Annotated in this window: 48 protein-coding genes and 7 pseudogenes; 16 read left to right on the top strand and 39 right to left on the bottom strand. The window is 69.2% G+C overall.

The window, feature by feature from the left end; genetic code table 11:
• Nucleotides 1-275: 275 nt before the first annotated feature.
• The 4 genes from ACFVVO_RS36290 to ACFVVO_RS36275 all read right to left on the bottom strand — a co-directional run bounded on the left by ACFVVO_RS36290 (nt 276) and on the right by ACFVVO_RS36275 (nt 3,762).
• Complete coding sequence (locus ACFVVO_RS36290; protein WP_390060879.1) at nt 276-677, bottom strand: hypothetical protein; 402 nt, start codon at nt 675-677, stop codon at nt 276-278.
• 12 nt (nt 678-689) lie between these two features.
• A complete protein-coding gene (locus ACFVVO_RS36285; protein ID WP_390060877.1) occupies nt 690-1,184 on the bottom strand; it encodes a hypothetical protein in 495 nt (164 codons plus the stop codon).
• A 139-nt stretch (nt 1,185-1,323) separates the two neighbouring features.
• Nucleotides 1,324-2,454: a cellulose binding domain-containing protein gene (locus tag ACFVVO_RS36280; RefSeq protein WP_390060876.1), complete on the bottom strand. Its 1,131-nt coding sequence runs from the start codon at nt 2,452-2,454 to the stop codon at nt 1,324-1,326.
• 285 nt (nt 2,455-2,739) lie between these two features.
• Nucleotides 2,740-3,762 (bottom strand): LacI family DNA-binding transcriptional regulator, encoded by a 1,023-nt coding sequence (locus ACFVVO_RS36275; protein ID WP_390060883.1) that lies wholly within the window; start codon nt 3,760-3,762, stop codon nt 2,740-2,742.
• Nucleotides 3,763-4,185: 423 nt separating this feature from the next.
• On the opposite strand from ACFVVO_RS36275, the pseudogene ACFVVO_RS36270 reads away from it, so the two are divergent.
• Nucleotides 4,186-4,395 (top strand): annotated as a pseudogene (locus ACFVVO_RS36270) (dienelactone hydrolase family protein); the annotation flags it as partial.
• A 686-nt stretch (nt 4,396-5,081) separates the two neighbouring features.
• On the opposite strand, the gene ACFVVO_RS36265 reads toward ACFVVO_RS36270, so the two are convergent.
• The 3 genes from ACFVVO_RS36265 to ACFVVO_RS36255 all read right to left on the bottom strand — a co-directional run bounded on the left by ACFVVO_RS36265 (nt 5,082) and on the right by ACFVVO_RS36255 (nt 8,758).
• Nucleotides 5,082-6,287 carry a cytochrome P450 gene (locus ACFVVO_RS36265; RefSeq protein WP_390060874.1) on the bottom strand — a complete coding sequence of 402 codons (1,206 nt, stop codon included), beginning with the start codon at nt 6,285-6,287 and terminating at the stop codon, nt 5,082-5,084.
• Complete coding sequence (locus tag ACFVVO_RS36260) at nt 6,287-7,285, bottom strand: DUF1259 domain-containing protein (RefSeq protein WP_390060872.1); 999 nt, start codon at nt 7,283-7,285, stop codon at nt 6,287-6,289. Before ACFVVO_RS36260 ends, ACFVVO_RS36265 begins: the two co-directional genes overlap by 1 nt.
• A 798-nt stretch (nt 7,286-8,083) precedes the next feature.
• On the bottom strand, nt 8,084-8,758 hold the full coding sequence (locus ACFVVO_RS36255; protein WP_390060881.1) for a Type 1 glutamine amidotransferase-like domain-containing protein: 675 nt from the start codon (nt 8,756-8,758) through the stop codon (nt 8,084-8,086).
• A 220-nt stretch (nt 8,759-8,978) separates the two neighbouring features.
• Between ACFVVO_RS36255 and ACFVVO_RS36250 the strand changes: the two genes are divergently transcribed.
• Nucleotides 8,979-9,464 carry a VOC family protein gene (locus ACFVVO_RS36250; RefSeq protein WP_390060871.1) on the top strand — a complete coding sequence of 162 codons (486 nt, stop codon included), beginning with the start codon at nt 8,979-8,981 and terminating at the stop codon, nt 9,462-9,464.
• Nucleotides 9,465-9,716: 252 nt separating this feature from the next.
• Here the strand turns inward: ACFVVO_RS36250 and ACFVVO_RS36245 are convergent, their stop codons facing one another.
• On the bottom strand, nt 9,717-10,076 hold the full coding sequence (locus tag ACFVVO_RS36245; RefSeq protein ID WP_390060869.1) for an STAS domain-containing protein: 360 nt from the start codon (nt 10,074-10,076) through the stop codon (nt 9,717-9,719).
• A gap of 185 nt (nt 10,077-10,261) precedes the next feature.
• Between ACFVVO_RS36245 and ACFVVO_RS36240 the strand changes: the two genes are divergently transcribed.
• Nucleotides 10,262-10,741, top strand: a complete 480-nt coding sequence (locus tag ACFVVO_RS36240) for an ATP-binding protein (RefSeq protein ID WP_390060867.1) — start codon at nt 10,262-10,264, stop codon at nt 10,739-10,741.
• Between the two features lie 384 nt (nt 10,742-11,125).
• Here the strand turns inward: ACFVVO_RS36240 and ACFVVO_RS36235 are convergent, their stop codons facing one another.
• The 3 genes from ACFVVO_RS36235 to ACFVVO_RS36225 all read right to left on the bottom strand — a co-directional run bounded on the left by ACFVVO_RS36235 (nt 11,126) and on the right by ACFVVO_RS36225 (nt 13,381).
• Nucleotides 11,126-11,809, bottom strand: coding sequence for a hypothetical protein (locus ACFVVO_RS36235; RefSeq protein WP_390060865.1), 684 nt, complete (start codon nt 11,807-11,809; stop codon nt 11,126-11,128).
• A gap of 3 nt (nt 11,810-11,812) precedes the next feature.
• Complete coding sequence (locus tag ACFVVO_RS36230; RefSeq protein WP_390060863.1) at nt 11,813-12,937, bottom strand: asparagine synthase-related protein; 1,125 nt, start codon at nt 12,935-12,937, stop codon at nt 11,813-11,815.
• Nucleotides 12,938-13,249: 312 nt separating this feature from the next.
• A complete protein-coding gene (locus ACFVVO_RS36225; RefSeq protein ID WP_390060861.1) occupies nt 13,250-13,381 on the bottom strand; it encodes a hypothetical protein in 132 nt (43 codons plus the stop codon).
• A 188-nt stretch (nt 13,382-13,569) separates the two neighbouring features.
• Here ACFVVO_RS36225 and ACFVVO_RS36220 point away from each other — a divergent pair, with 188 nt between their 5' ends.
• Nucleotides 13,570-14,121 carry a hypothetical protein gene (locus ACFVVO_RS36220; protein ID WP_390060860.1) on the top strand — a complete coding sequence of 184 codons (552 nt, stop codon included), beginning with the start codon at nt 13,570-13,572 and terminating at the stop codon, nt 14,119-14,121.
• A 168-nt stretch (nt 14,122-14,289) separates the two neighbouring features.
• Here ACFVVO_RS36220 and ACFVVO_RS36215 read toward each other — a convergent pair whose 3' ends face one another.
• Nucleotides 14,290-14,625 carry a hypothetical protein gene (locus ACFVVO_RS36215; protein ID WP_390060858.1) on the bottom strand — a complete coding sequence of 112 codons (336 nt, stop codon included), beginning with the start codon at nt 14,623-14,625 and terminating at the stop codon, nt 14,290-14,292.
• A 1,112-nt stretch (nt 14,626-15,737) separates the two neighbouring features.
• Between ACFVVO_RS36215 and ACFVVO_RS36210 the strand changes: the two genes are divergently transcribed.
• Complete coding sequence (locus ACFVVO_RS36210; protein WP_390060856.1) at nt 15,738-16,082, top strand: helix-turn-helix domain-containing protein; 345 nt, start codon at nt 15,738-15,740, stop codon at nt 16,080-16,082.
• 486 nt (nt 16,083-16,568) lie between these two features.
• On the opposite strand, the gene ACFVVO_RS36205 is transcribed toward ACFVVO_RS36210, so the two are convergent.
• On the bottom strand, nt 16,569-16,742 hold the full coding sequence (locus ACFVVO_RS36205) for a CsbD family protein (protein ID WP_390060855.1): 174 nt from the start codon (nt 16,740-16,742) through the stop codon (nt 16,569-16,571).
• Nucleotides 16,743-16,879: 137 nt separating this feature from the next.
• Between ACFVVO_RS36205 and ACFVVO_RS36200 the strand changes: the two genes are divergently transcribed.
• Nucleotides 16,880-17,050, top strand: a complete 171-nt coding sequence (locus ACFVVO_RS36200; RefSeq protein WP_030338097.1) for a hypothetical protein — start codon at nt 16,880-16,882, stop codon at nt 17,048-17,050.
• Nucleotides 17,051-17,791: 741 nt separating this feature from the next.
• Here ACFVVO_RS36200 and ACFVVO_RS36195 read toward each other — a convergent pair.
• Nucleotides 17,792-18,118 carry a metal-sensitive transcriptional regulator gene (locus ACFVVO_RS36195; protein WP_390060853.1) on the bottom strand — a complete coding sequence of 109 codons (327 nt, stop codon included), beginning with the start codon at nt 18,116-18,118 and terminating at the stop codon, nt 17,792-17,794.
• Nucleotides 18,115-20,925: a heavy metal translocating P-type ATPase gene (locus tag ACFVVO_RS36190; protein WP_390060851.1), complete on the bottom strand. Its 2,811-nt coding sequence runs from the start codon at nt 20,923-20,925 to the stop codon at nt 18,115-18,117. The genes ACFVVO_RS36195 and ACFVVO_RS36190 overlap by 4 nt, the downstream gene beginning before the upstream one ends.
• Nucleotides 20,926-21,130: 205 nt before the next feature.
• Between ACFVVO_RS36190 and ACFVVO_RS36185 the strand changes: the two genes are divergently transcribed.
• Nucleotides 21,131-21,400, top strand: coding sequence for an SHOCT domain-containing protein (locus ACFVVO_RS36185; protein ID WP_390060849.1), 270 nt, complete (start codon nt 21,131-21,133; stop codon nt 21,398-21,400).
• Nucleotides 21,401-21,563: 163 nt separating this feature from the next.
• Here ACFVVO_RS36185 and tpg read toward each other — a convergent pair whose 3' ends face one another.
• The 8 genes from tpg to ACFVVO_RS36145 form a co-directional block, all read right to left on the bottom strand.
• Nucleotides 21,564-22,121, bottom strand: a complete 558-nt coding sequence (tpg, locus tag ACFVVO_RS36180; protein WP_390060848.1) for a telomere-protecting terminal protein Tpg — start codon at nt 22,119-22,121, stop codon at nt 21,564-21,566.
• Nucleotides 22,122-22,134: 13 nt separating this feature from the next.
• Nucleotides 22,135-24,402, bottom strand: coding sequence for a telomere-associated protein Tap (tap, locus tag ACFVVO_RS36175; protein WP_390060847.1), 2,268 nt, complete (start codon nt 24,400-24,402; stop codon nt 22,135-22,137).
• A gap of 125 nt (nt 24,403-24,527) precedes the next feature.
• Nucleotides 24,528-25,931, bottom strand: coding sequence for a sensor histidine kinase (locus ACFVVO_RS36170; protein WP_390060845.1), 1,404 nt, complete (start codon nt 25,929-25,931; stop codon nt 24,528-24,530).
• Complete coding sequence (locus ACFVVO_RS36165; RefSeq protein ID WP_390060843.1) at nt 25,928-26,647, bottom strand: response regulator transcription factor; 720 nt, start codon at nt 26,645-26,647, stop codon at nt 25,928-25,930. The genes ACFVVO_RS36170 and ACFVVO_RS36165 overlap by 4 nt, the downstream gene beginning before the upstream one ends.
• Nucleotides 26,648-27,442: 795 nt before the next feature.
• Nucleotides 27,443-27,856, bottom strand: a complete 414-nt coding sequence (locus tag ACFVVO_RS36160; RefSeq protein ID WP_390060841.1) for a peptidase — start codon at nt 27,854-27,856, stop codon at nt 27,443-27,445.
• On the bottom strand, nt 27,768-28,199 hold the full coding sequence (locus ACFVVO_RS36155; RefSeq protein ID WP_390060839.1) for an ATP-binding protein: 432 nt from the start codon (nt 28,197-28,199) through the stop codon (nt 27,768-27,770). The genes ACFVVO_RS36160 and ACFVVO_RS36155 overlap by 89 nt, the downstream gene beginning before the upstream one ends.
• Nucleotides 28,200-28,206: 7 nt before the next feature.
• On the bottom strand, nt 28,207-28,341 hold the full coding sequence (locus tag ACFVVO_RS36150) for a hypothetical protein (protein WP_390060838.1): 135 nt from the start codon (nt 28,339-28,341) through the stop codon (nt 28,207-28,209).
• A 379-nt stretch (nt 28,342-28,720) separates the two neighbouring features.
• Nucleotides 28,721-29,980 (bottom strand): SpoIIE family protein phosphatase, encoded by a 1,260-nt coding sequence (locus tag ACFVVO_RS36145; protein WP_390060836.1) that lies wholly within the window; start codon nt 29,978-29,980, stop codon nt 28,721-28,723.
• 450 nt (nt 29,981-30,430) lie between these two features.
• Here ACFVVO_RS36145 and ACFVVO_RS36140 point away from each other — a divergent pair.
• The 3 genes and pseudogenes from ACFVVO_RS36140 to ACFVVO_RS36130 form a co-directional block, all read left to right on the top strand.
• Nucleotides 30,431-30,599 (top strand): annotated as a pseudogene (locus ACFVVO_RS36140) (carbonic anhydrase); the annotation flags it as partial.
• Between the two features lie 961 nt (nt 30,600-31,560).
• Nucleotides 31,561-32,094 carry a hypothetical protein gene (locus tag ACFVVO_RS36135; protein WP_390060834.1) on the top strand — a complete coding sequence of 178 codons (534 nt, stop codon included), beginning with the start codon at nt 31,561-31,563 and terminating at the stop codon, nt 32,092-32,094.
• A 263-nt stretch (nt 32,095-32,357) separates the two neighbouring features.
• Entirely contained in the window at nt 32,358-32,831 is a 474-nt protein-coding gene (locus ACFVVO_RS36130; protein WP_390060832.1) for a hypothetical protein, read from the top strand.
• A 532-nt stretch (nt 32,832-33,363) separates the two neighbouring features.
• Here the strand turns inward: ACFVVO_RS36130 and ACFVVO_RS36125 are convergent.
• Together ACFVVO_RS36125 and ACFVVO_RS36120 are read right to left on the bottom strand one after the other, a co-directional pair.
• Nucleotides 33,364-33,963 (bottom strand): hypothetical protein, encoded by a 600-nt coding sequence (locus ACFVVO_RS36125; protein ID WP_390060831.1) that lies wholly within the window; start codon nt 33,961-33,963, stop codon nt 33,364-33,366.
• 254 nt (nt 33,964-34,217) lie between these two features.
• Nucleotides 34,218-34,664: pseudogene (locus ACFVVO_RS36120) on the bottom strand (transposase); the annotation flags it as partial.
• A 368-nt stretch (nt 34,665-35,032) separates the two neighbouring features.
• Between ACFVVO_RS36120 and ACFVVO_RS36115 the strand changes: the two are divergent.
• Entirely contained in the window at nt 35,033-35,557 is a 525-nt protein-coding gene (locus tag ACFVVO_RS36115) for a DUF3566 domain-containing protein (RefSeq protein ID WP_390060829.1), read from the top strand.
• Between the two features lie 559 nt (nt 35,558-36,116).
• On the opposite strand, the gene ACFVVO_RS36110 is transcribed toward ACFVVO_RS36115, so the two are convergent.
• A complete protein-coding gene (locus tag ACFVVO_RS36110; protein ID WP_390060828.1) occupies nt 36,117-37,115 on the bottom strand; it encodes an ArsR/SmtB family transcription factor in 999 nt (332 codons plus the stop codon).
• 139 nt (nt 37,116-37,254) lie between these two features.
• Here ACFVVO_RS36110 and ACFVVO_RS36105 point away from each other — a divergent pair, with 139 nt between their 5' ends.
• Nucleotides 37,255-38,193 (top strand): hypothetical protein, encoded by a 939-nt coding sequence (locus ACFVVO_RS36105; RefSeq protein ID WP_390060826.1) that lies wholly within the window; start codon nt 37,255-37,257, stop codon nt 38,191-38,193.
• Between the two features lie 343 nt (nt 38,194-38,536).
• Here ACFVVO_RS36105 and ACFVVO_RS36100 read toward each other — a convergent pair whose 3' ends face one another.
• Nucleotides 38,537-39,520: an aldo/keto reductase gene (locus tag ACFVVO_RS36100; protein ID WP_390060824.1), complete on the bottom strand. Its 984-nt coding sequence runs from the start codon at nt 39,518-39,520 to the stop codon at nt 38,537-38,539.
• A gap of 174 nt (nt 39,521-39,694) precedes the next feature.
• The gene (locus tag ACFVVO_RS36095) at nt 39,695-40,612 is read right to left on the bottom strand and encodes an SDR family oxidoreductase (protein WP_390060822.1); all 918 of its coding nucleotides are present in this window, start codon (nt 40,610-40,612) and stop codon (nt 39,695-39,697) included.
• A gap of 61 nt (nt 40,613-40,673) precedes the next feature.
• Here ACFVVO_RS36095 and ACFVVO_RS36090 point away from each other — a divergent pair, with 61 nt between their 5' ends.
• A complete protein-coding gene (locus ACFVVO_RS36090; RefSeq protein ID WP_390060820.1) occupies nt 40,674-41,264 on the top strand; it encodes a TetR/AcrR family transcriptional regulator in 591 nt (196 codons plus the stop codon).
• Between the two features lie 242 nt (nt 41,265-41,506).
• Here ACFVVO_RS36090 and ACFVVO_RS36085 read toward each other — a convergent pair.
• A pseudogene (locus tag ACFVVO_RS36085) lies at nt 41,507-41,804 on the bottom strand (IS5/IS1182 family transposase); the annotation flags it as partial.
• A gap of 26 nt (nt 41,805-41,830) precedes the next feature.
• On the opposite strand from ACFVVO_RS36085, the pseudogene ACFVVO_RS36080 reads away from it, so the two are divergent.
• Nucleotides 41,831-42,125 (top strand): annotated as a pseudogene (locus ACFVVO_RS36080) (Rrf2 family transcriptional regulator); the annotation flags it as partial.
• 46 nt (nt 42,126-42,171) lie between these two features.
• On the opposite strand, the gene ACFVVO_RS36075 reads toward ACFVVO_RS36080, so the two are convergent.
• From ACFVVO_RS36075 to ACFVVO_RS36045, 7 genes are read right to left on the bottom strand one after another with little or no spacing between them, the layout of a single operon-like run.
• Complete coding sequence (locus ACFVVO_RS36075; RefSeq protein WP_390060818.1) at nt 42,172-42,411, bottom strand: hypothetical protein; 240 nt, start codon at nt 42,409-42,411, stop codon at nt 42,172-42,174.
• A gap of 20 nt (nt 42,412-42,431) precedes the next feature.
• A complete protein-coding gene (locus ACFVVO_RS36070; RefSeq protein ID WP_390060816.1) occupies nt 42,432-45,206 on the bottom strand; it encodes a fumarate reductase/succinate dehydrogenase flavoprotein subunit in 2,775 nt (924 codons plus the stop codon).
• An 11-nt stretch (nt 45,207-45,217) separates the two neighbouring features.
• A complete protein-coding gene (locus ACFVVO_RS36065) occupies nt 45,218-46,012 on the bottom strand; it encodes an ABC transporter ATP-binding protein (RefSeq protein WP_390060814.1) in 795 nt (264 codons plus the stop codon).
• Nucleotides 45,996-46,922, bottom strand: coding sequence for an ABC transporter permease (locus ACFVVO_RS36060; RefSeq protein ID WP_390060812.1), 927 nt, complete (start codon nt 46,920-46,922; stop codon nt 45,996-45,998). The genes ACFVVO_RS36065 and ACFVVO_RS36060 overlap by 17 nt, the downstream gene beginning before the upstream one ends.
• On the bottom strand, nt 46,919-48,265 hold the full coding sequence (locus ACFVVO_RS36055) for an ABC transporter substrate-binding protein (RefSeq protein WP_390060810.1): 1,347 nt from the start codon (nt 48,263-48,265) through the stop codon (nt 46,919-46,921). Before ACFVVO_RS36055 ends, ACFVVO_RS36060 begins: the two co-directional genes overlap by 4 nt.
• 14 nt (nt 48,266-48,279) lie before the next feature.
• Nucleotides 48,280-48,507, bottom strand: a complete 228-nt coding sequence (locus ACFVVO_RS36050; protein ID WP_016437651.1) for a ferredoxin family protein — start codon at nt 48,505-48,507, stop codon at nt 48,280-48,282.
• A gap of 32 nt (nt 48,508-48,539) precedes the next feature.
• The gene (locus tag ACFVVO_RS36045) at nt 48,540-49,328 is read right to left on the bottom strand and encodes a GntR family transcriptional regulator (RefSeq protein WP_390060808.1); all 789 of its coding nucleotides are present in this window, start codon (nt 49,326-49,328) and stop codon (nt 48,540-48,542) included.
• 1,047 nt (nt 49,329-50,375) lie between these two features.
• Between ACFVVO_RS36045 and ACFVVO_RS36040 the strand changes: the two genes are divergently transcribed.
• The gene (locus ACFVVO_RS36040) at nt 50,376-51,092 is read left to right on the top strand and encodes a hypothetical protein (protein ID WP_390060806.1); all 717 of its coding nucleotides are present in this window, start codon (nt 50,376-50,378) and stop codon (nt 51,090-51,092) included.
• A 38-nt stretch (nt 51,093-51,130) separates the two neighbouring features.
• On the opposite strand, the pseudogene ACFVVO_RS36035 reads toward ACFVVO_RS36040, so the two are convergent.
• Nucleotides 51,131-52,367, bottom strand: a pseudogene (locus ACFVVO_RS36035) (IS701 family transposase).
• Between the two features lie 166 nt (nt 52,368-52,533).
• Here ACFVVO_RS36035 and ACFVVO_RS36030 point away from each other — a divergent pair.
• Nucleotides 52,534-52,935 (top strand): annotated as a pseudogene (locus ACFVVO_RS36030) (type II toxin-antitoxin system PemK/MazF family toxin); the annotation flags it as partial.
• Nucleotides 52,936-53,062: 127 nt separating this feature from the next.
• Here ACFVVO_RS36030 and ACFVVO_RS36025 read toward each other — a convergent pair.
• Both ACFVVO_RS36025 and ACFVVO_RS36020 read right to left on the bottom strand, forming a co-directional pair.
• Complete coding sequence (locus ACFVVO_RS36025; protein ID WP_390060805.1) at nt 53,063-53,527, bottom strand: hypothetical protein; 465 nt, start codon at nt 53,525-53,527, stop codon at nt 53,063-53,065.
• Between the two features lie 117 nt (nt 53,528-53,644).
• Nucleotides 53,645-54,589, bottom strand: coding sequence for an MBL fold metallo-hydrolase (locus ACFVVO_RS36020; protein WP_390060803.1), 945 nt, complete (start codon nt 54,587-54,589; stop codon nt 53,645-53,647).
• Nucleotides 54,590-54,963 lie beyond the last annotated feature (374 nt).

Here is a 54,963-nt window from a genome sequence, read left to right as displayed (position 1 = left end):
CGTCAATGCGGCCATCAACATCAAACACGCGGGCGGGCAGCCCGTGTCAGCCTGTGGAGACCTCGCCGCCAGGCGGTCTGTGAAGCAGGAACCTGTAAGCCGGGCGACCGGCCCAACCCCCTACATAGGGGAACCCCCCTCGTTCACGAGGGGGAGGACGTCAATGAGCGTCGTAGTCGGACTGCCCGGCCAACCACGACGCTGACAGCACGGGGGTTCGGTGCAGAGCGCGGCTGCCTGTGTCTGATCTCGAGGTGGCCGATGTCGCTGACGGGTCAGGGAGTTGCTGCGTCCTTGAAGGTGGTGAGGAGCGCCCCAGCGTGCTCTCGAAAGGCGTTGTCCCGGTGGATGATGTGGTCTTCGACTCCGGAGCGCACGATCCGCGCGTCGCCCTCGGCGAGGACGGCGAGCCGGCGTAGGTGGTCAGCGGTCAATGCGTCGGCGCCCAGGGCTTCGAGTGTATCGCAGGCGCCCGCCGGATCGGCGTCCACTTCGGCGGATCGCAAGGCGGCCGCCGCGAGCGCGGTGCGGTCCAGCGCGTCGGGTCCCGTCACGGCTGTGAGGGCCACCACCGCGGCCGGTGCCTGCGCCGGATCGTCGAGCGCGGCTTTCAGACGGGCGGCGAGCGGCCGTGCCGCAGGGCCGAGGAGGGCCGTCGTGCGGGCAGCCCGCGCCACTGACCACCGGGATCAAGGGCTTTGTTCGGCGCGGGCGAAGACCGAGTTCAAAACGGCGACCGCCTCGTCCGCTTTCCCCGTGACGCGCCACAGAGCCTCGGCGAGCTCCGTGTCCTTGCCCAGCGGGCGTGGTGTCGTTGTCGGGGCCGCTGAGCGCCTCACGCAGGACCGGCGCCAGCGCCGCTCCACGGGCACCGAGCGCACCGGCCATTCTGGCGGCCTCCCTGAGCTGCCCGGCACCACGCCGGATTTCCTGTTCGAGACAGTGCAGCAGGGGCGCGATCTCACCGAGGAGGTCGTACGGCCCTGCACTTCAAGTACCGGCTCGTACCCGTGGAGGTCCAAGGACTCGACGTCCTTGCCCTTGATCCTTGTGACGGTCCTGGCCCAGCGACCGGCACGGTCGGTGAGCGCCAAGGATTCCATCCATCCGTCTGTGCCGGCGTACAGGGGCGTCCAGCGGTAGGCATCGATCCCGAACTCGCCGTCGGGGCCGATCACCGCCATCTCGGTGAGGTGGTTGTCGGGGCCCGCCCGGCCGTGGTGACCGAGAGGGGCGGGCCCCGGGTTCGCTGCCCGATCCACGGTGCGCTCCACGGGAGGTGGGAGGCCGCCGCGCGGCGTACGCGCAGCCGCACCAGGTGGGTCATGCGGTGCCGCAGGCGCTCCCGTTGAGGCTGAAGGCCGCAGGCTTGGTGAAGATGCCGCCGTACGTCCCCTGGAAGCCGAAGGAGACCTTGCCGCCGGCCGGGATCTGCGCGTTGTAGGCGACGCCGCTCGCCGTAACGGTTCCGGACAACCCGGTCAGATCGGCCTTCCAGGTGCCGGTGATCTGCTGCCCGGCCGGCAGTGTGAACCCCAGCTTCCAGTCGTTGACGGGGGAGGAGCCGGTGTTGGTGACGGTGACGTCGGTGGTGAAGCCGCCCTGCCATACGTTCGTCGCGTACGACACGGTGCAGGCCGTGGGGGTCCCGGGGTTTCCGGAGTCCCCGCCGCCGGTGTTGATCGTGGAGGAGAACGAGGTGACCGCGAGGCCGGTGCCGTTCTGCCAGGGTTCGAAGCCCGCCTGAACGCTGGTCAGATACCAGTTGTTCTGCGCCAGCCCCCGGGAGACGGCCTGCCGGACGAAGTCCATGACGTCGAAGTTCCAACTGGCGATCGCCGACGGGGCGACGAAGGACAGGACGTCGTTGGAGCCGTTGTTGCCGGACCACACCTGCCACTGGCGCCCTGCCACGGTGGCCGTGCCCACCTGCGAGCCGACGGGCTGGATGGAACCCACCTTGCTGAACCAGACCATGATCTCGGTCCGGTTGACCCCGTCGGTGCGGGGCGTGGGGTCGAGCCAGATGTCGTACGCGGCGTCGTACGCCGCGTCGCTCACGTAGCTGTAGGAGATGCCGGTCGGTGCGCTGGATATGGCGCTGAGCTGCGCCGGGAGGCGGGTGCCCGGCGAGCAGTTGGTGTAGTGACAGCCGTTGTAGAGGGACGGGTAGGACTTCGGGGCGCCGTTCGTCGGGACCGAGCCGTCGGCCTGGGTGATCCTGAATCCCGAGTCGGTGGCGGTGATGCACTGGGTCTGGCTGGTGCCCCAGCGGTTGTTCTGAACGACGTAGCGGCCCTGGATCGTGGTCGTGCCGAACGGTTCGCAGATCGAGGTGTCGGCGTGGGCCGCCGGGGCGGAGCCGAGCAGCGCCGCCAGGGTGGCGAGCGAGGCGAGTAGTGCGCCTAACAGGGCGTGCGTCCTGGTGGGGAGGGGGTGCCGTGAGGTTCGCATACGGGTCCTCTCGGAGGGGTGGGGAGAGATCGCGGGGAGCGCCAGGACTGACGGTTTGGGAGCGCTCCCATCACCTCCGTTTCGGGGGACTGTAGGAGAGCGTCGTGACCCTGACAAGTCAGTGAACGGGATCCCGTCGAAACTCTTTCGAAGGTGCAGGTCGGCACCGTGAGGCGGGCGCGGCGACTCGACGGCCGCTGACCTGGGAGCGCTCCCGAAATCCGTCGGGCACGCCGCTCCACCGCACACGCGGGTTCCCGCCGTCCCGCCGGTCGGCGGCGCCGCTCAAGCCGAGTCGCGCAAGACCAGTTCCGTCCGGAGGATGACGTGACGCCATGCCACGGACGGCTCCTCGATCTCCTGGAGGAGGAGTTGGACCATGGTGCGGCCGATCTCCTCGAGCGGCTGACGCACCGTCGTCAGTCGTGGCGCGGTCCGCTCGGCCAGCGGGAAGTCGTCGAAACCGATGACGGCGACGTCCTCCGGCACACGGCGTCCCGCCGCTCGCAGCGCCGCCAGGGCGCCTTCGGCCGTGGTGTCCGAAGCGGCGAGGACGCCGTCGATCTCCGGATGCCGTTCGAGGAGCCGGGCCATGGTCCGGTGGCCGCCCTCCTCGGTGAAGTCGCCCTCGCCGACCCACGACGGCCGGGCGTCCAGGCCGCCCAGTGCGAGGGCCTCCTGGTAACCGCGCAGCCGGCACTGGGCGACGTACATGTCGAGCGGCCCGGTGATCGTGGCGATCGACCGCCGTCCCGTGGCCAGCAGGTGGGTGACCGCGCTGCGGGCGCCGCCTGTGTTGTCCGCGTCGACGTAGCTGACGCGTTCGTCGCTGGAGCGGCGTCCCATCAGCACGGTCGGCATCCGGGCCTCGGCGAGCATGTCGGGCAGCGGATCGTCGGCGTGAACGGACATCAGCAGGACGCCGTCGACCCGCCCGCCGCGGGCGTACTCGAGGAAGCGCTGCCGCTCGGCGTCCGAGCGGACCAGGGTCAGCAGCAGTTGCGGCCCGGTGCCGGCCAACGCGTCGCCGATCGCGTGGACGATCTCGGAGAAGAACGGCTCGGCGAACTGCCGCCATCTGGGCTCCGTCATCACGAGCGCGACGGCGTCGGCCCGCTGCCCGGCGAGGGAACGCGCCGCCAGGTTGGGCACGTAGCCCAGTTCCGCGATGGCTCGCTGCACGGCTCGCCGCGTCGACTCCTTGACGCCCGCCGCGTTGTTGACGACACGGGAGACTGTGCCCCGGCCCACCCCGGCGCGGGCGGCCACCTCCTCGAGTGTCGGAGCGCCCGGCTGCCGCCTGCCCATGACCACCTCCCCGGAGATCACCGATACTACGGCGCGGACGACGCCGGGCACAGGTCTTGCCGCGGCTCCGGACTTCGGGATCTCCGTGCCGGTCCGGGGATGCCGGTACGTCCGCTGGGGGCTGGTCCGTATGGTGCCGCGGCTCGCTGACTCGCTCACGGCAGGGCCTACTGCTGCGGCAGGTGGACCTGACATCCGATGTGCACGGCCGGTCGGTCAGGGGGTGCCAGGGCGGCTGCGAACAGGGGGTCCGGCGGATCGCCGTCATACCCGGGGCCACCCTCCGAGGCGGCAGTCCTGACCCGGCTCGCGGAATGGCGGAACTCGTGAGCCACCGCCGAATTTCAGAGGCACACCGGCGGTGTTCTGCCGGTGACAGAACACCGGCCTGTCCGGGCTCGACGATCACTGCAGTCCCGTCGCATGACTACGGTCACACGACGCAAGGTCGAGTACCCGGCCGACGGCCTGACGATGATCGGGCACCTCGCGCTTCCGGCCGGCATCGGCCGCCGGCCCGCGGTGCTGCTCGGACCAGAAGGCCCGGGCCTCAGCGACGTTGAACGCGGCCGCGCCGATGCGCCGGCCGAGCTGGGACACGGGGTGCTGGCCTTCGACCTCCACGGTGGGCGGCCGCCCCGCCGGAGCTGATCGTCCTCCTGCGGCCGCTGCCGGCGCGCAACGAGTCTTCGCGTACGGCGTGGCCGTCGCGTGCCTCCGCGTGTCCGGGAGCTGCGCGGCCCCTGCCACGATCTCCGGAAATAACGCCATCTCGGTGACGCGCCTTAAGCGCAGCACCACCCGGCACGCATCAACGGAGAGCAGCGCTCGGAGCCCGCCCCACGTCGGCTCGCCGGCCCAGCCCGGCCGCAGATCCGGCGTGGATACGGCAGTGCTCAGCATGGGCTCCGGCAGCGTCCACGTCACACCGGTTCCCTTCCACCAGGCTCTGTCCTGCCTCCTGCGACTGGCTCCAGGTCAGTTGGCCGGCGGTGCTCGCAATCCAGAACAGTGCCACTCCACTCCGGCCCGCATCCGGGCTGTGGACCGTCGTACCGGCCTTCCGCGTCACCCCGGATGCTGGCCGCGAGGGTGCGCAAGTCCTTCTACCGGCCCTGCCGCCGGGCCGTGTCCATGGCCCGGCGCATCTCGTCGGCGAGGTTGATGGGACGCCTGCGCTCACCGGCCGACCTTGCACGATGACCCCCGACGACGGCCATACCGCGAGGCCACCGACCCGGACGCCGTGCAACGCTGCTCAGGGTCAGCCGGTGATCGCCCCGTCGTCCTCCACGCCGGCACGCCGCGCTGCGAGGCGTCTACCAGGCCACGGGCAACTCAAGTGGGAACCTTCTGATCGTTTTCGTGTCCCATCGCACTTCCTCCGGCGCCACTGCGAGCCTCAGACGGGGGAATCTCTCCACCAGCCGGCCGATGGCCACTTCGAGCTCTGCCATGGCCAAAGGCATTGCGATGCATCGGTGTCCGCCCCAGCCGAAGGTCATGTGCGGAGCGCTGTGACGGTCGAGGTCGATGACGTGCGGGTCCGGGTAGCGCTCCGGGTCACGGTTGGCTGTCAGGTACGACACGTGGACGAAGTCGCCTGCCCGGATGTGCGCACCGTCAAGTTCCACGTCCTCGAGAGCCACCCGGGGGATTCCGACCCCTTTGCGGAACGGGATGCAGCGGAGCATCTCGTGCAGGACGTCGGTCATGGTCTCGGGGCGGCTCCTGAGGTGCTGCAACAGCACGGGACGGGTCAGGAGCAGATAGATGATATTGCTGATCTGGCAGGTTGCCGTGTCCTGGCCGCTGAGTGCCAACGTCAAGGTCATGACCGACAGTTCTCTGTCGTCGAGCTGTTCGTCGCCTTCCTGCGCAGCGGCCATTGCGCTGATGAGGTCCGGGCCCGGTGACTTCCGGCGTTGTGCCACCAGTTCGGCGAAGTAATCCGCCAGATCCGCCTTGGCCTTCGTGGCGGCTTCCTTGTTCTCCGCACCTACGACGAGCAGTTGGTGCACGGCATCCTGGATCCAGGGCCAGTTCTCTCGTTTGATACCGAGGAGGTCCAGGACGGCATGTTGGGGGAGCTTGTCCGACAGGTGCTCGACCACGTCCGCCGGCGGTCCTTGTCTCTCCATGTCGTCCAGCAGGCGATCCGCAAGCTCGACGATCCGGTGCCGCATAGCGTCGACCTGCTGCTGCGTGAAGGCCTGCGAGGCCAGGTGACGAACGCGACTGCTGTGCGGTGGGTCCATCACGTTGATCGACTCTGGAGAGACGATGGGCTCCGGCGTCATCCTGGGGTAGTCCTGACCCATGATGCCCGCCCTGCTGAACCGCTGGTCGGTGGTCACCTGCTTGACGGCGTCGAAGCCCGTGATCAGCCAGGCATCCGCGTCGCCGTAAGGCAGCCGGATGCGTACGGGGGTTCGGCGCTCCATCAAGGACCCGAGCGAGGGATCGAAATCCAGGGCTCTGCTGAAGTCGAATGAGCAGGTGAGCGTCTCGTTGTCCGCGGTCATCAGCCGGCTCCTCCGGGCATGGGTACGACGTTGGTGGTGTCCACGGCCTTGCGAACGGCTTGGGCAAGTCTGACCGCGTTGCCGACGGCCCAGTAGTGGACGAAGAACAGGCGTGGCTGGTCTTCGAGGTTGTGGTGGTGCAGCTCGACGAGTTCGACGCCACCGCGTCGAAGGGCCGTGAGGACGGGCTGGACCTCGCTGGCGATCATGACCAGGTCGCCGCTGAGGGCGGCTCTTCCGCCGCCGAGTGGCTGGAAGTTCACGGAAGTGGTGGACCCCAGCCCCGGAGGCAGCACCAGATGGCCGTCGGCAACGGCCTCACGACGGACATAGGTGCTCTTGTAGATCACACCGTCAGTGATGCCCTTGACGCCCATTGCGGCGTCGATTGCGGTGGTGTCCAGGTCGACGGGTGGCGAGGAAGCGGCGGGTTCGGCAGGCGGGGTACCGGTGCAGTCGAATGCGGCGCGCAGGCCCCGGGCAACAGCCACCGGATCGTGACCGTGCGCGTGCACGTGGACCCACCAGACGGCCGGCTGGTGGGCGAGCAGGTGTTTGTGGATGGCGGTCTGCATGATGCCGTGCTGCTGCAGGACATCGCAGAAACGCTGCAGTTCGCCTTCGGTGACCACGGTGTCGCCCATCAGGAGCGTGCTGAGGTCCGCGTACCGGACGAAGGACACGTGCGTGCCCAGGGCGAGCGCGGGGTCGACCAGAACGCCTCGAGAGAAGACTTTGAGGTCCAGGCGCGGGAAGGCTGTGTGGTACATGAATCGCTTCATGTCACCAGGCCGGCCCAGTGCCGCGCCCACCTTGGTCCAGTCCGCCAGCTTGGTCATCACCGGTTCGACCAGGGCGTGGTCCTCCCGGCGGGCGGACAGTGCGTCGGCCCGGGCCGGCGCGGCGCCCAGCGCGGGCGCGAGGGCGGCCGCGGCCAGCACCCGGCGCCGCGACGTCGTGAGTGGGGGTCGTGAGTCCTGCTGTCGGTCGTCAGTCATGGCATATGCCTCCTGGCTCGATCGAAGCATCGGAATCCGTGTTGTCCGGTGATCGACGCAGCCACATCCCGCAGGTGGACTAACCCACGAATGAGAGGCGTGGCCCAAACCGGTGGCGCTCGCCCCTGCCGCCCTGCGGAACGCGGCTGCGCGAAGGACTCGTCGTGCGGGCATGGCGTCCATCCCAAGCGGATCCGTACTTCGCGGATCGAACTGAGTCATCCGTGAGGGCCGGCCTACTGCGCGCGGTGATCAGGATGGAGCGGCGACCCCAGCACGGACCGAGCTCGCTCCGGAGCCGGCAAAGGATGTGACCGCTGCAGGCTGCATGCGCATCACCGACATCACCGGGGCGGGGGACCGCATCGTCGGCTACGAGGCCAGACACGCCGATAAGTTTGAACATCACTTTGAAGCGACGTCACAGTTCTGGAGCGTCATCCTGGTTGGCAGGAGAACCAATCGAGAAATCTCGTTCTGGAAGGCATCTACCTGGCCACTACCGCAGCAGTCGCCACAAGCGTGGCGGCCCGAACAGCGCAACACCGTCGAACACTGCGTCAACAAGCTCAAGCACTGGCGCGGCCTGGCCACGCGGTACGGCAAGACCGCCCCTATCCATCTCGCCGCGCTACGCCTTGCAGGCATCATCGTCACCCCTCAAGCGGCAGATGTTCGGCCACGCCGGCTCCGAACTCCTCCGCAAGCGAGTTCTCCTCACTCCGTAATCCGATCGCTCGACCTCGATCGAGAGCGCCGCCCCCCAACACTGCGCCACGCACGCTGCGGAAGAACGCTTCATGAGGTCGGGTCGAACAGCTTCCAGTGTCCCTCGGAGACCACTTCGACGACGCCGTCGGCCACCTTGATGGCGGTCTGCTCGTCAATCGCATACGCCGGCCCCGCGATCCCGGCCGCCCATCGTTCCGCCTCGGCCATGGTGTTCTCCGGACAAGCCGGATGATCCAGGTGTGGGAAGATCGAAAAATCAACCACGCCCAGCGCGCTGTCGCCGCCGGTGGGCGGCTTCCAGCCCACGAATTCCTCTCCGATGCGGGGGGTCATCACCATGCTCCCGGCACTGAGTCCCACGTAGACCGTGTCGGGCATCGACGGCAGGAGTTCAGCCAGCCCGGACTCCCGCATCCAGTGGCCCAGGTACAGCGCGTCACCGCCATTGACCAACAACGCGTCGGCCTCCCGAACCCAGGAGACCCAGCGCGCCTTCTCGATGCCGGGCAGCGCGGTGAGCTCCAACACGCCCACCGACTTCCACCCCAGCCCGGTCATGGGGCAGGGGGATCGCCCGCTGATGAATCGCCATGGCCCGCCCGGATCGGCGTCAGGGGCCCCGTACCCCGCAGTGGGGATACAGAGGGCGCTGGACTCGGCGATCGGCCTACCCAGGAGGCCGACCAGCGCATCCTGGATGCTCGCGTTCTTGATACCGGAGTCGGTGAGGAGAAGCTTCATCATGTCCTTCCCGAGGATTCATGAATTGATTCCAGGTCAGGAGTCATCCTCCACGAGTCCAAAACCTACAGGGAAGCCCTCCAAGGGCAGGGATTCCAGGTGGCCTGCAGGCCGGCACGTGCGGGGCCACATCGACGCTTGACCTCAACCAAGCTTGAGCTTTTAGGTTCCTTTCAGAGCCGCAGGAACCGACCAGCGGTGCTTTTCAGAGAGGTACGCCGTGACCGAGCACACAGCCCACATCGAGATCCCCGACCGCTACCGCTATGCCGTGATCCCGCACATCATGGTCGCCGACGCCGCAACGGCGATCGACTTCTACCAACGGGCGTTCGGCGCCCGTCAGGACTTCAGGATCGAAGCTCCGGGTGGCGGGATCCTGCATGCCGAGATCACCATCGGAAGGTCGACCCTGATGCTGGGCGACGCCGGCGAGGGCGAGACGGAGGCCGCTTCCTTCGCCGCGCCGACCTCCCTCGGCGGAGGTACGTCCGTCGCGCTGCACGTCTTCGTGCCGGACGTCGACAGCCTGGCGGAGCGCGCGGAAGCCGCTGGCGCTGAGATCATCCAGCCGCCGAAGGACATGTTCCATGGCGACCGCACCGTCATCCTCAAGGACCCTTCCGGTCACATGTGGGTCTTCCTGACCCACGTGGAAGACGTCTCGCGGGAAGAGCTTATGCGCCGCCTGGCCGCCGCCGGGTGACGTCCTCTTCACATCGAGCCCTGTACTCAGCACGGTTCACCACCTATGGGTGCCGCTTCGCTCGCCGTGGTGCGGGCAAGGTTGCGCGGGGTCGGCTGGACGGGGGGCCATCCGGCATGGTCCTCGCACGGTAGTGGAGGGGAGTTCGGTCGGTACTTCTTGCGTGCCAGGGGTGAGCCGGTCCATTCCGAACGGGCGCCGTGGTTGCCTCTGCCGGATCATCCACGGCGCCGGTCCGTAACGGGATCGGTGTCAGGCCCCGAGGGCTTCGTGGAGGCTGGTGTGGCAGGGGATGACCGTGTCGACCCCGACGATCTGCAGGGTGCGCAGTACGGAGTCGGTGATGCCTGCCAGTCGCAGCCAGCCGTCCGCCTGTGTGAGGGCGTGGTGGGCGGTCAGGAGGACGTTGATGCCGCTGGAGTCCATGAAGGTCACGTGCCGCATGTCGACGACCACGCGCGGCCGGTCAGCGGGAGCGCTGACCTCCAAGGCGCTGATCAGGGGGCCGGCGCTGGTGTGGTCGATCTCGCCGGTCACGGTCACGACGGTGATGCCGTCGATGGCGGTGGATGCCACCTTCAGCAGTTCGGGCCCGCGCGCGTTGTCGTCCACTACGGTTTCCTCAATGTTCTCGATATCCGGTTACGAGCTGGCATTTTGCCTGGAACAGTGCCCAGCATCGTATGAGGCAACGCCCATGTGTGGCCTAGCCAACAGACGCTGACCGACTGACGCGTGTGCGCGGGCCGATCACGGGTACCAGGGTCTGGACATGTGAGGTGGTAGAGGCGGATCGGATGAATCGAGCTTTGTCGGGTGAGGGCAGCACGGTGTCCCACGGCGACGGTCACCTACGCGCCGCAGCGGCCCTGGACGGACAGGGCGGCTGCATCGCCGAGGCCCGCCACCTGGCCGCCGACTTCCTGTCCCAGGCGCGGAGCGAGCACCAGATCCCTGTCTCCCAGCGTGCTCTGGAGCTGACACAGCTGGTGGTGAGTGAGCTCGTCACCAACGCCCGTAAGTACGCCGCAGGCCCGATCCTGCTGGATCTGCGCATCGCCGGCGATCTGGTGGAAGTGCAGGTGTGGGACTCCAACCCGGGACTGCCGATGGCCCGGGCTGCTGACGTCAGCCGGGTCGGGCAGCACGGGTTGGAGATCGTGATGGCCGTCTGCCAGAGCGTCGAAGCCACACGGGAGCCGGTCGGCAAGCGCATCACGGCCCGTCTGCCCCTCACAGACGACGCCTCCGGCATCGACTGCACGCGCCGTCGATAGGCGCCAGTCGGGTCCACTGCACCGGTGCGATGCCGGGCGGATACCTCTCACGGTTGCCGATAGCGTCGAAGCCGGGGAGAGGGCTCTTGGCCGGGGCAGGTGAGCGGCATCCGGTCTGCAGGGGAGCAACAACCCGAACCGGATACCGCGTCTGTGGGGGCGGTTGGACGAAACGGCCACCTTCCGGTTGTGGCACGTGGCGCTGCGCCGCGCGGCTTCCTCAAGGATGCGCCGGCGGATCCACCGGCGGCGCCCGCCCTTTCCGGGATCAGCTCGTGGCGTGTCGTGTTCGGTGTCTGCGTAGCGCTGCTGTTGGTGAGTGGCTGCGCGTGGGTCGCTGGGCGGGCGGGCAGTCCACGTTGTTGGCAGCCGGCGCGAACAGGCTCAGGCGCCTCGCCGCGGATCCGGTGGAGCGAACTCGCGAAGCTGGGGGAGCGTCATGCCGGGGTCGAGGACGTGCGGGCCGACCCGGGCAACGGCGTGCAGGAAGACCTGGTCGTGTTCGCCCAACACCGCGACCCGGCCGGCATACCCGTGCCGACGCAGCGTCTCCGCGACGGCGAGTGCTACGACCGTGCACTGCCGGGACGTGCCCGGGAGGGCGAAGCTCAGCCGGGCCGCGGTCTCCACGCGGTCGAAGAAGACCGGGCGGCACACGGGCTCGCGGCCGCCGGGCAACGGGCCGCGCTCCATTGCCTGGCGTATGTCCCGCCAGCCGCCCACCGACTGTCGCAACCGGTAGACGCAATTGCGCTGCCACAGGGCCAGCGTCAACGCCGTCGGAGAGCGCAGGCCCTGTGCCGGTACGAGGTCCACCAGCCCGTGCTCGGCCAGCCAGGCCAGCCGCAGTCCAGGGTGCCGCCGGCGTGCCTCCGGGACCGTCATTCCGGCCGGAGCACCCGACAGCTCCTGAAGGAACTCCCACGCCTTGACGGGGACGCGCAGATACTTCCCGCGTGACCCGGCCAGAACGACCGTCGTCGGTCCGGCGGGACGGTCGAGGAGCCAGACATCGTCCCGCGCGCGCAGCAGGGCGGTCTCTGCCTGAGGTCCATCTTCGGGCTGCATGGCTCATCTCCGGTCGTCGGCGTTGTCGGCCCAGGCACACAGGGCCAGCAACCGGGTCCAATCCAGGCCCAGTTCGGCGGGGAGCACAGAGGGGCGCCAGAAGGCGTCGTCCAGTGTCACGCCGAGCCAGGCGGCGGCCGCCGTGAGCCGGTCGCGGTGCGGGAGCCGTTCGATGCCCCGCAGCAGTACGGAGATCTGGTTGACGACGCCGACCTTGCGCTGTTCGGTGATCCTTGCCGGCAGCCGGCGGCGCGCGACCAGCCGCAGCAGGTGCTTGTCCTGACAGCCCACCCGGACAGGCGCGAAGGACGAGGGTGGGATCGCGTCGACGCAATCCGCGAGAGCCTGGGACTCGGCGAGCGGCCACCGGCAGCTGATCCGGGCCTCGCTGTCGGCAGCGGCATGGAGATCGGGCCGCTCCAGCCACACCGCGCGCACCGCCGCGGCGGCCGACAGGCCGCCCGCGCCGCGAAGGCGGGCGAGCTGCGCCGTACGACGTACCGTCGCCGCCGGCGCGTCGGCCGCATACGTCCCTCGCCAGCGCAGCGCCATCTCCGCGCCCGTCGGCTGTGTCAGGGCCGGCAGGAACGCCCTGCTACTCAACTGCCTGACCAAGCCGGAGACGTACCCCGCGTCGTCGCTGCGGCGGCCGCGCCCGAGCACGGCGGCGGCGGCGAACAGGCGCCCGCCGGCGAGGAGGCCGGCGGCCAGCGCCGGGCCGGCGCCGAACAGTTCGTCCCCACCCTCTCCGGTCAGCAGGACGTCGGCTCCGGCGTCGGCGGCGAGCGCGCAGGCCTGGTCCCAGACGTGGCTGAACACCCCGCCGCGCGGCAGGTCACAGCCGCGGTTGAGTCGAAACAGCGGGTCCAGGGTGAACGGGGGGATGTCGTCCAGGATGAGATGGTCGCCGTCCAACTCGCTTGCCAGGTCGTTCTGGAGATCGCTCTCCAGGTCGCCACAGAGCCCGCCTCGGATCGAAACGAGCAACGGCGGCCTGCCGGTGACCTCCGCCGCGACCGCGGCCACGACCGAGGAGTCCAGGCCGCCGGTGGCGAGCACGCCCACCCTGGTGGCGCCCCGGACCGCGGCCCGGACCGCCTCGCGGACGTGCTGGTCCAGGCAGTCCACGGCCGCGTCCAGCCGGAATCTCCTACCTGGGTGAAAGGAATGTCGTACGTGTCGGCCGCCGTGCGCAACGCCGTCCGGGCGGAGACGGGGAACGCCATCCAGCATTCCGCGGTCGGGATCGGACGGGGCGAGGGGGAAATGCAGATAGTCGCTCACCGAAACGCGGTCGGGGCGGGGCGCCCCGTTTGCCCGTGCCATGTCCCATGCCGTGCGATCGGTCGTCTCCGCCGGGGAGGGCGGCCCGCCGCTGCTCACGTCGAGCGTCCGCGCCAGAACCGGTCGCGGACGCCCACGCGATGCCGTTCGGCCTGGTCAGCCGTGGCCACGGTTGTTCTCGGTCACCGACGCCCGGCCGTTGCGGGTAAGCCGGGCCGCCTCTCCGACTTCCTCGTAAAGGTCGTCTTCGACGGAGTCCTCGGGACGCGGTTCATCGGAAATGATCATTCGTCCTCCTTGGGCACCTTCCAACAGTGAAGCGCAACTTTAAGGCAACTGCGCCCGTTCACAAAAGAGTTAGGAAGTAGGCGAATATCAAACCGAATCACTCCTTACGTTGCTAGAGTTCGTTGTTCGACAGCGTCGTCTGCTTCGCACCGCGCAGACGAGAACGCGCCAATGACGGGGGGTACGTCATGAGTCATCCTGCTCAAAGCGCGGTCCAGGTGCTCCAGCAGTGGGCGGAGGCATCCTTCGAGCGGGTTCTCCCCTTCGAGCTGCTCGACCTGTCACCGTCGATATGGGGCTTCGGGGTCTCCCATCAAGGTGGCCTCACTCTGGTGTGGTGCGATGTCACTGACGCCTCGCCGCAGGACAGTTGGGTGGTCACACTCACGGGAGGCATCGCGCTGGATGTCCCCGACCCGGTCGGCGCCCTGGTGTGGAGCAACAACCGCAGCCGGCTCGGCGTGCACGGCAAGCACTACTGCGCCGTCGCCCGCGAAGGGAACGCCGCCGCCGTGGTCTACGAGGTGTCCCTCACCCACGTGCTGTTCAACCTGCTCTTTGGCGGGCCTCACGGGCCCGGCTCCTTCCAGTCGCTGGCCGGTCACGCGCGAGGCCTGCTGAACTTGGTGGTGCAGTCCGCCGCCGAGGGAGGCGCCGATGTCACCGGAAGCCTCGGCGGGCGTCTCTTCCCACCCGATGAGGACGGCCTGACCACGCTCTTCACCATCTCCAGCGGCTGACGACCGCCCACCGCGCATGTGTGCCTGGGTCCTCCTGGATTCGTCGCGGCGGCAGCCCCTTGCGCATCTGCTACTCCCGGCACTCTCCGGTCGCGTGCCGGCTTCGCGTTGCTCTCGATGAGATCGTGGCCCTGTCGTGGTCGCCCCACGCCCGGATGAAGCCCCGGATCACTCCGGATGGGCCACTGCCTCTTTCTGCAGTTGCACCGCCGCGAGCAGGCTCAGCTTCGGCTCCGCCTGGCGCAGTGCCTTCACCGCCGCGACCGAGGTGATGTCGCCGGTGAAGCCGACGGCGGCCAGTCGGGAGCGGACCCAACGGGCGCGCAGTTGGCTCTCGGTGGCGGCGGCGGTGGACTCGACGAGTGCGGCGGCGCGTTCCAGACCGGGGCGATCCTGCGGTGAGGCTTCTGCCAGCGCCCGACGCAGGGCCGCCGCGATCACGTCCGCGTCCCGTATGGCCAGCACGAAGTTGTTCTTCTTGCTCAGTCCCATGATTCCTGTCATGAGGAACAGCCTGACGGTCATGTTCTGCGCGCGCCAAGCGACTTGAGGAGCCTCAGAGGAGCACTTCAGCCTGGCGGACCATGGACCCGGTTATGTGCACGAAGTGCGCGGCGGCGCTGGCAGCCAACTGCTGGGCACGGTGTCCTTGAAGGTGGTGCCCGCGTCGCGGTGCGCCGCCATCTTGGCGCGACCAGCGCGACCAACGACCAGCGCGGCCTGAAGGTCGACGCGCCACGTGTGGTCGCGGGAGAGCGGTTTCGCAGGAGCCGGCACGAGAACCTGTTGCTGTGCCGTGCACGCGGTGTTCTTGAGCGTCCCCGTTTCGGGCCGACGGCGACCTCGTCGTTTTCCATCTCGGGTAGTTGCTTGGTGGACCGTTTGGTCTCGGCGGTGCGGTCGTGGCTTTTGCCTGCGCGGCCGCAGATGTACTTCATGAGGGCCGCGTCCCCAGGTTGCGGGACTGTGGGGGCGGGTGCTGCGCACTCTGGGCAGCGGACACTCGTCCCTGTCCGTGACGGCAGGCCTGCTGGGAGTCGCCGCGTGGGTCGTGCGCCTCGCTTGCCCTGGGTCGGTTGTGCCGCCGGGGGCAGCGTTCGCCTGCCGGGTCGGAGCTCGGCGGGTCGGTTTCCGATCTTACAGCACTCTTTTGGCTGTATTCGGGAATAATGTCCGAGTGTCGGTCGTGAAGGAAATCTGTCATGGCAGCAGTAGACATTGGAGCGTGGTGGGGCTACTGTTTTCGTCGTACCCAAGAAGTCGAAGTGGGCACGGCAGAGATGAACTGCCGTGCGAGCAGCGCAGCATGGCGCGACCCGGGCGGGTCGCGAGCAGTACCCGTATTCAGCAGTGCAGTCCAGTAGTCGAAGGTAAGGAGCAGAGCGCCATCAGGATCGCCCGGGCGAGGAAGTAGTCCGCTCGGGTACCGCAAGGCCCCGGATTGGAAGGTGGTCCCCGGTCACGCATTCGCGATCCCCGCAATCTCGCCCTCCAGGGCGGGCCCTGCGGACACGGAAGGCCGGCGCAGTCAGCCGGTAGATGGTGTTGAAAGCTCGGGGCCCGGGTTGTCGTACGGCAATCCGGGCCCCCCGACGCGTCTTTGAAAGAAGAGGTCTATGCCCCCTGCCAGAACCCGGCCCGTCGACAATCTCGACGACGACGACTACCCCGCCTACACCATGGGCCGGGCCGCCGAGATGCTCGGCGCCACCCCCGCCTTTCTCCGTGCCCTCGGTGAACACCGCCTGATCGCCCCGTTGCGCTCCGAAGGCGGCCACCGCCGCTACTCGCGCTACCAGCTGCGCATCGCCGCCCGCGCCCGTGAACTCGTCGACCAGGGCACTCCCATCGAGGCCGCATGCCGCATCGTCATCCTCGAAGACCAGCTCGAAGAAGCTCAGCGCATCAATGAGCAGCTGCGCATCCAGGGCGGCCAGCCGCAGCCGAACACCTCGGCCTGACGAGGGCGCCGGGGCCGGCCGGAACTCCGGCCCAGAGCGGATCCGGCCCCCGTCGCAATCCGCGCCGCCTCACGCTTGGCCTGGAGCCGGTACAGACAGCACGGCACGACAAAAGGACCCCGGCGCCTCATGCCGGGGTCCTGGGGTATCTGGATCAGTAGCTCGCCGCCACGGAGACCCTGGACGTCCGCCTGCGCCTTGAGGTCGCTTTTGTCCGCCGGGTGCTCGGCGCTGCGGAGGAGCGGAGGCCTGCACACGCCCTGCGGCGCCGGCCCGACCGTCACCGAGAGCACTCTCCTGCCTCGGCTCGCCCGCAGCCATGACGGCCCGATGGCGGAGACCGTCCGGACAGAAACCACCGGAGCCCGCGGAGGCCACCCCAGGCGGTCGACGGGCGTGGAAGTGCCGGCGGTTCCGGGAACACACAAATGAAGGGCTGTCCCAAATTCATCCTGGGACAGCCCTTCACTCGTGCGTCCTGGCGGCTCAGTGCTTGAAGGCGCCCTTGGTCTCTTCCTTTGCTTCACGGGCGTCTCCCGTGCTCTTCTTGGCCTGCCCCTCGGCGGCCATGCGGTCGTTCCCAACGGCGCTTCCCAGAGCCTCCTCGGTCTTGCCCTGAGCCTGCTCGGTCTTCGCCTTGGCCTTCTCACCGGCACTCATGGAACACGCCTCCTCGTAGTGTCTTTGCCGCTGTCGCCGTGGAGCCCTGGTGCCCCCACCCTTCCTTAACAAACAAGGCGTCATCGGCGAATGATGGTGCTGACGAAGGGCATCCGGTGGCCAGGAGGTTGATAACAATGGTTCCCCTGCTTCTGGTTCTTCTGCTGGCTCTGATCCTCTTCGGTGCGGGTTTCGCCCTGAAGGCACTGTGGTGGATCGCGGTGATCGTTCTGATCGTGTGGCTGCTGGGCTTCGTCGTCCGGTCCGCTGACGGCACGGGCCGCAAGGGCCGCTGGTACCGCTGGTAGGTGCAGGTCCTCGGTCTGAGGAGCGCTGCTGGTAGCGGAGGTTGACGTGGGGCCCGGCCGGGTACGGCCGGGCCCCACGTCGTGGTTGAGGGCACCTTCCGCTCGGGCGGCGGGGATGGATCGGGCGTATCGGGCGCCTCGGGGGGTATGTGTGCGGTGCATCGGCCTCGCAGAAGCCGCAGTGGAACCCTGCGCCTCCTATCTCTGCGGGGCCGATGCACCCTACGTGGCGCGTTGACCGCCCAGTTCGCGGCGCTACGCCCGGACGCGTCCGGTCGTCCCTGTGCCCGATCGGTGGAGAGGCTCATCCGATCGGGAAGCCGGCGAGCTCAAGGTCGCTGAAGGCGATGTGCAGGCCGTGGGCGCGGCGGGCGGGCCGGGCGGTGGCTGTGCGGGAGCAGGCTCCGTGGTAGTCGTTGGCTGGTGCCGGGGGCCGGGATGCCCGATGCCGTGGTGTATCGGCCGCGATGAACGGCCATCGCCGGCATGGCCGTGTGGTGCATGACGGCAAGCCCCGCGCGGGCGGCACGTGCGTGAGGGCGGCGGCTGTTCCGAGGTGGACGATGACGGCAACGCGTGCCCACCGCAGCGCGGTGCCGCGGACGCCACTTGGCCGGGGGGCGGCTGTCGTCATGGCTTCCGTCCATGTTTCGGGTGGTCCGGCTTCTGGCCGTCAATATACCCGGGAGGGGTAAGGCGGCGACCGCAGTGACAGATGGAAGAGGGGCACAGCAGCCGTGACTACAGGCGCAGGGCGCGGCGCAGGGTGTCGGTGAGTTCGGCGAATTTCTCCTCGGCCCCGGCGGAGTCGGTGCGAGCGGCCCGGGTGACGCAACCGCGCACGTGGTCGTCGAGGAGATTGAGGGCGACTTCTTGCAGAGCGCGGCTGGCAGCGGTGATCTGGGTGAGGACGTCGATGCAGTAGCGGTCGTCGGTGACCATCCGGGAGATGCCGCGGATCTGGCCTTCGATCTTGTTCAGGCGAGCCAGGTGGTCGGGCTTGCGGTCCGCGTAACCGGGCGCGTTCGGCTCACGGGCGTCTCGTGTGAGGGCTGCGGCCGTGGTCATCGGTGTGTGCCTCCTTCGCTCATGCCGCCGCCGGTTGCCCCGGGGGCGTAGCGGCCGGGGTCGGCGTCGAAGACGTCGGCGCAGTGGGTGGAGCAGAAGGAGTGGGTGCCCGTGGCGGTCTGCCGGTGTTCGGCAGCGGTGGCCTGGTCGACCTGCATGCCGCACACCGGGTCGGCGACCGTGCCCAAGCCGTCGTTGCCACAACCCGGCCGGTGCCCGTGGACTGCCCCTGTTGCGGTGCTGTCGGCCGGAGCTCGGTCGGCAGCGGACTCGACCCGGGGCCGGACGGCGGCGGGCCGGGCATCGGGCAGCGGCGGGGTGTGCCAGCGGCGCAGCCGGGAGGCGTTGGTGACAACCGACAGGGAGCTCAGTGCCATGGCTGCGGCGGCGATGATCGGGCTGAGCCGGATGCCCCACAGCGGGTAGAGGGCGCCCGCGGCGAGGGGGATGCCGACGGCGTTGTAGACCAGGGCGAAGAACAGGTTCTGCCGGATGTTGCGCATGGTGGCTCGCGACAGCCGGATCGCGGTGACAACCCCGCCGAGCGAGCCGGAGATCAGGGTGATGTCGGCGGCCTCGATGGCGACGTCGGTGCCGGTGCCGATGGCCAGTCCGACGTCGGCGGCGGCCAGGGCGGGAGCGTCGTTGATGCCGTCGCCGACCATGCCGACGGTGCGGCCCTCTCCTTGCAGGCGGCGGATCTCGTCGGCCTTGTGCTCGGGCAGGACCTCGGCCAGGACCCGGCCGATGCCGACCTGGGCGGCGATGGCGGCGGCGGTGCGGGCGTTGTCGCCGGTGAGCATGACGACGTCGACGCCGAGACGCTGCAAGGCGGCGATGGCCGAGGCGGAGTCCTCTTTGACGGTGTCGGCGACTGCGAGCACACCGGCGGGACGTCCGTCCACGGCGACGAGGACAGGGGTCTTGCCGTGGGCCGACAAGCCGGCGGCGACGGGGGCCAGGGCGGTGGTGTCGATGCCGACGTCGGACAGGAGCCGGGCGGTGCCGACCAGCACGGCGTGTCCCTCGACCGTGGCCTGCACGCCTTTGCCGGTCACCGAGCCGAAGCCGGCCGCCGCGGACAACTGATGGCCGCGGTCGCGCACGCCGGTGACGATGGCCTGCGCGAGCGGGTGTTCGCTGTCGGCCTCGGCTGACCCGGCCAGCCGCAGCAGTGCCGTCTCGTCGAAGTCGTCGGCGGGGCGGACGTCGGTGAGCACGGGCCTGCCCGCGGTGACGGTGCCGGTCTTGTCCAGCACGACGGTGTCGAGTTCGTGCGCGGTCTCCAGGGCTTCGGCGGAGCGGATGAGGATGCCGGCCTGGGCGCCCTTGCCGGTGCCGACCATCACCGAAAGCGGCGTGGCCAGGCCCAGCGCGCACGGGCAGGCAATGATCAGTACCGCGACCGCGGAGACCAGGGCGAGGGTCAGCGCGGGGGAGGGGCCGACGGTGAACCAGACGGCGAAGGCGCCGATCGAGATCGCGATGACCGCGGGAACGAAGTACGCCGACACGGCGTCGGCGAGCCGCTGAATGGGGGCTTTGGACGCCTGGGCCTGCTGCACCAGACGGATGATCTGCGCGAGCATCGTGTCCGCCCCGACCTTGGCCGCTCGGACGCGCAGGGATCCGGTGCCGTTGACGGTGGCCCCGATGGCCGTGTCCCCCGTGCGCTTGGTCACCGGCATCGGCTCACCGGTGACCATCGACTCGTCCACCGCCGAGCTGCCGGAGAGCACCTCGGCGTCGACGGGAATCTTCTCTCCCGGCCGGATGACGAGCACGTCGCCGACCACGACGTCCTCGACGGGGACCTCACTCTCGGTTCCGTCCCGTACGACGTGTGCGGTACGGGCCCGCAGGCCCAGCAGCGCGCGGATGGCCTCGCCGGTGCCGGCCTTCGCCCGGGCCTCCAGCAGCCGCCCGACCAAGATCAACGTCAGGATGACGCCGACGGCCTCGAAATAGACCTCCCGCAGGTTCTGCGGCAGGAGACCGGGGGCGAGGGTGACCAGCAGGCTGTAGCCGTAGGCGGCACTCGTACCGAGGGTGATCAGGGAGTTCATGTCGGCGGCGCGGTGCCGCATCGTCAGCCAGCCCGTCACATGTATGGGCCACCCGGTGTAGAACATCACGGGCGTGATCAGCGCCAACTGAAGCCAGTGATTCAGCATCCACCCCGGTATCCAGCCGACGCCGAACAACTCGTGCGCCATCACCGCGACGAGCACCGGCGCGGTCAGTACGGCGCCGACCACGACCCTGCGGGTGAGGTCCCCGATCTCTGCCTGCCGCTCGGCGGCGTCTGCGGCCTCCGACTCAGCCGCAGTCGGTTCCTCACCCGCCGAGGGAGTGCCGGTGCCAGTCGAAGCAGGCAACGAGGGCGCGGTCGTGCTGCCGTGCCCGTCAGGCGTGGGCGGTGCGGAGTCGTCCGCGGGTTCGACCAGCAGCGTGCCGTGAATCATGTTCATGCCGCAGGCGAAGCCGAAGGAGCCCGGACGGTCGGGATTGAGCCGCACGGTGGTGCGCGTATGGGCCGGCAGCCCCGCACCGACCTGCAAATCGGGGAAGACCACACGGGAGGTGCACTCACCCGCTTCCTGCCGGTCGAAGACCACCTCCACCGGCGTGCCCTGACGGACCTTGATCAGGTCGGGACTGTAGCCGCCCCGCACCGTCACCTCCACCCGCTGCACCCCGCCGTCCAGCCGGGCGGCACCGGCGCGGCGCGGACCGAAGAAGTACCAGCCCAGCGCGCCGACAAGCGCGGCCGAGGTCAGGCCGACGACGATGTCGAGGGCACCCATGGGCTGCTCGCCTCCCTTATCGGCTCCCTTTCTCCAGCCTGCGCCCGGCTACCCCTACCTGGTAGGGGCGGATCGGCCCACCGGTCCGGGTCATCCGGCCCCAGACCGCCGCTCCCGACAGCGGAATGATGCAGGTGGAGGCAAGAAGTGGCGGGGTGCGCTTCCGTATCCGGCCAGAGAACAACGCCGAAACAGGTGAGTTGCGATGATGTTCTGGTACGACCACGGCGTCGGCGGCTGGGGCTGGTTCGCGATGTCGGCCGGCATGATCGTGTTCTGGGTGCTGATCATCACCCTGGCGGTGCTGCTCTTCCGCGCCCTGAACCGGCCCCAGGAGCACACGCACACCCATACCCCGGCCACCCCCTCGGCAGAGGACATCCTCGGTGAGCGGCTGGCCCGCGGGGAGATCGACGAGGACGAGTACCGGCGCCGCCGGAACGTGCTGCACGCCGGACCCCTCACCAAACGCTGAAACCCAGGGTCCGCACCGGTGGCGGCTTGGCGCTCGCCTGCGCAGCCAGGGCGGACTCCGCACCGCGGGCTCTGAGGCACCGCTGCGGCCAGGGGGTGGAACCGCTCTCCGCATCACCGACGCCACTGCGCTTACGGCCCGTGGCGTCGACGCGCCGGTCTGACTACAGCTCGAACTCGAGGTCGAGGAGGTCGGTGAGTTCCACTTCGAGGCCGTGGGCGCGGCGGCCGTTGTCGCGGAAGTAGACCTCGCCCAGGGCTTCGGCGGCGATCTGGCGGAGCTGGTCGTCGGTGAGACCGGCTTCCTGGGCCTGGAAGAGACGTGCGGCGTGGCCGGGTGGCAGCGCGAGGGTGAGGTGGCGCACGCGGGCGTCGTCGGTGCTGCCGGGGGCGGCGGTGTAGCCGAACCGGGCGCGAACGTCGATCATGATGCCGCCGGTGGTGGCCGCGGCCTGCTTCGCCTTGGCCCTGATCTGCGGCTGCCAGCGCGCCCGGACCTCACGCTCGAGGCGGTCGGCGAGCTCCGGGCGGGGCTTTTTGATCTGGTTCTTCACATAGCGTTCGACGGTGCGCTGGCTGATGCCGAGCAGCTCGGCCACGCGCCGGGTGCTGTGCTGGTGCTGCCTGACCAGGTAACGCATCTGTGCCCCGGCGGACTTCGGGACCGGGCGCGTGAACGCGCCCTGCACCGCCTTGTCGAGTCCTTCGCCGATCGTGGCCATCGCCGTGACTCTCCTACTCTCCTGTGTCCTTGGCGGTGACCTCGCCGGTCTTGATGTAGCGGGCGAGGTTGGCGACGTGGCCGTCACCGGCGAGCTGCTCGAGCAGGTCCGCCCCCCACAGCACGCTCTGTGTGCCCTCGTGCTTGACCATGCCGGGAGACACCCCCAGCCGGAACGAGCCCGGCACGGTCTTGCCGTCGGTGTCGTAGGGCAGGACGTCCAGCGGGCTGGGGCCGTCGGCGGCGTACACGGCGCAGTCCGAGAGCACCGCGACCGGATACTGTCCGGTGGCCGCCGCCAGGTTGAGCATCTTGCGGTGCATGTTGATCCGGGCCCGGGAGATGACCGCGGCGCGGATGTCCGGCCGCCACGTCGGGCGGGCGAGGGCGGGCCAGGCCTGCCCCGGCTTCCATCCGCCGCCGCGCGCTTTCTCCTGCAGCTTGCCGATACCGCCCTTGACGGTCATCTTGACGGCGTCCACGACGATTCCCAGCTCCGGATCACGGCTCTTGTAGCCGTCCATCGCCTTCAGGAACTCGTGCGGGGGCAGCTTCTCGCCCACTCCCAACTCCGCCATGGTGGCGACGTAGGCGTCGCGCAGCCGTTTGTACCAGCCGTCCAGGAACCGGCCGCTCTCGGTGCGCACCCAGGCCTCGAGCGGGGCGACGTCGTAGCCGAGCTCGACGGCGTACGCGACCGTTGCGGTGGTGTACCAGGCCGGGCCCTCGGGGCGTTCGCCGGTCGGCGTGAACGGGCTGGGCAGCAGATCACCGTCGAGCTCACGCCACTGCTTGCCGACCTTCACATGGTTCAGGTCGACGGGGGAGAGGTCGACCAGCCAGGAGCCGGGCAGCGCCGCATCGAAGGCCGGGTTGGTGACGTGGACCGGCGGCGAGGCCAGGCCGACGACGGCGCCGTTGGCAGCCGCACCGAAGGCCAGGTTCACGTCGATGCCGACCAAGTAGCGCTTCATGCACTCGGCGTCGGTCAGATCCCGCGCCCAGTCGTAGGCCTCCTCGAACAGCCGCTCGCCGGGGCCACGCACGTGGAAGCGGGGCAGGTGCGCCAGGACGGGGTGCCCGTCGGTCGCCTCGCACGGCGCCGGGTCGATGGGTTCCGCACCCAGCGAGCCGGGCCGGTGCTCGCGGTGCCGCCTGCCTTCATCGTCCGGCTGGCCGGCGCGGGTCGGCGGGTTGAGCGCGGTCATCAGCTGCAGCCCCGTCACAGCGGTGGACCCGACCGGCGTCACGACCCGCTGCGCGTACACGCCCAGCACCCGGGCGAGCTCCGCCGGTTCCAGCTGCGCGGCACGGCCCCATGCGCGGGCGTCGAGGGCGCGCCACGAGGGGATGCACAACTGCACGCAACTTCGGCGGCCCCCGTGGGCGGGGCGGTAGATCCGCGCCCATGGTCCCAGCCCACGCTTGGTGAGCTGCCACTCCGCACGCTGCAGCTGCTTGATGACCTTGTGCCCCTCCGGGAGCCGCCCGGCAAGCCGCTCCTGCTCCGACAGCGCAGCGGGCAGGCCGTAGCGCTCGCACGCCGCGTCGGTGAGCACCAGCAGGGGGTCGGCGTCCTTTCCCGAGCCGTGCAGCCTCTCCGCCCCGAGTCGCGCCTCGGTCAGCGTCCACTCGACCAGCGCGGGCAGGGACTTGGCGGGCACGTCCACGATCAGGCCGCCGATGCCGTAGCCGGTCACATTCCGGTCGGCGTCGGCGTCGAGGACGAGTAGCGGGCCGTGCGCGTACGCGCCGCCAGGCGCGGGCGTCTTCGCCGGGGCAGCCTTTTTCGCGCCCGGGCGGCGCGAGGCCGTCGTCGGCCGGGTGGCAGGCGCCGGACGTGACGTCGCAGCCGGGGCGGGAGCGGTGGCGGGGACAGCGGGCGCGGTGGTGTCGGACGTGGCCGACGCCGTGGCCTCGGGCACCGGGCCCGCGGGCGCAGGCGGCGCCTGCGGTGCCGTGTCGGGGGTCGTCTGCGGGGCAGCGGGGTCCCTGTGGTGCGGCGCAGGGGTGTTCTCCTGCGGTGCACCGGTGCTTTCAGCGGCGGGATAGAGCTGCGTGAGCTGCTTGAGCAGACGCGCGTACGCCTCCCGCTGCGGCGGACGCGGCTCGGTCTTGCCCGCCTCCCAGTCGCCGACGGTCGCGCGACGCACGCCCAGGGCGGCGGCTACTTCATCAAGGGTGAGCGCATGAGCCTGGCGCAGTCGCCTTCGCTCTGCCGGCGGCGGCAGCGGCGACCGGGACGCCACCAGCGCGTCCACTGCGCCGAACAACTCGGACATGAAGCACCTCCGACCCCAGCCTAGCCCACTTATCGCGTACATCTAGCGTGCGAATATTGTGCATTCTGCGTACGGATGACCTGTGGGGGGAGGCCGACCCGGATCGGTCGGCTGCCTGGTACGGGTCATGGCGTCGCGGCTGCCGGTGTCGCTCGAGGTGACCCGCCTGCGCCGCGTGACCGTCCGCCGATCACTGGGCGCATCCGCACGGCGGCGTCCAGGCCGGTGCCCTGAGCTGGGTGCAGGGTGATGTCGCCGCCCGAGGCGTGGACGAGGTGGCGGACGATGGGCAGGCCGAGGCCGGTGCCGTCGTGGTGGGAGTCGCAGGCGCGCCAGAAGCGGTCGAAGGCGCGGTCGCGATCGGCCTGCGGCATGCCGGGGCCCTGGTCGATGATGTGGAGTTCGACCCCTGGCGCGCGGTGGAGGGTGATGGTCGTGCCGGGCGGCGAGACGCACAGGGCATTGGCGAGGAGGTTGTCGATGACCTGCTCCATCGCTCCGGCAATCGCCCACACTCGCCCGGTGGGTCGGCCGGTGACGGCAAGGGCGACGTACTGTTCAGCGGCCAGCGGCTCCCACATGGCGACGCGGTCGGCGATGACGGTGTCGAGGTCGACCGGTTCGGGGGTGGTGGCGCTGTTCTCCAGGCGGGCCAGGGCGAGTAGGCCCTGCACCATGCGGCTGAGGCGATCGACCTCGCCGACGGCTTCCTCGAGGCTGTCGTGGGCGCGGGGGTCGAGGTAGGGCTCGAAGTTCTCCAGGCGCAGGCGCAGTGCGGTGAGCGGGGTTTTCAGCTGGTGGGAGGCTTCGGAGGCGAACGCTTGCTGGCCCTTGAGAAGTTGTTGCAGGCGCGTGGCGGTGTGAGTGAACGACGCTGCGAGGTCGCGTAGTTCAGGTGGGCCCGTAGTGGCGTCCGGCGGGTCGGTGAGCCGGCCGTCGGCCAGTTGGGCGGTGGCGGCCTCCAGGGTGCGCAAGGGACGCGTGATCCAACGGGCGAGGGTGAAGGCGACGATGGCCACGGCGGCCAGAATGCAGGCCCCGGCCAGGGCGAGAGCCCACCAGATGCGGTGGACGCGGGCGTTGACCTCGGCCATGGGATAGGCCAAGCGCAAGGCGCCCCGGATGGTGCTGCCGGAGGAGCCCGGCATGGTGGCCGACAACAGGTCGTCCCCGGTGGCCACGGTCGGCTGGTTGTGCAGGGCACGGGCGATGTCCGGCTGGGCGGCGATGCTGATTCCGGCACGGCCTGACGGGTCGGAGTCGGCCAGGACGATGCCCTGCCGGTCGGTGACGACGACGTGCCCACCGGTCCGGGTGGCGTAGTCGCCGACGATGTCGGGCAGGGCGTCGAAGTTGCCCTTTTCGATGTTCTCCTCGGTGACCTCGGCGAGCATCGAGGCGTCACGTTCGACGCTCTGGGAGGCGCGGGAGATCTCGGCGCGGGCGTAGATCCAGCCAAGGGGGATCTCCAGCCCGGCCAGCACGAGGACGGCCAGGCCGAGGTAGCTGAGCAACAGGCGTCGGGTCATCTGGCGGGTTCCCCGTCGGTACCGGGGACGGTGAGGCGGAAGCCGACGCCGCGAGCCGTGGTGATCCAAGCCGCGTCGCCGAGCTTGCGGCGCAGCGCGGCGACGTGGGCGTCGAGGGTCTTGGTGGGGCCGAAGAAGTGCGGATCCCAGACCGTGTCCATGATCTGCTGCCGCGAGTGGACCGTGCCGGGGTCCTCGGCGAGGTAGGCGAGCAGGTCGAACTCGCGTGGTGTGAGCGGTATTTCGGCTTTGTCTAGGTGTACCTGGCGGGTGCGGCGGTTGATCTCCAAAGCCCCGAGCGGCTGCGGTCCGGGGGTCTCGGGTGCTGCCGGGTTCGTTGGCGGGGGGAAGGCCAGTGTGCCGCTGGTGCGCCGGGTGACCGCCCGGATCCGGGCCACCAGTTCCCGCACGCCGAAGGGTTTGGCGAGGTAGTCGTCGGCGCCCAGTTCCAGGCCGACGATGCGGTCGGCCTCGTCTCCTCTCGCGGTGATCATGATGATCGGTACGGCGGAGCGGGCGCGCAGGCTGCGGCAGACGTCGAGGCCGTCCATGTCCGGCAGGCCGAGGTCGAGCAGGACCAGGTCCGGAGACCCCTCGGTGCCGGCGAGTCCGGCGGCGCCGCTGCGGGCGTGATCCACGGTGAAGCCGTACCGCCCGAGTCCTTCGGTGAGCGGGCCGGCGATTCGGTCGTCGTCTTCGATGAGCAGGAGCCGCATCGCGCAAGGCTCGCACAGCTGTGCCAGGAGAGTTGGGCTGTTCACGGGAAGCCGCCTGGGACGTGGGAGTCGTAGGGACGGTGAGCCGGCGCGGCTGCCGCCCGGCTGGTCGACACGGACAGCGCCAGCGGCCGGGCGACGGGAGCGGGGTGGCGACGACACCGACCGTGGGGAGTCAGTCGTCGGCGTGGTCTTTGTCCTCGCGTCCTTGCTCCTCCTCTCCGCGGTCGTCGTCACCACGGTCGGGCGACAACACGGTCCGTGCCGGCGCGACGGCCGTGTTGGCTCCGGCACCGGACGGTTCAGCGGGGAGCGTCGCGTCCGGCGGGAGGGACGGCGGGCCGGGTGTGTTGATGGCGGAGATCTGAGCGGTGCCGCCGGGGTTCGCGTTGGAGGTGACCGTGTTTCTGACCGTGGACAGCGCGAGGCCGAATCAGGTGAGGACGACGGCCGTGGCGACGGCGGTCAGGGCCGACCGGTTCGGTACCGCCGCATGCCACCCGGTCTCATCCCGCACCGGGCTCCGCCGACGCCTGCCGGCGGCGACCTCCGACTCGTCGGCCGTGGATTCGGTGGGGCCAGTGGAGGTGTCGTCGGAGGACCAAGCGAGGGAGGCGGATGGCGAGGGGTAGTCGAAGGCGTCCTCCTCGAAGCGGTCGCCGTAGCCTCCCGGGGCAGAATCGGGGGCGAAGGCCGCACGTTCGCGTGCACCTGGGCGTCGGACGATGACGGCGTGGCGTTCATGTGATCGCTCGGCGCCTGTTTCCTCCCACCCGGTCGGTCGGCCCGCGCGTCTCAGCCGTCGTTCTCCGTCTCCTCGGTGCCTTCCTGCTTGGTGCCGGTGACCTTGAAGGACTTGTCCAGATACACCTCGACCGAGGTGCCGTCCTCCTTCTTCACCTCCACCGCGTACATTCCGGGCTTCTCCGCGTCCTCCTCCGACTTCACCACCGTGCCGGGGTACGCGGCGATGGCAGCCGCCTCGGCCTTCTGCTTGATGTCGCCGGTCAGCGGCGGTTCCTTCTTGTCGTCGGTGTCACCGGCGGCCTCGCCCGCCGCATCGACGCCGCCCGTGCCCTGGGCGGCCTGTTGAGTGTCCGACTTCGAACTGCCGGAGCTGTCATCGGAGCCACCGCCGCAGGCGGCGAGGGCGATCATCAACACGGCAGCGGGAGCGGCAAGGAGGGCACGTCGGGGCAAGGCGCGCATGAACTGTCTCCAGATTTCGGGGATGCGGTGCTCCGAGGCCGGACCACCGGGGGACGACAACGACCCTAGGAAGACGCTGTCGAGAGCCAGCCCAGCAAACGGAGAGCGGAAGCCCAGGAGATGTCCAAGACTTCGCCGTCGACGCCAGAAGGACCATGCCGACGCCGCCCTCGTCGCGACTGCGGGCGTCGTCGAGGCGCCGTTCGACGATACGCTCACGGCCAGTCACAGCCGCGCCGTGACCATCGTCGGCCACGGTGAGGATCACGGCGTTCGGTTCTGCCTCCACGGTCACAGTGATCGTGGAGGCAGGTGTGCCGTCCGGTCCCTTCGAAACACGCATGGTGTCGTCAGCTGCTCAGAGACGCTTCGGCGGCGGCGACGGTGCCGAAGACCCGCAGGATCTGGTCGGCTCCGGTCATCTCCAGGAGCCGGCGCAGCGGGCCCGGGACGAAGGCCAGGACCACTGTTGCCCTCTGTGCCACGCCATGGGCCTCCAGGAGGATGTTCAAGCCCTGCCGAGTCGCAGACCGACACATCGGTTAAGCAGGACGGCCCGCTCCGCGCGAGTGGTCGCCTGATTCAGCCGCTCACGCTGCTCCGGCTGCGCGACGTGGCCCCCTGCACCTTCACCACCAGGCAGGGGCCTGAGACGGTCGTCTCGACCGAGGAGAGTGCCGAGCGTATCCGGCAAGGCCCATCCGGTACCGCTGGGGTAGCGACGCACTCGCTCACGCCGGCGACCACAGCGTGGACGAGGCTGAAATAGACCCTGCGACCGTCCTGCCGGACCTGCTGCGCTACGACCGCACCGTCGCCGCCTACCGCAACGGCCGCACATCACCAACGAGGACATCGGCCCGATCAGAACGGCTGGGTCGCTTGGTCCAGGCGGACGATGACCATGGCGATGTCGTCGATGGCGCCGCTGGTGAGGTCGAGGCGGGCGAGGAGTGCGTCGGCGAGGTGTTCAGCGCCGAACTCGGTGCAGGTGGCGAGTATGTCGGTCAGGCGGGTCAGGCCGGCGTCGATGTCCTCATCGCGGCGTTCGATCAGACCGTCGGTGTAGAGGATGAGGGTGTCGCCGGGAGTGAAGGTCATGGTTGCCTGGGGGCGGGGAACGTGTTCGGGGCGGGCGCCCAGCGGTGGGTCGGTGGCCCGGTCGAGCAGGTCGCAGGTGCCGTCCGGGTGCAGCAGAACGGGCGGGGGGTGGCCGGCGCTGCTGTAGATGAGCAGATGGCTGTGGCAGTCGATGAGGACTTGAACAGCGGTGGCAGCCAGTGCTCCCTCGATCGAGCGTGCGTACAGCCCCAGGACTTCCAGTGCTTGGGCGGGGCCGTGGACGGTACGGGTGGCGGCGCTCAGCGCGCTGCGGAGCCTGCCCATGACGGTGGCGGCCATGAGCCCGTGGCCGACCACATCGCCGACAGCGACGGTGAAGCGGCCTGCGGGCAGGTCGACCGTGTCGTACCAGTCGCCGCACACGTTCAGCGATCCGGTCGCGGGCAGATAACGCACCGCGACGTCCGGGTGCCGGGCCAGGTCCGGAGTGTGGAGCATGGTTTCTTGCAGGGCGACGGCGATGCGCCGTTCACGGGCGTGCGCTTGTCGCAGTTCCTCGTTCAGCCGCTGCAGCTGCCGTGCCCGGGCATACAGCTCGGCTTCCATGGCCGCTTCCCGGCCGGGGCGGATAGATGGCACGTGCGCGGTGCGGCGGGCGCGGACAACGTCGGTCATGTCCTCGGACCGGTGGATGATCCAGGCGACCTTTCCGTCTCGGTCGAGGACGGGCACGTTGATCGCGGTCCACCACCGCTCCTTGAACACCTCGGGGTTGCCGGCGATCGCGACGTCGTACTTCTGCAACGCCATGTGATCCGTCTGGCCGGAGGACAGGACACGGTGCAGTGAGTCCTTCAGCATCGCCACCCCGCCGGCCTCCGGGTCGGCGGGGTTGTCCGGGAAGGTGTCGAAGAGGTACTGCCCGACCAGCTCGCCACGGCTCCGCCCGGTCACCTCGCAGAAGAGCGGGTTGGCATCGGCGATCACCAGGTCCGTGCCCAGCACCAGGCACGGGCTCGGAAGGGCGGCGAACACCCCTAGGTAGTCGATCTCCGGTGTCACACGCTTTCCCTGCCAGTCGCTCGCTCTTCAATCTACGAAAGATCCAGCTGACCCGCCCGTCGAAACTCGCTCATGGGCAAGGGGTGGCAGCCGCGTACGAGGCGTACGCCGTGATCGGGACCCGCCTAATCGCGGTGTCCCGACGCGGCCCGTCTGGTTTGGCGCCGCGTGGCCGCACTGGCCGGCCGGCAGGCCCCCCCTGTGGCGTACGCCCTGCCCCGCGGCGGTGTCGTTGGGCGGTTGCGACGGCGTCGTGGGAAGAGGGTTACGCATGGCCAACCGGTTCGGGCGGTCCGTGGTGGGCCGGAGGGCTGCGCATGCACGGCGCACCCAGGGGGCGGGATCGAGGGGGACATCGCACGGCGTCTGGCGTGCCGATCCCGGAGGTGCGGAGTCCACCGAGCGTCGACCCGGCCGCGGGTGTCCACCGGGTCGGCGTAGCCTGCGGCCATGACAGCGATCCAGGCCACACCCCCCGGTGAAGCCTTCGAGCTGCTGCTGGCCGGTAGCCAGCGGTTCGTCGCGAGTGCGCTGGAGCACCCGCACCAGGACGTCACCCGTCGCACCGAGGTCGCTCCGTCCCAGAGTCCGTTCGCGGTGCTGTTTCGGGTGCTCCGAGTAGCGCCTGGCCGCCGAGCTCGTGATGGCGAACTGCCAGGAGCCGGATTCTCAGCACTCGCTTGCCAGCTGCTCCATGGGCCCGGATTCAACCACTGGTAAGACATTCACATGACGGGCCTGTCCCTCACGCCGTAGATCGCGGCGTTGCAGATGTGGCTGCAACCTGAGAGCCCGTTCAGGAGGTCGGTCGCCACCGCTGCGGCGACCCCCACCCGCTCAGCGCGCAGCATCGCCGAGGCGGACGAGCAGAGCCAGGGGGCAGCAACCCGACCACCCCGAGCACCAGGGCCAGCCCGATGCCTGCCAAGCAGGGCCCTGCCATCCGACCGCCCGCCGGTCCATGTCACATGGTGAGTAGAGCCCCAGTCCCAGCCCCGATGCCACGCCGTGTCGGCAATACCCGTCCGGATTGTGTGCGGCTTGTGACGGATGGAGAAGCCTGGCTGTGGCCGATGAGTGGTCGCTGGAAACACATGTGGCGGGTGCTCATGCGACGCCCCCGCCGTCGTGGTGGACTTTCGGTGGCTCAGGTCAGAACTGCACACATGCGAGCGGCGCGGCCGCGTCGGCTCCCTGAGCACGGCAAGGCGGACGCCCTGGAGAAGCCCCGCAGGCCAGGTATCACCGGGGTGCTCCGCGATCTCTTTCTGGGCTGTGTGGCCAGCCGGCGTGCCTTGGCGCGGCTGGCCTCCTCCTAACACGACTCACCTCACCGCGTCCGCAGCGACGCGCCGCGACACGAGAGTGAGTAGGCGTCAGGAGATCACTCGAAAGGTCTAATAGTACGTCAATCTGCTTTATTTGCTTAAAATATGATGCTTCGTCAGTTCCTGATGTATGGCCATAAATACCCTGATCGGAGCTATATCCCTGAACTACTGATGTGCCCGTCATGTCAACTGTAGGTACGTTCGTTCACAAGCCGGCTGACGGGCCGGCATCAGACAGGAGATAGCAAGATGAAGCTTCGCTCGACCGCGGTCACCGCTGCTGTTTCGGCTGTCGCAGCTATGGCCGCGACCGGCCTCACCTACGCCTCGGCCGCCTCCGCTTCGGCGCCCCAGGAGGCCCCGGCCGTTGTTGCCGCCGCATCCGGCGGTAGCAACGGGCAGAACGGCAACAGCAAGGGCAACGAAGGCAACAACAGCAAGGGCAACGAGGGCAAGGGCAACGAGAGGAACGACGACAACGAGGGTCGGGGTGACGAGGAGGGCCGCATCCAGATCAACGAGCGGTCGTACTCCACCCACCCCGGCGACTGCATCACCGTGGTCAGCGGCCTGGGCGCGAAGAGCCTGAACATTCGCAACGAAAGCCGCAAGGCCGTCGAGGTCTTCCGCGGGGCCGTCTGCGACAACGGCGCTCCCGTCGCCACCGTCGGGCCCCACAGCTCCAGCTACGGCGTACGCCCGGGATGCGTCGAGGGCATCGACATCGACGATGGTGTTGTGGCCAGCTTCCGGGTGATCAAGCGCCACCACGACGAGTACTAGTCCGCGGCCGACCGCTTACTGTGGAGCCCCGGCCCGCCGGAATCGGGCCGGGGTCCCAGTTTGACCCATTGTCCGACGGTCGCGCCCCGCGCACACCCCTGCCGGTGCCGGATGCCGGGCGCGCGGCATCCGGTGTCCGCGCGGCCATTCCACTTCACCGGCCGCCCCACCTGCGGGTTTCCGCCCGCCAGGGCGTGTTTCCAGGCCGCCGCCCCGGCTGTCTTCCTGGCGCTTTCCCGGCCCGCGAACGGGTGAGGAGTGACATGAGCATCCTCCTGGTGGAAGACGTGAGCGACAGCACCTACGTCCTGGACCGCCTCGCCATCACGTTGACCCCGGCTCTGCCCTGGCTGGGACACCAGGCCTGCTGGGAGATGAACGGCCACCTCAAAGAGCCCGTCGACCTGACCCGGGTCGCCTGCAACGTGATCATGAAATTCGGGCCGGTGAAGATGCTCGAGAGAAACTACAGACTGCCCGACCTGCTTGAGAGCCTGGGCGCGAGGCTCGCGGGTGACCTCAGGCCGGCTGCCGGACCGTGGCAGCAGACGTGGAACCTCCAGCTCCCCGAAGCGGTGCCGGTGGCCGAGCACCGTATCCTGCTGCGCGCTCGGACGGACAGCGGAAGGAATTTCCTGGCACTGGACATCGCCGTGAACTTCAGCCACAGATTCCGCCCATCCCCGGCGAGCGGCAGAGCAGGCTCACGCATGCTTCACGGCTCACACCGACGCTGACTTGGAACAAGCGGAGCGCGCATGTCAAACGCGGCCCTGTATGCAGCGCGAGCGACGGCAACGACGGCACATGATGGTCGCAGTGATCAATCTGATCGTCGCGCGGGCGATCACTACGCGCCTCCCGCAAGCGCGTCAAGCCGTCATCGTTGTCTGACACCCACAGCTGAAACCAATAGCAGTGAACACGACCGGACGAGTGAGGCCCCCAGCGGTCAGTAGACCGCCATGAGCCTGGAATCCGCCCGTGCACTAATCCACCCGAACGGCCTACATCCTCCCGTTTCGGGCATGCTCGGGCATGCGGCATTCCCCTATTTGGCCCACTCTGAAAGCGGACCGACAACCGCCGCGTCCTTCCCCTCTGGGAGGCGTCATGGCCGTGTTCGCCCTGCTTGTCCCGGTTCTACTCATGCTCATGATGTTTGCGCTGGACGCGTTCGAGGATCTCCTGTTCCCCCCGCCCCCCTCACCTCCAGACAAAACACCGGAGTGTGCCTACACGCCCAGCCGCGAGCCGACCATCGAATCCTCAGGCGGGGCGGTCATCCAGCCTGACTGCCCAAAGCGTTTCGTCGTAGCCGCCGGAAGCGTCCAGGCCGAACTCCGCCTCCCCCAACGCCTCAGCACCCGATTCGTCGTAGAGGACTACGGGCAAAGGCGGGTTGAGGAGAAGCTTCTGGCGGCGGATGTCGGCAAGGCTCCTGTCCTGGCAGAGGAGGATTCGACCGATGCCATCCCGCAGGGCGAAGTCGGCCCAGATGCGAGGTAGGGAGACGTCGGCGACGTACGAGATGATCGATCCGCTCTCGCCGTCCCTGTGAAGCCGCCCGCAGTTGCCACAGACGTACAGCGACGAGAACGACGCTTCCACGGCACGCTGCCGCTCCTGGGTGTCGAGATCGGCAGGAGCAGGCCAGGCGATCTGGTCGAAGAGCTCGTCGGGGACGAGCCGGAACTGCTGACCCGGGTTGTGGGCACCGCTGAAGAAGTTGCCGCACCCGCACTTGAAGCCACCCATGTTCCCCCTTCGAAGCGTTTCTACCAGGTCGACACCGGGTTCGGGACGGAAGCCTTCCCCTGGCCAGTTCGGCAGCAACAGCTCCATCAGCGCCCGCAGGTCATGGTCCACGATCACAGTCGGATGCCCACGGCCCGCCAGTGGACACAACCCCACGCACGTCACGGCCGAGCAGCCACGCTCGATAAGAACGGCGGGGCGTGAAGTTGATGGCGCCCTGTATCCAGGCAGTCGATCGCCTCTGCGCACAGCGTAGTTATGGCAGACCCGGGGCAGATGTCAGGTACGACTACCGGCTGATCTACGTCAGCGCATGCCGATGGCGGACAGCTGGGGGCCTTCCCCGTGATCGTGGACACCGGTTGTCATGCGGCGGTGGCCAGCGTAGTTGAGCGCCGTTCGTAGGTGATCGGGCTGATCTGGCCGAGGCGGGAGTGCCGTCGGCGGATGTTGTAGCGGGTCGCCCAGCGGAAGACCGCGGGGCGGGCCTCACTGGCCCCGTTCCACCGCTTGCGGCCCTGGAGCGTCTCGCGCTTCATGGTCGCGTTCAGACTCTCCGCGGCGGCGTTGTCCGCACTTGTGCCGACCGCGCCGCGCTATCTGGTCACGCCCAGCTCCGAGCAGGCCTGGGCGAACTCCTTCGCCACATGGTGCGCCCCGTTGTCGCTGTGAAATATCGCCCCGCGCAGGCCGTCGGCACCCCGGGCTCTCGCGGCGGCCTTGAGCGCGTCGGTTATCAGCTCGGTGCGCATGTGGTCGACGATCGACCAGCCCGCCAGGCGTTTCAAGCACAGGTCCAACACTGTTGCCAGTACGGGAACAGGCGGTCTTCGAGAGCGGGCAGCCCGAACATCATGAGAGGCAGCACCATCGGGACGAGTCGAGCTATCACGATCACGGAGCCTCCCTGCGAAGCCAGCGATCACGGCTGCTACCTGGCGGCAAGCTGGCCGCGTTCACCGTGCGACCGAACGGGTGATGGTTGTCGTAGTCGTACGGATGTACCACCGGGCGGCGGCGGACTGCGGCGGCTTGTTCACCGTCGGGTGTCGGCGGCCAGTGCCGGTACCCGACGCCTTCACCGGTCGGCGCACTCCCGTTCACTCAGCGTCATCGTCGGGGGTGCGCGGCCGCACACCTGCCCATAACGTCGCAGGTGTGGACCAGCCAGGGAGTGAACATGAGTCGAACCAAGCGCAACAGGACCCTCAGCGTGTCTCGTAAGCGCGCACCGAGAATCGCGTCCCGCATCGTGACGGCATCGACGGTGCCCGAGCCCGAGTCGCCGTGGCCGGCGCCGACCCGTGATCACACCCTCCCGCACGCTCCACCGCGCCGGTCCATCCGCATGCGAATATCGGAGAACAACCCCTGGTCGGTCACGGTGATGAGCTTCCTCTTTCTGGGGGGCCTGGGGGTGTGCGTCCTCGGCGCCGTGCTCGCCACGTCGGTGATTGTGGACATCGTGGCCCCGGGCGAGGGGCCGACGCTGTCGCAGACGCTCATCATCGCTTCAGTGGCCGTCGCACTGGAGGTCCTCCTAGGCACCGGCGTGGCCTGCCTGTGCGGCTTCATGTACAACTACACCGCGCGACACACTGGCGGCGTCGAAGTGGCCCTGACCGACGATCTCAACGATCCGACACAGGCAGGAAGCCAAGGAGAAGAGGCGCAAGATCCGCAAGAGGCGCTAACTCCCGACTGACGTCCGCAGGTGACAGCAACGGCACCGGACGCGGGCACCGGTGCACGACCTGGCACGTTCGACCCGGCCACCCGCCAACACCGTTAAGACGCGCTTGGATCGAAGTCCTGATGCGGTGCTCACCTTCCGCTCCGTTCAGGGTGGGGGAGCGAAGCCGGCGAAGAAGGAGCCTGAAGCCGTCGGGCTCTGGCCCTCGCGCAGGGCGCGCTTGATGACTTGGGCAACGTCGGATGGCAGTACCGCCGTACCCTCGCGTCCAATCCAGTTGGTCACGCCGAGGGGAGGGTTCGGCGCCGCCGGGTCCTCCTGCTGTGGCTGGGGCGAGGGCCGTAGGTCCTTGGGGGCGGGCGCGGAGCCGTTGAGACGGGTGTCGGTTCGTCGGGGTTGGGAGCCCGGCAGGTGGCCTGGGCGCTCGGTGGGGGAGTGGCCGGGGAATGGCGTTTTCGTCAGCTGAACGACTGCTGTAGGCAGCGCTGGCGGGAAGCCCGTCTTCTGGTGTGACGCGTGGACCGGCGTACCTGCGAACTGCACGGATGAGACGTCCTGTACCAAGGCCTGTTCAGGGACTGCCGGCGAGTAGTGCGTGGCCGAGTGGGCGGAGTGTGTGGAGTACTGCGGTGCCGATGCGTTCGGTGGTGATGAGGCCGGCGTTGCGCAGGATGCTGGCGTGTTGGCTTGCGCCGGCTGGGGAGATGCCGGTGCGTTCGGCGAGTGCGGTGGTGGTGGCGGGTGTGCGGAGGGCGGCGAGGACGGTGGCTCTGGTGCGGCCGAGGAGCGGTATGAGTGCGTCCTCGTCGGTTGGTGTGGCGTCGGGCTGGGGGTGCATGGGGTAGAGCAGGACGGTCGAGTCGTCCGGGCGGTAGCGCATGACTGGTGTGGTGGCGAAGTAGGAGGGGATCAACAGCAGTCCCCGTCCGCACAGTTGCACGTCGACATCCCAGGACGACGGCAGGTGGAGAGTCGGTGGCTGCCATCGCCACGACGGGCCGAGTGTGGTGAGTAGGGCGTCGACTCCGCCGCGCAGGAGCATTTCTGCGCGCAGGGCGCGGTCGGCGGTGGCGGCGGCGGTGACGCGGGGCCATAGGGGCGCGATCGACGTGGCGTGGTAGTGGTGCAGGTCTGCAGCGAGTGCGTGGCGTGCCTGCGGGCTGCCTTCCGCGAGCCGGCGGAGGCGGTCGCCCGCTGTCGGAAGGTGTGCGTGTGGAACGCTCACCCCTGTTGCGGGCACCGTTAGTGGCGACAGGTCCTCGTGGAGCTGCCGGTCGGGAGTCGAGTAGGCGGATTGCACCCCGTCGGCGAAAGAGGTGACGGAAGGCTGCAGCAGGAAGTCGGGGAGGTACGCCGTGTGGCGGACCAGGTCGAGGAGGATGCCCGCCCGGTCTGCGGAGACACCGCCCATCTCGCGTCGCCACCGGGCCAACTCGTTGCGTCGGCCGACCTGCTGTGACGTTGCCCCGAGGAGGAAGCGCACGCTGAGCGCTGTTTCGAACAGTGCCTCAGGACGCGGTGCGAGCGTGATGCGTCGCAGGTCGTCGGCCGAGAAGTGAAGTCGGATCACGGCACCGATTATCGGTTCGATTCAGCCTTTCAGCCACGGTTGAAAGGCCGGGCGTGTGTGTCCGAGTCAGGTCAGGCTGGGGGCAGTTGGTGCAGCAGGCCCTGCACGACATCGTTCGGGAGGTGGATGGATGCGCGTCATGACACGTCTGTTCTGTCTGGGGGCTTCGGTGCTGCTTGCGGCGGCCGGCCAGGCTGCTCCCGCGGGCGCTCGAGACCTTCCCGAGGTCTACGTCGTCTCGCGGGATCCTGGCATCCTGCCCGAGGGGCTCGCGGTGGAGCCGGACGGCACCATGTATGTGACGTCCGAAGGCACCGGCCGGCTGTTCAAGGGACGCATCGGTGACGCCGAGATGCGGCCTTTCGCCGCTGAGGGCATCGTCGATCGTCCGAGCGCGCTCGGGGTGCACACCGATGCCCGCCATCGCATCTTCTCGGTGGGCGGCTCGATCCTGACGGTCCACGATCGAAGGGGGCGGCTGGTTGCCCGCCGTACCGCCGAGGACGGTCCCCTCGGCGCCGCGAATCTCAACGATCTCGTCATCACCAAGGACGCCGTGTACGTCACCGACTGGGCCAATCCGGTGATCCATAAGGCTGATCTGCGCGCCGGTCGCCTGGGCCCACTACGGCCATGGATCGACATCCGCAGCGCTGCTCCGCAGTTTCCGGCGCAGTACTGGCTGCTCAACGGCATCACGGCTGACCGCACGGGCAGGACGCTGCTCGTGGCGTCCAACGGAACGGAGGCGGTGTGGCGGGTGAACACCGGCACGAAGGCCGTTGAAGAGGTGCAACTTGGTGGGAACTCGTTCGGGGCGGACGGCATGCTGCTGCGCGGCCGACATCTCTACGCGGTGCTCAACTACGGTGCACCGGCGGGGGTTTACGTCGCCGAGCTGAGTAGCGACCTTCGCAGCGGGAGGGTGGAGTATCAGATCACCGGTGACCGGTTCGACCTGCCGACCACCCTCGCTCGTCACGGCTGTCGCCTCTACGTAGTCAATAGTCAGCTCGACGAGCCACCGGGGCATCCGCCCTACACCATCTCGGCGATCTCCGATCCCACATGCCGGTAGCCGGCACCGCCTGGTGCGGAGGGGCCCGGCAGCTCGATTGAAGATGGATGCGCGAGTCGGGCGGCTTGAGGGAGCGAGAACGGCCATCCGGGACGAGCCGGCGGGTAGCGCATCAGGCGCATGGTGAAGCGGTGACGGGGGTGGGCGCGGGCGGTCTGCCGACTCGCGCTGACGAGCAGTACGGCGGGCGCTCATCCCGAGCGGCTCGGAGCCGGACACGGCTCCGATGCCAATTGGGTCCGCTACTCCGATGCCCGTTCCGGGCGGGACTTTCCGTACCGCCCCGGTTGGTCGCCGTACCCGGGGAACTCGCCGGTAGTCCAGCGCCGACATGCCACGGGGGTCAGCCGTTGAGGTTCTGCATCAGCTCGGGGGCGTAGCGGTCGCCGGAGACGATGCCGCGTGGGGCGACGGCGTCGATGGCGGCCAAGTCCTCATCGGTGATCGCCACGGTGGTGGCGGTGACGTTCTCCTCCAGGTAGCGGCGGCGCTTGGTGCCAGGGATGGCGACCGCGCCCTGGTGCAGCACCCAGGCGAGAGCCAGCTGGGTCGGCGAGACCTGCTTGCCGGCGGCGATGCGGCGAACCTCGTCGACCACGGCCAGGTTGCGGGCGAAGTTCTCGCCCTGGAAGCGCGGGTCGGTGCGGCGGAAGTCGTCGGCGGCGAAGTCGTCCGGGCTGGTGATCGCACCGGACAGGAACCCGCGTCCGAGCGGCGAGTAGGCGACCAGGCCGATCCCGAGCTCGTTCAGGGTGGCCATGACCCCGTCGTCCTCGATGCCGCGCTCGAAGAGCGAGTACTCGGTCTGGACCGCTGTGATCGGGTGGACGGAGTGGGCGCGGCGAACGGTCTGCGGGGCGACCTCGGACAGGCCGATGTAGCGGACCTTGCCGGCGGCCACCAGCTCACCCATGGCGCCGACGGTCTCCTCGATCGGCACCTGCGGGTCGACCCGGTGCAGGTAGTAGAGGTCGACGTGGTCGGTGTCCAGGTGGCGCAGTGAGCGGTCCAGGGAACGACGGACGTACTCGGGGCGCCCGTTGCGGCCGATGAGCGTGCCGTCGTCGGTGAACTCGATGCCGGTCTTGGTGGCGACGACGGCCTGCTCGCGGCGGCCGGCGAGGGCCTTGCCGAGGAGCTGCTCGTTGATGAACGGGCCGTAGCTCTCGGCGGTGTCCAGCAGGGTCACGCCCAGTTCCAGGGCGCGGTCGATGGTGGCGAGGGACTCGGCCTCGTCGGTGCTGCCGTAGAAGGCGCTCATGCCCATGCAGCCGAGTCCTTCGGCGGAGACGGCCAGGCCCTGGCTGCCGAGGGTGCGGAGTTCCATGTGATCTTCCTTGCTGTTGCGGGTCATCCCGCGGTGTGTGAATGGTTGGTTGTGCGGCCCTCGTGCGGACCGGGTGCGGCCGGGCGCCTGCCGCCGGTCGAGGTCGGGCGGGGCGCGGCGGCGGTGTGGCGGCGGCGGGCGGGGATGAGGTGCACCCACTGGGACCCGGCGCGGTCAGCGCACCCAGGTACCGGTGAGGTTCTGGACGGCGGAGCCGTCGAGGTCGGCGAGGGCGGCGGAGACGAAGTCGCGGGCCCACTGCGAGGTCTGGATGCGGAAGGGCGGGCGGGCGACGGTCAGGGCGTCGACGATCGGGGCGGCTGCCTCTGCCGGGGACTGGGCGTTGCCGAACGACTGCAGGGTGCGGGTGACGTAGGCCTCAAGCGCCGGGGCGTAGGGCCCGGCGCCGGCGAGCAGCGTCGGGACATCCAGGCCGAGATTGGCGACGAACTCGCTCGCCACCGCGCCCGGCTGGACCACGGTGACATCGACCCCGACGGTGGCGGCGACCGGCGCGAGGGACTGCATGAAGCCCTCGACGGCGAACTTGGCCGCACAGTACGCCTCGTTGAAGGGCTGGCCGACGACGCCGCCGACGCTACTGACGGTGATCACCCGGCCCTTCGACGCACGCAGGTGCGGCAGGGCGGCCCGGGTCACCGCCACCACGCCGAAGAAGTTCACCTCCATGGCCGCGCGCACGTCGTCCACGCTGCTCTGCTCGATGGTGCCGACCTGGGCGGCGCCGGCGTTGTTGACCAGCGCGTCCAGGCGGCCGTGCTCGGCGACGACCTCGTCCAGGCAGGCGGTGATGCCCGCAGAGTCGGTCACATCCAGCCGCTTGACCTGGATCCGGTCCGCGACACCCGCCTCGGCTGCGGCCTTGAGTAGGGCCCCGGCCTTGCCGATGTCGCGCATGGTGGCGATGGTCGCCCAGCCCGCACGGGCGGTGCCGACGGCGGCAGCCAGGCCGATACCGGAGGACGTACCCGTGATCAGAACTGTCTTCGGAGAGGTCATGAGGGTCTTCCTTGCCTGGGCAGCACAACGGGCCGAAACCCGTAACCGGGGAGTTCCCCAGTTATCTGGCAACGGTAAACGGGGAACTCCCCGGTTGTCCAGCTAGACTGGTCCCCCGACGAAGGGAGCAGTCTTGACCACCAAGCCGAGCGCCTTGCGCGCCGATGCCCGCCGCAACCGGGAGCGCATCCTCGAAGCGGCCGTGCGCGCCTTCTCCGACAAGGGCCCGGACGTGGCGATCGACACGATCGCCAAGGCCGCAGGCGTCGGCTCGGCCACGCTCTACCGCCACTTCCCCACGCGCGAGGCGCTCATCGAGGCGGCCTACCGCAACGAGCTGGCCCGCGTCTGCGACAGCGCCGCGAAGCTACTCGCCGACAACCCGCCAGACCGGGCGATCCGCCTGTGGATGGACGACTTCATCGACTACGTGGCAGCCAAGCAGGGCATGGCGGACGCCCTGCGGGCCGCGGTCGCATCCGGCGCGGACCCCTTCGCCGAGACCCTCGACAAACTTGGCACCGCGCTCGGCACCCTGCTGCACGCCGGCGCCGACGCCGGTCTCCTGCGCCCGGACATCGACCCCCTCGATGTCGGCTTCAGCCTGGCCGGCGTCGCCCTCATCACCAGCGCTCCCGACCAACGCGAACGGGCCGGCCGCCTCCTCGACCTGCTCCTCGACGGCCTCCGGTACGGAGCGGGCGGGCCGGCGTCCAGCCCGTGACCCGCCTCCGGCCGCGGTCCCGCCCTCGTGGCGAGGACAGGGCGCATGCCACTCCCTGCCTCAGGGGCTGGACCTTGCTACATGACATGGCGACCACACTTCAGGCCCCTACATCGGTCTCGGACGGCATGCGGTCTCTGAAGTGTGGTTTCCGCGGATCATTCACTGGTCCGGAGGTTCCCCGGGAGGCCTGGGGCCGTGATTGGCACGTGGGCTTCATCAGCAGGTTCTTACTGATCGTTTCAGAATGAGGTGCGGAGTCGTCTCAAGCAGATGATGCTGCAGGCTAGTTGGAGCAGTGCGAGGTGGAGATCGGCGCGTATCTCGTAGCGGATCCGAAGCCGCTTGAACTGGTGCAGCCACGCGAAGGTGCGCTCGACTGCCAAGCGGGTCTTCTTCGGTCTGATGCCGCGGGCCCGGAGAAATGCGGCGGTACTTGTCGTAGTCGTAGCCGCGGTCGGCGAACAGCCGGCTCGGCCGGTGACGCGGCCGCCCGCGGACCCCACGTATGCGGGGCATCGCGTCCAGCGGGGGCATGAGCCCCGGGCGAAGGCCGGTGGAACGAACTGGCGAATGAGCGGGGCGGCAAGGGCGCCCACCGGCTCGTCCGCCCGGCGGAGTCGATCGCCATCGCCGATGTCATCCGCGTCGCGGACGGCCCCTGGTCTCGGTGCGGGGAGTGCGCCCACCCGAACTCTCCTACTGCGGTACCGCGGAGTCGTTGCTGCCGCTGTAGACCGCCATGCGCGCCAACATCCGCAAGATCCTCGGCTCGGTCACCCTGGCCCACGTGGCCGCGGCCACGCTGCCCGACGAGTTGTGAGCCTCGCGGAGGGCCCCGAGGCCTGGACGAGTCCCTGACCGACGTCCGGTGAACGAAGCGGGCAGAACTCCGGGACGGCCAAGCTCATCCAGACGCGGGCGCCGCGCAGACCGTGCTCGCAGGTCCGCGTCCCGCCCCGTTCGCACGGATCAGCTCCACCGCGCCGGGCGTGACGCGGACCTTCACCCCCTGGAAGCGGCTCTTGGACGAGAACGTCGACGCGCGGGTCTTCTCCGGTATCCACACGAGGTCGGCCGACGTGGTGGGGATCGCGCTCGGCACGAGCGTGGCACGGTACGTCCTGCGGAACACAGGACGCCTCATGGCCGCACGGCAGGTCGCGGTCACAGCGCCCGCACCGCGTAGGCCCTGACGTCCGCGTCCGAGTCCGTCGTCGCGGTGGCCAGGGCGGCTCGGGCGTCCGCGACGGCACGGTGCTGGGTCAGGGCCAGTACAGCGGCCTTGCGGACATCGGCGTTCAGGTCGGTGAGGGCCTTGGCGAGGGCCGGGACTGCCAGGTCGGAGTCTGTGGCGGACAGAGCGGTGGCGGCGCCGGCCCGGACCTGCCAGGCCAGGTCTGACAAGGCTGCCTTGGCGCGTGCGGCCAGGGCTGCCGGGCAGCCGGTCGAGCCGAGAGCCTCGTAGGCTGCCCCCCGCACCAGGGCGTCGCGATCGTCGACGAGCGCTGCGAGGGCTGAGCGGGCCATGTCCGAGCCTGTGCCCATGGTGGCCAGGGCCTTGGCGATCGTGACGCGGACCTCGCGGGACGGATCGACGGCGGCTGCGCGGGCCACCTCTACGGAGGCGTCGACCGACACCAGCGCGCGCACGGCCGCGATGCGTACGGCGATGTCGGAATCCGACAGGGAGTGCGCGAACAACTCGGCGTCACCAAGCCGCAGGGCACGCAGCACGTCCAGTGCGGCGGCACGGACGGCGGGGTCGGCCTCGGACAGGGCGGCGGCGAGGCCGTCGCGCAGGGCCGGTTCCGGCGGCAGCGTCTCGACCAGTTCGCGCAGTGAGGCGACCGCGGCGGCGCGGACGCCGGCGTCGGGATCGGTGAGCACCGATGCCAGTGCCGGTCCAGTGCCCGGCGGCACGATCTCCGTCAGAACCGTGACGGCCGTCCGGCGCACGCTGGACTCGGGGTCCGTCAAGAAGTCGGCGAGGACGGAGAGATCAGGGTCGTCCTCCGCAAGAGTGAGGAGTTCGAGCAGGCGAGGTGTGGCCTGCGCGTCCGCGTCGGCCCGGGGGCGGGCGGCTGTGTCGGCCACGGTGGGTTCCTGCCGCGACGCCACCGGCGCCGCTTCCCGGGCCCCTGCCGTCGCCACATGGTCCGGGTGGACCTCGCCGAGGTGCCGGGAGGGGCCGCCGGCCGGGGTGAATGTGTCGACCGGGACCAGGTAGGGAGCCACGGGACGGGCCGTGAACTCCATCGCACCAGAGGGGGACTTGTGCAGATCGAGGTGGTGGAACCAGGACGCGTCGTCACGCCGGGGGTGGTCGATGCGGTCGTGGTAGAGGCCCCAGCGGGACTCCGTACGGGCCAGGGACGCCCGGGCGGCCATCTCCGCGCAGTCGCGGATGAAGGTGACCTCGGCGCAGCGCATGAGTTCGTGCGGGGAGCGGGCGCCCATCGCGGCGATGTCGTCCCGCATCCGCTCGAACGCCTCCAGGGCCAGGGAGAGTCGAGCACCCGACTTCGGTGGGGCCACGTAGTCGTTGACGAAGCGGCGCAGCTTGTATTCGACCTGGGGCTGCGGTGGGCCGTCCGGGTTGCGCAGCGGGCGGTAGACCAACTCGTGCGCCTCGCGCAGCTGATCCTGCGGCAACTCGCCTTCGTAGGCCTGGTGCTGGGATGCGTCCGCTCCGGCCAGGTCACCGAAGACGAATGCGCCGATCATGTAGTTGTGCGGCACGCAGGCCAGGTCGCCGGCGGCGTACAGGCGGGGGACGGTCGTACGGGCGTGGTCGTCGACCCGTACGCCCGAGGCCGAGTGGCCGCCGCACAGGCCGATCTCTGAGATGTGCATCTCGACGTCGTGGGTGCGGTAGTCATGGCCCCGGCCGGCATGGAAGGTGCCACGCGTCGGGCGCTCGGTCGAGTGGAGGATCGACTCCAGGGCCGAGATCGACTCCTCTGGAAGGTGGCTCAGCTTCAGGTAGACCGGGCCCCGGTCGCTCGCGATCTCCGCTGCGAACTCGGCCATCATCTGGCCGGACCAGTAGTCCGAGTCGACGAAACGCTCGCCGTTACGGTTGACCTGGTAACCGCCGAAGGGGTTGGCGACGTAGGCACAGGCGGGGCCGTTGTAGTCCTTGATCAGCGGATTGATCTGGAAGCACTCGATGCCGGTGAGTTCGGCGCCCGCGTGGTAGGCCATGGCGTAGCCGTCGCCCGCGTTGGTGGGGTTCTCGTAGGTGCCGTAGAGGTAGCCGGAGGCGGGCAGTCCGAGTCGGCCGCAGGCGCCGGTCGCCAGGATCACGGCGCCTGCCCGCACCACCGCGAACGCGCCCGTGCGGGTGTTGAAGCCGACCGCCCCCACCGCCCGCCGGGCCTCGCCCTCGCCCGCCGTCAGGACCCGCACCGGCATCACCCGGTTCTCGATGCGGATCCGCTCGCGCATCTCGCGCCGCCGCAGTTGCCGGTACAGGACCTTCTTGACGTCCTTGCCCTCCGGCATCGGCAGCACATAGGAGCCGGAGCGGTGGACCTGGCGGACCGCGTAGTCCCCGTGCTCGTCCTTCTCGAACTTGACCCCGTACGACTCCAGCCGCTGCACCATGGCGAAGCCGCGGGTGGCGGTCTGGCGGACGGTGGACTGGTCGACGATGCCGTCGTTGGCGCGGGTGATCTCGGCGACGTAGTCGTCGGGCTCGGCGCGGCCGGGGATGACCGCGTTGTTGACGCCGTCCATGCCCATGGCGAGTGCGCCGGAGTGGCGGACGTGCGCCTTCTCCAGAAGGAGGACGTCCGCACCGTGCTCGGCGGCGGTCAGGGCCGCCATGGTGCCGGCGGTGCCGCCGCCGATGACGAGGACGTCGCAGGTCAGTTCCTCGGCGTCGGCGAGGGCGGGGATCCGGAGGGTCTCGGAGGGGGTGTTCGCGCGGGGGTTCACCGGGGTGCCTTTCACGTGCCGAGCGAGGTGAGGAGGTCGCGGCGCAGGGCCACGCGGGCCGCGTCGTCGTGGGCCGTGCGGTCGCGCGGGCGAGGTACGTCCCGTACGGCGAGCAGACGGCCGGCGCCGAGCAGGGCCACACGGTCGCCGAGGAACAGGGCCTCGTCCACGTCGTGGGTGACGAAGACGACGGTCGCGCCCGTGCCCCGCAGCACCTCCACCAGCAGGTCCTGCATGCCGGCCCGGGTCTGGGCGTCGAGGGCGCCGAACGGCTCGTCCATGAGGACGGCGCGCGGACGCCCAGCCAGGGCGCGGGCCAACTGGGCGCGCTGGCGCTGCCCTCCGGAGACGCGGTGGGGCAACTGGCGGGAGTGGTCGGCGAGTCCGATCCGGCCCAGCCACTCCTCGGCCTGGACGCGGCGCTCGGAGCGCGGGACGCGGCGGATGGCGAGCGGGAGTTCGATGTTGGCGCGCAGGGTGCGCCAGGGGAGGAGGGCGTCCTCCTGGAAGATCAGGGCGCGTTCGGCGCAGGGACCGGCCAGGGGGCGCCCGTCCTGGCCGATCTCTCCGGCCAACGGGGGGAGCAGGCCCGCCAGGCTGCGCAGCAGGGTCGACTTGCCGCATCCGGAGGGGCCGACGACGGTGAGGATCTCGCCCTGCGCGATGTCCAGGTCGACGTCGGCCAGGACAGGCGCGTCGGGGCGGCCGAGCATGGCGGCGTGGAGGGTGAGCCGGGTGCCGGGTACGGAGGACGGCGCCTGGTCCACCGTACGGAGGTCGGGCTTGATGTCAGACGAGGTGCTCATCGCGTGCCTCCTCGGTGTCGGAGGGCTGGTCGGTGCTGGCGGCGGCGGGCTGGGCGGGCGCGAGCGTGCGCGGCGCCGTTGGCCGGGTTCCGGGGACGTACGACGTGCGGGGCAGCCAGCGGGTCAGACGGCGGCCCAACAACTCGACGGTCGTGGAGGTGAGCCAGCCGAGGACGCCGATCGTGACCATGCCGACGAAGACACCGGGGTAGTTGACGATCGTGTAGTCCTGCCAGGTGCGGTAGCCGACGCCGTACTGACCGGAGATCATCTCCGCGGAGATCACGCAGATCCACGAGACGCCGATGCCGACCGACAGGCCGCCGAAGATGCCGGGCAGCGCGCCCGGCATGACGACCGAGCCGAGGATGCGCCACCGGCCGCCGCCCATCGTGAGCACGGCCTCCTCCCACACGGGGGTCAGCGCCCGGACGGAGTGCCGGGTGGAGACCAGGACCGGGAAGAAGGCCGCGGTGAAGGTGATGAAGACGATGCCCTGTTCGTTGGAGGGGAAGAGCAGGATCGCGACGGGCACCAGGGCGATCGCCGGGATCGGGCGGACCATTTCCAGCAAGGGGCCCAGCAGGTCCCCGGCCAGCCGCGAGCGGGCCACGAGCACGCCGACTGCCACGCCGAGCACCGCCGCCAGCAGAAAGCCCGTGACGATGCGGGTCAGGCTGTCGGTGAGGTCTGTCCAGTAGTCCGCCCCGGCGAGGCGGTCGGCGAAGGCGTGCCCCACGTCCGTGACTGTGGGGAACTGCGAGAAGCGCAGCCACAGGTCGACGTCAAGGCTGGTCAGCAGCTGCCAGAGGCCGAGGGCGGCCGCGACGGCACCCACCCGCAGCGCGTACCGGCCGATCGGCGGGAGCGGACGCCGGTAGCGGCCCGCCTGCGGCGCGGGCCCGCTCATGCGGCACGCTCCAGGGCTTCGCCGTACGTGATCACGCGGGCACCGCCGTGCGCAGAGGCATACGCCCGCGCGGTCGCCGGCGCGACGAACGGCAGGAGCTTCTCGCCGTCGGCCACCCAGACCGCCTTGTCGGCGAACCACAGCGTGCCGGTGGTGGCGTCGGGCACGTAGGCGGCGCGGATGCCGTCGGAGTGGGTGGCCACGTAGGCCAGCAGCTGCGCTGGGGAGTTGAAGCCCTTGGTCTCGTGGGCGCCCTTCGGCCATGCCTCGCTCGCGGCGGCGGGCGGCATGGCGGCGAGCCGCTTCGCGTACGACGCCCCGAGGGCCTTCTTCACGTAGTGGTCGTCGACGAAGGAGTCCACGTCGATGTCGCCGGTCAGCTTTGCCGCCTTCAGGACCGACACGTCCTGCTTCAGCGCGGAGACGAGCTGCGGCTTGACGGCCGGGTCGAAGGTGGAGATGCCGTGGGCGCCGTTGTAGAGGTAGACGACCTCGGCGGGCAGGCCGGTGGCCTTCGCGACCTTCTCGGCGGCGGCCACGGGATGGGTGCCGAGGTAGTCGGTGGCCTCGGCCTGGGCCTTGAGGAAGGCCTCCAGCACGGCCGGGCTGTTCTTGGCGAAGTCCTCGCGGGCGGTGACGCCGTGGAAGGTGGGCAGGTACAGCTGGGCCCCGTCGTAGAGGGCCTTCGCCTTGCCCTGGTAGGCGAGCAGGCCGGGCCAGGCGACGAACTGCGACAGCGCGTCCGCGCGTCCCGCGGTCAGGGCCGACGCCCCCACAGCGGGCTGCTGGTTCAGCTTCTCGATGCCGTCGTTCGGGTCGATGCCGGCGCGCTGCAGGGCCCGTACGAGGGTGCCGTCGGCGGCGGAGCCGACGCTGGTGGAGACCTTCTTGCCCTTCAGGTCCCGCAGGGAGGTGAGCTTGGAGTCGGGTGGGGTGACGATGGTGTTGAGGCCGCCGCGGAGGTTGTAGCCGGTGACGGAGACCAGGTGGGTGGGACGGCCGAGTTGTTTACCGCGGGCGGCGTTGATGAGCAGCGGGAAGTCGCCCATCGAGCCGATGTCAATCTTCCCGGCGGTCATCTGGGCGGTGATGGGGGCGCCGGTGGCGTAGTCCTGCCAGTCGACCTTGTAGGTGCGGCCGTCGTGGAGAGAGTTCAGCTGCTTCTCGAAGGAGCCGAGGGAGCGCAGGAGTGTGCCCGCGGTGACCGTGTTGATGGTCTTGGACTGGTAGCCGACGGTGACCGTGACGGTGGATCCGTCACCGCCGGCCGCCGCATTGCCACCGCAGGCGGTGAGCGGTGCGAGGAGCAGGGCGGCGACTGTGGCAAGTGCTGTACGCTTCATGGGAGTTCGGCCTCTCACCGGAGCAGGTAGGGCATGTTCACCGTCACGGCTCCGGTTGGACAGCGGGCCGCGCACGGGCCGCAGTACCAGCACTCGTCGACGTGCATGTACGCCTTGCCGCTGCTGTCGTCGATGGCGAGGGAGTCCAGTGGGCACATGTCCACACAGAGCGTGCAGCCGTCGATGCACTTCGACTCGTCGATGGTCACGGGCACGTCGGCCCGCTGGGGTGCCAAAGGCATGGCTATCTCCAGGAATGTGCGCGAGCGGGTGTTCACAGGGACCGGTGCAGCAGCCCGCTCATCGAGATCCGGTCGCCGCGGAAGCGGATGAATTCCAGGTCGACGGGTCGCCCGTCGGCGAGGTACGTGAGACGTTCCAGCATCAGGACGGCCGCACCGCGCGGTGCCTGCAGTACGGCGGCGGAGTGGGCGTCGGTGCTCACCGCCTCGAGGCTGATCTCGGCGTGACCGAGAGGGGTGCCGGTGAGCGTCTCCAGGAGCCGGAAGATGTCCGTGTTCTCCAGGTCCTCGCCGAGCAGGTCGGATCCGACGTCGAGCGGGATGTACGTGAGGTCGAGGGACAGGGGTAGGCCGTTCAGCCGGCGCAGACGTTCGATGTAGAGGACGTCGGTGCCGGGTGGGACGTGCAGGCGGTCGGCCACCGGGGAGGGCGCGGGGACGGGGCCCATGGTACGGACCTCGTTGGTGACGTGGCCGTGTTCGCGCAGGGTTTCCGCGAGGCCCATCAGGCGGTCGAGTCCGTGGGGGTACTTCTGGGCCACGACGACCGTGCCGACGCCGGGGAGGCGTTCGACCAGGCCCTCCGCGCGCAGGAGGTCGAGGGCTTGGCGAACGGTGTTGCGGGAGGCGCTGTAGTCCGTGGCGAGGGTCGTCTCGTGAGGAAGCGCGCCGTCCGGGAATCTCCCGGCCAGGAGCTGGTGGCGGAGCAGGTCGGCGAGTTGGCGAGCCCGGTCCGCACGCAGCCGCCGCCGCGCACGGTGGGCGGCGACGGTGGTCGCGCCTTGGCCGGCGTGGTCTCGGATACGGTCGGTGGGTGCCATGCTTCGGACCATACCTATTCGGTAGGGAAAGCGGTGTTGCTGGAGTGTTGCGCCACCTGACACGTGACCAGATGGCTCCCTGAACTGGGGTTTCGTCTGACAGACGGGAAGATCTGCCAGCGCCGGGGCCTGCCCACGAGAACCGACGAGGCGATCAGCGCGAGATTTCGCAGAGCTGATGCACCTGCGTTCCAGAGCACACAGGGCCCGCCTCCTCCACAACACGACAGCACCGGCTCGCGTGCGGCGATGACCCTTATGCGGCGGACCGGTGCCGTGTGCGCGTGGCTGGGAGGTCGGGCGCACGCTCCCTGTCGACCGGGATCCGTTCACTCAGCGGGCGACCAGCAGGCCAGGTCGGCGCCGTCTACCAATTCCGCTTCCCTCAACTCCAAGAAGCTCTTGCGAATCACCATGCCGAGTACTGGACCACCCTCACGGGTCAACCTGTCCCGGATCGGAACGAGAAAGATGTGAAGAATAACGGTAGGGCCCTCCTTAGAGGAATGTCCCCCTGGACGATTCTTTTTGCGGTAGTCGGGCTACTCTTGGTCCTCTCCTGGGCAGGTACTCGCGACATACTTGCAACACTGCAAAATCACGGCAACCTCGGCCCCTCCGATGCGCCCGTAGTCGTCACCACAATCGTCTCCCTAGCTACAGCTATTGGCGCCTTGATTGGGGGGACGCTTACAGGATTCTCGAAATACGTGCAAGCTCGAGGACAGGCTGATGCAGAGCGGACCCGGGCCGATGCGGAGATGCTCCGAGCACAGGCCGATGTCATTCGTGCCAGGGCGGGCTTGCCTTCGCTGGAGACTCCCGTCGAACGGAGAAACTCCGCCACGTCAGTCCGAGCCCGCAGAATGAGCTTTGCGGCGGAACAACGGGCAGAACGCCGATGCCGGGCCCCCCTTGGGTTTCCCTCGGCGCTGGTCCAACGGTGCGGATCGGGGTAGATGCTGGAGACGCCCGGCGGCATGCATCGCTGATGGACGCGTGGGTGCCGTGACGTTGTCCGTGGCAGTGACGGAAGGAGCAGGCCGTATGGCGCGTACGCGTACCGATGCGAGCACCAGGCATCCTCGACACGAGCGCAGAGGGGAGGCACGGCTGCCGGCAGTGGTTGCGACGCTTGCCGCGATCGCTCTGTATCTGGTCCTACCGCAACGGTTGTTGGTCGCTCCGCGTTACGTGCTGCCCGCCCTGGAGTGCCTGCTGCTGATTCCGCTCATCGCGATCAACCCGAAACGCCTGACGAAGCAGACGAAAACCTTCCGGGTGCTCTCGCTGACGCTCGTAGCCATCATTGCGATCAGCAATCTCCTGGCGCTGACCATCTTGATCCATGAACTGGTGTACGCCGGAGTGAAGGACGGCCGCTCACTGCTGGTGGCGGCGCTGCAGGTCTGGCTCACCAACATTATCGTTTTCGGCCTGGCCTACTGGGAGCTGGACCGGGGCGGCCCTGTCAGCCGCACCCAGACGCCCCGTTCCGCGTTGCCGCTGGCGGACTTCCGTTTCTCACAGGACGAGAACGACGACGCCGTCCAAGAAGTCGCCGACGGCGCCAGCGGTGCCTCGGACTGGGTTCCCACCTTGGTGGACTACCTGTATGTGTCCGTCACCAACTCCACGGCGTTCAGCCCGACCGACACCATGCCGCTGTCGACCCGCGCCAAAGTCATGATGAGCATTCAGAGCATCTCCGCCCTCTTGACCTCCCTCCTCGTGATCGCACGAGCCGTGAGCATCCTGCACTGACACCCGCGCCCTAGTACTCCAGCCGTAGATCGTGATCTTCATGCTTGAGCGGCTTGTCGCCAGTAGTGGCTGCTCTGGGATCGGGCCTGGTGGCGGCGTCGCCAGACGGACCAGCCAAGCCGGTGGAACAGGGTCAATGGCGCGTTGGATGACAAGCGTGATGAACAGTCGTTGGATCTCGTTGCAGGTGAGCGGTATCAGCTCGTCGGGTGAGGGATGACGGTTGTGTTCGTTCGCGCGGACGACGGCGAGGAAGGCGTGCGCCAGCATGGCCAGGGTGACCCAGCGGGAGCAGGACGGGTAGCGGCGGACCTGGTGCTCGTCCAAGGCCGCCAAGCCTTTGCCGGACTGGAAAAGCTCCTCGACCCGCCACCTTGATCCAGCGACGCGCACCAGGGTGGTCAGCGGTACTGCGGCCGGCGAGTAGCAGCGGTAGTACGCGAGTTCGCCGGTGCTGCGGTTGCGGCGGATCAGCAACTGCCGGCTCCCGGGCCGGAGGTCGGTGAGGTCGATGACGGCCCAGTCGTAGAAGCGGTGGCCCTTGGCTCCGCTCCCTGCGGACAGCTTCTGCCAGGCCCTCTTGGGCACCTTCCTGGCCAGCATGTCGGCGCGGAACTTCCCGGCGCCTGTGGTGACTTCGTGCGAGCAGGCCACCGCGAGGACGTAGCCGGTGCCACGTTACTCCAGCGCGGCGCGCAGCCTCGGGTTGCCGCCGTAGACTTCGTCTCGCGCGACCCAGGCGGCCCGGTGGTCGGCGTCGAGGAATCGGGTGACCATGCGAGCGGCCAGTTCCGGCTTGGTCGCGAACTCCGTCTTGTCACCGAGGCCGGCTGCCCGGCAGCGGTCGGGGTCGGAGGTCCAGGAACGCGGAACGTACAGTTCCCGGTCCACCGCGGCGTGCCCGCGCCGCCCGGCGTGGACCAGATAGACGGCGACCTGGGCGTTCTCGATCCTGCCCGCGGTGCCGGTGTACTGCCGCTGGGCACCGACGGTGTCGGTGCCCTTCTTCACGTCGCCGGTCTCGTCGACAACCAGGACTGCCTCGTCGTCGTGCAAATGCTCGACCACGTAGGCGCGCACGTCGTCGCGGACCTGGTCGGCGTCCCACTTGGCCCGCCCGAGCAGGTGCTGCATGCCGTCCGGGGTCCTGTCCCCGGCTCACTCGGCGATGGTCCAGCAGTTCTTGCGCGGCAGGTCCGACAGCAGGACGAGTACCAACTTCTGGGCCCGGCGCCGGGATTCCACCCGCGTGAACCGTCCCGCTATCCGGCTCATCAGGCCCTCGAACGCTTCCTGCCAGCGGGCAGGGTCTACGCTGTGACCTGCGGCCACCGTATGATCGTTTGTCTTCACGCGCCGATGATCAACGGTAGCCGCACCCGTCTCCACAGGGCATCAGGGTCGCGCAGCGTCTGCCTGCCGTCCTGTATCTGGAGGACTTGTGCAACGTGGCGAAGTCTGGTGGGTTCAGTTCGACGAGCGGAGGCTGGTCGTACTTCTGTCGGGAGAGGACACGTCCGGGATCCGGGTGATGCAGGTCGTCGCTCCCGCGAGCGTCGACATCAGCGGTCTGGGCATCGAAGTGATCGTGGGCGCCGCTGAAGGACTGCCGTTCGAAGGCGTGCTGCGGCTCGCGTTCCCGCGTCCAGGCTTCACCCCGTGCACGTGGCTGACCACTGTGTCCCGGGACGACCTGATAGAGCGGGAGACCGTCCTGTCTTCCACGAAGCTCAGCGAGATTGACGAAGCCCTCCGACTCGCTGAACAAGCGCAGGAGCGGACTCCGGCAACGACCGCGAAGCTCAGCGAGATAAGGGACGCCCTCCGTCTCGGTGAACTCGGGGAGACGAAGGAGAAGCCGACGCCCGCGACAGCGTGGGCGATCTCGGGCGAGATGATCCACGCTGGCCACCTGCCGCCTCGGCGCCCCTTACCATCAAGATCACGATCTACGGCTGGAGTACTAGCCCTCACAAACGGGCGGCACAACTTGAGGCATTCGTAGCGCAGCCCGGCGTCGAGCACGGCGATCGCGATCGGCGACTGGTCAGCAGGCCGCGCAGCGCCGGGCCCAGTTTCCCACCGCTTCCAGTCCTCGGCCCGGCACAGCGCGGCCAGCCAGCGGCAGCCATCGCCCCGGGCACCGGCACGGCCCGCACCCGCAGCCCCAGGCCGACCCGGTGGCCGTCCTGGTGGCGCACCGAGACCGGGTCCTCCCAGCTGTCGGCCACCAGCCGGCCCTCGACTGGCGCCGTGCGGCCTTCCACGCCGTCCGTGCCGTCCGGGCCCTGCAGCACCGCGGACACCGGCTGCTCGGCCATGTCCGCGGAGGCGTGCCCGAGCAGCTTCTCGGCCCGCGGGCTCCAGCACTTGATCAGCCCCGACCCGTCCGCCGTCACCAACGCGGCCGTGGTGAGGTCGAAAGGATCGTTCACGCTGTGTTCACGCTGTCGTCGTGCGCCCGGCCCGGCACGCCCATGATCTGGTCGCATCTGAAGAGGGACCCCGACCCCAGGCTCTCATCTCACACAGCCGGGAGCGAGGTCTCGCCCTCAGGCCAGGCAGGTGAGGGGGCGTCCGCCGTTGTAGGCGACCATGTCGCCGAGGGCGGCCGCTGCGTCGATGGTCCGGCCGAGCGGGCCGTCCTCCAGCTCCGCGTACGCTCGGTGCAGGTTGCCGACGATGCGCTCGGCGTCGAGCAGCCCGGCGTACTCGCCCAGGTCGGTTTCGCGGGCGGTCTCCAGGGGCGTCAGTCCGGCGTCGCGGCCCGCTCGGGCGGTGCGCTGCACGAACCGTAGGTAGCCGAGCACCTCGTCGACCAGCTCGGGACCGGCGACCCCGCCGTGGCCGGGGACGATGGTCGTCGCGCCCAACGGCTTGACCACCTCTTCAAGCACCTTCACGGCACCGGCCACGGAACCCTGCAACAGGAAGGGCGTGCCGCCGTTGAACAGCAGGTCGCCGCTGAACAGGACCCCCCGTTCGGGCAGCCAGACGATGGAGTCGTTGGTGGTGTGGGCGGGCGTGCCGACGTGGCGCACTTCGGCGCGCAGGTCGTCGGACCACACCGTGACGCCCTCCGTGTAGGTGAGGAAGGGCGGTTCGATCGTGACGTCACCCCACTCGACGTCGGTCCAGAACGCGGCTGCCGCGCCCGGCTCGCCCCACTGCAGGACGCTCGTCCGGGTCGCCTCGTGGCCGACGATGGTGGCGCCGTCGAACAGGTGGTTGCCGAAGGTGTGGTCGCCGTGGTGGTGGGTGTTGATCAGGGTCCGTACCGGCTTGGACGTGACGGTGCCGATCGCGTCCAGGTAGGCCCGCGTGCGCCGTACGGTCGAGCAGGCGTCCACACTGATCACGCCGCGCCGCCCCACGAGGAATCCGGTGTTGTTGATCCACCAGCTGCCGTCGGGCTGTATGTAGGCGAAGACGTTCTCGCTGACCTCCTCGACCCGGGGCGGGGGAAGGAGGTCTACGTCGTGGTGGACACTGCTCACTGCGAACTCCTGTCGTGAGGAAGGGAGTTTCCCGGAGCGGTCACGGATCTGCCACACCCGGCCGGGCTCGTCGAACTCTGCGGGGATCATCGCACCGGAGATCCACCGACCGGTAGCCCGACTTGGGGCGCCTGGCGGCCGGCGCCTCAGGGGCGCCGGGTGAAGTGGGTGACCGGAGTTCTTGAGCGCAGGCCCCTGTCTTCAGGGAGGGGTTGGCTCGTCCTCGGCGGGAGCCGCGCAGCGGTGGAGTTCGCTGCGTTGTCAGTGGCCGCCGGTACGGTGATCACATCAACTGGAGGGGGTGTATTCATGCTGTCGGGCCGCAGATACCGGCTTGATTTGACGGCCGAACAGGCGCAGATGTGTGAGGAGTT

The sequence above is a fragment of the Streptomyces sp. NPDC058145 genome (genome assembly GCF_042884245.1).
Classification (GTDB): domain Bacteria; phylum Actinomycetota; class Actinomycetes; order Streptomycetales; family Streptomycetaceae; genus Streptomyces.
The sequence above is the reverse complement of the archived record's forward strand: the minus strand, read 5'-3'. Positions and strand labels throughout refer to the sequence as shown.

Bases quoted from the DNA above. Each gene is read 5' to 3' on its own strand.
- ACFVVO_RS36285 (WP_390060877.1), bottom strand. From the start codon at position 1,184: ATGGCGGTGATCGGCCCCGACGGCGAGTTCGGGATCGATGCCTACCGC.
- ACFVVO_RS36280 (WP_390060876.1), bottom strand. From the start codon at position 2,454: ATGCGAACCTCACGGCACCCCCTCCCCACCAGGACGCACGCCCTGTTA.
- ACFVVO_RS36275 (WP_390060883.1), bottom strand. From the start codon at position 3,762: ATGGGCAGGCGGCAGCCGGGCGCTCCGACACTCGAGGAGGTGGCCGCC.
- ACFVVO_RS36265 (WP_390060874.1), bottom strand. From the start codon at position 6,287: ATGACCGCGGACAACGAGACGCTCACCTGCTCATTCGACTTCAGCAGA.
- ACFVVO_RS36260 (WP_390060872.1), bottom strand. From the start codon at position 7,285: ATGACTGACGACCGACAGCAGGACTCACGACCCCCACTCACGACGTCG.
- ACFVVO_RS36255 (WP_390060881.1), bottom strand. From the start codon at position 8,758: ATGAAGCTTCTCCTCACCGACTCCGGTATCAAGAACGCGAGCATCCAG.
- ACFVVO_RS36240 (WP_390060867.1), top strand. From the start codon at position 10,262: ATGAATCGAGCTTTGTCGGGTGAGGGCAGCACGGTGTCCCACGGCGAC.
- ACFVVO_RS36235 (WP_390060865.1), bottom strand. From the start codon at position 11,809: ATGCAGCCCGAAGATGGACCTCAGGCAGAGACCGCCCTGCTGCGCGCG.
- ACFVVO_RS36225 (WP_390060861.1), bottom strand. From the start codon at position 13,381: ATGATCATTTCCGATGAACCGCGTCCCGAGGACTCCGTCGAAGACGAC.
- ACFVVO_RS36220 (WP_390060860.1), top strand. From the start codon at position 13,570: ATGAGTCATCCTGCTCAAAGCGCGGTCCAGGTGCTCCAGCAGTGGGCG.
- ACFVVO_RS36215 (WP_390060858.1), bottom strand. From the start codon at position 14,625: ATGACAGGAATCATGGGACTGAGCAAGAAGAACAACTTCGTGCTGGCC.
- ACFVVO_RS36210 (WP_390060856.1), top strand. From the start codon at position 15,738: ATGCCCCCTGCCAGAACCCGGCCCGTCGACAATCTCGACGACGACGAC.
- ACFVVO_RS36205 (WP_390060855.1), bottom strand. From the start codon at position 16,742: ATGAGTGCCGGTGAGAAGGCCAAGGCGAAGACCGAGCAGGCTCAGGGC.
- ACFVVO_RS36200 (WP_030338097.1), top strand. From the start codon at position 16,880: ATGGTTCCCCTGCTTCTGGTTCTTCTGCTGGCTCTGATCCTCTTCGGT.
- ACFVVO_RS36195 (WP_390060853.1), bottom strand. From the start codon at position 18,118: ATGACCACGGCCGCAGCCCTCACACGAGACGCCCGTGAGCCGAACGCG.
- ACFVVO_RS36190 (WP_390060851.1), bottom strand. From the start codon at position 20,925: ATGGGTGCCCTCGACATCGTCGTCGGCCTGACCTCGGCCGCGCTTGTC.
- ACFVVO_RS36185 (WP_390060849.1), top strand. From the start codon at position 21,131: ATGATGTTCTGGTACGACCACGGCGTCGGCGGCTGGGGCTGGTTCGCG.
- tpg (WP_390060848.1), bottom strand. From the start codon at position 22,121: ATGGCCACGATCGGCGAAGGACTCGACAAGGCGGTGCAGGGCGCGTTC.
- tap (WP_390060847.1), bottom strand. From the start codon at position 24,402: ATGTCCGAGTTGTTCGGCGCAGTGGACGCGCTGGTGGCGTCCCGGTCG.
- ACFVVO_RS36170 (WP_390060845.1), bottom strand. From the start codon at position 25,931: ATGACCCGACGCCTGTTGCTCAGCTACCTCGGCCTGGCCGTCCTCGTG.
- ACFVVO_RS36165 (WP_390060843.1), bottom strand. From the start codon at position 26,647: ATGCGGCTCCTGCTCATCGAAGACGACGACCGAATCGCCGGCCCGCTC.
- ACFVVO_RS36160 (WP_390060841.1), bottom strand. From the start codon at position 27,856: ATGCGCGCCTTGCCCCGACGTGCCCTCCTTGCCGCTCCCGCTGCCGTG.
- ACFVVO_RS36155 (WP_390060839.1), bottom strand. From the start codon at position 28,199: ATGCGTGTTTCGAAGGGACCGGACGGCACACCTGCCTCCACGATCACT.
- ACFVVO_RS36135 (WP_390060834.1), top strand. From the start codon at position 31,561: ATGAAGCTTCGCTCGACCGCGGTCACCGCTGCTGTTTCGGCTGTCGCA.
- ACFVVO_RS36130 (WP_390060832.1), top strand. From the start codon at position 32,358: ATGAGCATCCTCCTGGTGGAAGACGTGAGCGACAGCACCTACGTCCTG.
- ACFVVO_RS36115 (WP_390060829.1), top strand. From the start codon at position 35,033: ATGAGTCGAACCAAGCGCAACAGGACCCTCAGCGTGTCTCGTAAGCGC.
- ACFVVO_RS36105 (WP_390060826.1), top strand. From the start codon at position 37,255: ATGACACGTCTGTTCTGTCTGGGGGCTTCGGTGCTGCTTGCGGCGGCC.
- ACFVVO_RS36100 (WP_390060824.1), bottom strand. From the start codon at position 39,520: ATGGAACTCCGCACCCTCGGCAGCCAGGGCCTGGCCGTCTCCGCCGAA.
- ACFVVO_RS36075 (WP_390060818.1), bottom strand. From the start codon at position 42,411: ATGAGGCGTCCTGTGTTCCGCAGGACGTACCGTGCCACGCTCGTGCCG.
- ACFVVO_RS36065 (WP_390060814.1), bottom strand. From the start codon at position 46,012: ATGAGCACCTCGTCTGACATCAAGCCCGACCTCCGTACGGTGGACCAG.
- ACFVVO_RS36060 (WP_390060812.1), bottom strand. From the start codon at position 46,922: ATGAGCGGGCCCGCGCCGCAGGCGGGCCGCTACCGGCGTCCGCTCCCG.
- ACFVVO_RS36055 (WP_390060810.1), bottom strand. From the start codon at position 48,265: ATGAAGCGTACAGCACTTGCCACAGTCGCCGCCCTGCTCCTCGCACCG.
- ACFVVO_RS36050 (WP_016437651.1), bottom strand. From the start codon at position 48,507: ATGCCTTTGGCACCCCAGCGGGCCGACGTGCCCGTGACCATCGACGAG.
- ACFVVO_RS36045 (WP_390060808.1), bottom strand. From the start codon at position 49,328: ATGGCACCCACCGACCGTATCCGAGACCACGCCGGCCAAGGCGCGACC.
- ACFVVO_RS36040 (WP_390060806.1), top strand. From the start codon at position 50,376: ATGGCGCGTACGCGTACCGATGCGAGCACCAGGCATCCTCGACACGAG.